We start from the raw sequence: 42,585 nt of genomic DNA on the forward strand, positions 1-42,585 counted from the left end.
GTGCCTAGTCGATTGCAAGCATTATTTATTTTCCAGTTTCAACCGGATTTCATCATGCTTGCTTCCGATTCGACAACGAGTAATAAAATATCATATCCATCTGGATCATGTCAAGCCTAAGTCTAATGTTTGTTTAATGGTACATCCGATTCCGTGCATACCTGGAGATTTCCTTCGGAGAAGCCAGTCGTGCATACATTCTGAAAATAATTTTGTATCTGGACTCGATGGCAATCTTAATATCAGCATCGATTCGCTTATCATTCAAATCGAACAACATTTCGTCGAGTTCCTTGCGCAAGACGTAATCCAATTCTCTGCATTCGCGTTCGTTAAATAAAAATCCTAGCATGATTGAAGTTGGACTCCTTTCCCGAATCGGAAATCGTGAGACGCAAAAAAGGTATACCGCAATAGAGCTAAGACCAAGTGAGTCCCGGCGCCTATTGCAGCATACCATTACCTCAAAACGCCTCACTCGCTTTACTGTTATGCACAGTTTTGGGCATTTTTATGAGTGTAGGAATCGATATTTTTTAACCTTGAACAAGCGAGAACGTAATTGTGCTTTCAATGAGGGCTGCAATCAAAAGAGTAACTACAATGAGTATGCTCAAGGGAACGACTGTTCGGAAATAGATTTTAAATTGATCCGATACGAGCTTATTCCGAGTCGGACTTGCGAATGAAATGAGCCATTTGGCCGCCAAAATGCCGAAACGGAGCCCTAACGCACAGGCTACGATAATCGCAGGCAGCTCCAAAATCCCGTGAGGCAAAATACCTTTTACGGCGCTAAAGAGCGAGTCCTGCTGGGCTACATTAGCGGATACATAGCCTAACAAAATTCCGTTCATGACAAGCAAAAACAACGGATAGATTCCGAAAAATGCGCCGGTAACGATGACCAGCAGAGCCGCTCTGGCATTATTTAAGAAGATTGTCCAAAATAACGACAACTGTGCATTCGGTTGTTCGACCGCGTCCTGAGCAATTTTCTTAATCGCTTCGATGCCGAAATCGATCATAAATTGAAAGCGTCCCGGGTCGTACGCCCCCATCAACATCGATGCGAAAAACACTAGCGCTGAGGCAATCAAGTAGTGTTTCAGATTACCCAATTGCACCAAAGCTTGTTTAAAGTTCATTCGGAATCCTCCCTATCGGGCATAAGTTAGTGGTACGAGCATACATTTAGACTAAGAACGTAAACAAGCCTTTCTTTCGAACATGAATGGATAGGCAACGGGCAGAGGAGGCCAATCCGGTGAACTTCTTTTATGTTATGAACGGTAAAAAGTTGAAGCAAGCCCTCATCATTTGCGTCGCGGTCCTATTTGCGGCCGGCATTATTTACTCTGAGCGCGGGAATGTCTCGGTCTTCTCGCAAAACGAGCCTGCCGCGGTATACAACGTGCCTACAGAAAAGAAGCTCATCGCATTGACCTTCGATATCAGCTGGGGGGATAAACGGACCGAACCGATTCTGAAGGTATTGGAGGATAAAGGGGTGAAGAACGCCTCCTTCTTCTTATCCTCGCCCTGGAGCGAAAGCCATCCGGACATCGTGAAGCGTATCGTTAAGGCCGGATGGGAAATCGGCAGCCACGGTCATAAGCATGTGAATTACAGCAGCCTTAGCGATGAAGAGATCCGCACCCAAATCAAAACGGCTCATACTATTCTCAGCGAAGTAACCGAGAAAAATCCGAATTTAATCCGGTTGCCGAACGGCGACTTCGACAAGCGCGTGCTGCGTATTGCGAACGAGTTGAATTACACGGTTATTCAGTGGGATACCGATTCGCTCGATTGGAAAAACCCCGGTGTTGAAAACATTGTCAACCGTGTGGTTACGAAAGCACATCCCGGCGATATTGTACTTATGCATGCGAGCGATTCATGTAAAGAAACGCATGAAGCGCTGCCTGTTATTATCGATAAGCTTCGCGAAAAAGGTTACGAATTCGTCACCGTCAGTCAATTAATGAAGCAAACGCAAGTCGACAACAAGCCTCCGGTCGAAGATCAAACGATGAAACGCATCGATTAATGGACGAATTGACGAGCCGCTACTGCGGCTCTTTGCTTGTTTGCAATACTTTTTGCAGGATTAAGATTTGCCATGCATTACAAGCCAGCAGCGGGATAATCATAAAAATGGTTGAGGCCGCATCATCCTCGCGAATCGCAGGCAGAGCTTCCAGCGCCGTGACGACGATCATAAAAAACAAGGTCGGAATCCATGCCGACGGATTCGTCCACCTGACCTTGAACCAAGCGACAACGAACGAAACAACTGTAATAAATAGGGGAAGCCAGAGGTACGGTACGAATGATACTTCACCTTCCGCACTCGTATATCGCAAATAAACAAGGTCGATCAGTACGATGACAATCAGGATGATTTGCAGGTAATCCCATATCCACTTCTTGGGCATCATGCCCATAAAAATATACCGGACGATTAAGTAAGCGAAAAAGCCCATTTGACTGAGAACGCTAAAGGTCGCGCTGACCAATAAGGAAACAATGAGCGTGTGACTGATCGATTTGCCGCTTAACACCGCTTCCTGATCGGTCAACTGCATCGTAAGACCGGTAAGTGTTCCAACCACAACTCCGACAACCAGAGTTGTCCAGAACAAGTAAAACCATTTTCTTATCGTCACTTTCGTTTAACCTCCATCACTAGTCGTATCAACAGTTAATTCTACCAACGTTCACAATAAAATGCTAACGACATTTGTGTTAAATGAATACCTTGTGACGAATACTACGCTTAAACCAATTGAAGGGAGCTTGACCGGATGAGAACGCGACGTAGCCGTTACTTAATACCCGCTGTCCTGATCGCCGGCCTCTTGACAGCCTGTGGTTCGGATACTCAAGCTTCAGGCGCCAACGGAAATGCCTACAAAGACACCAAATCGATGGTTCTCGATATTTTAAAAACCGAAGACGGCCGAAAAGCCATTCAAGAAGCGACTATTCATGAGAACAGCAGACTGCAGCTGTTATCGGCCGGTGATACCCAGCAGCTGCAGTTGGCCGTTAAAGATGTGCTTGTCGATACGCAAAGCAACCAGTTTCTGCAAAACATGATCAGGGATCCGAAATTCGCCGGCCAATTCGCCAAAGCGATCGAAAAAGATACGAAGAAACTTCAAAAAGATCTGATGAAGGACCCCGAATATCAGAAGCAGATGCTTGATGCCATGAAAAGCCCGGATTTCGAAACGATGCTTTTGGATACGATGAAAACGACTCCCTACCGGACGCAAGTAAAGACAGTCATTCAGGAATCGCTGCAAAGCCCGCTGTTTCGGCTTGAGCTGATGGACTTGATGAAGAAGGTGCTTCAAGAGGAATCGATGCCGAAGCAGCAGGCACAACAAGCGGGCCAGAACGGCGGTGGTGACGGCGGTAACAGCGGAGGTGGGGATGGCGGCAAAGAAGAGCAGGGCGGCTCCGATGACCAAAAAGACGGTGAAGATGACTCTAACGATTCCGGAGGCCAGAAAAAAAAGCAGCAGCAATAACCTACGCGAAAAAGGATCGGCGGTTACGCCGATCCTTCTTTATTAATTCCATCGATAACACGGCCGGCAACTTCCAAATAGATACGTCCGGTTTCACTATTCGCTTTATATACGGACGGCGAGTAATCCGGTTCGGCTACATGGTTGTCCGGTACGCCGAGCGGGATTTGCGCCAACAGCGGGGCATGAAGCTCTTCCGCCAATTTTGCGCCGCCGCCGCGACCGAATACGTAATCCTTTTGTCCACAAGCACTACAGGAGTAGTAGGACATGTTCTCGACGATACCGAGAATTTGATGATTCGTATGCAGGGCCATAGCGCCCGCTCTGGCCGCTACGAAAGCAGCCGTCGCATGAGGCGTCGTCACGATGATCTCCTTGCTCTGCGGAATCATCTGGTGAACGTCGAGCGCTACATCTCCGGTACCCGGCGGCAAATCAAGCAGCAAGTAATCCAGTTCGCCCCACTCGACTTCATTGAAGAAGTTCCTCAGCATCTTGCCGAGCATCGGTCCGCGCCAAATGACCGGCGTGTTCTCCTCAACGAAAAATCCCATGGAAATGACCTTAACGCCAAAGCGTTCGACGGGAATGATTCGATTATCGACCAATTGCGGACGATCCTCGATGCCCATCATATCCGGTACGCTAAAGCCGTATATATCGGCATCAACTAGACCGACCTTCTTCCCGAGGCGAGCCAACGCTACCGCTAAATTAACGGTTACGGTTGATTTTCCGACACCGCCCTTTCCGCTGGCAATTGCGATGAATGTTACACCTGAATGCGGATCCAACACATTGACGCCGGGTGACGGGGTGTTAGGCGCCGCTGCAGGCTGTGACTGCTCGATGTGATCGTTCGCGGGACGCTTACGTTCCGCCTCGCTGCGTTCAAAGTCCGAGATCTGACGGAAGCGTAAATGCACATGGTCCGCTCCACTGCCTTTGAACGCCTGGGTGATTTGTTCTTGCAGGCGATTCTTATAAGCATCGTCCTCTACCGACAGAAGCACGGTAGCCGATACTTGGTTTTCCTTCACCATCATATCGCGAATAAAGTTCAATTCGACAAGCCCGAGTCCGAAAACAGGATCTCGCAGTTCGCTTGCCGATGCAAGTAATTGTTCTCTGGTCAGCACAGTGTCACCTCAGCCGTTCTATTCAAATTTAATGGATCGATACACTGAGGCTATTATACCACATTTTTATGGGCTTCCCACTTTTTCACCGGAATAGTAACGAATGATGCCTTGGTATATCGATGCGGCTACCTTCTTCTGATACGTCGGATCTCCAAGCTGTTTGGCTTCGTCCGGGTTGGAAAGGAATCCGACTTCTACTAGCGCGCTCGGGATTTTCATTGCTTTCAGCAAATAAATTTCCTTGTCCGCTTGTTTGGCGATCCGATCGGTATTTTTCAAATTTTTCTTAATCTCTTCCTGAATCAATGTGGCAAGGGTATGGTTATCCGCATGATTACCTCGATAAAAGAACGTTTGCGCCCCAGTCCATTTCGTCGAAGGGATGGCGTTCATATGTATACTGATGAACATATCAGCCTTTTGCTGTGAAATAAATTGTGCACGGTTCAGCAGGTCTTCGGTTTTTCTTTTGCTGTACCCTTTGGTTGAAGGATCGGCCAAGTCGCGATCGTCCTCTCGCGTCATGACCACTAACGCCCCCGCTTGTTGCAAATAATCGCGCAAGTTAAGCGTTATCGCCAGATTCACTTCCTTCTCCACCAAGCCTTCCTTACTGCTAGCGCCTCCGTCCGGCCCCCCATGTCCCGGGTCCAAGGCGATGATTTTGCCGGAAAGGGGCGTCGTCCAGTAGGTCCACGTTTTGCTTGCGGGCAGTTCATATGTAAACATAAATAGCATTAACGCCACTAGCAGCGCGGACATGACGATTTTCAGCCCGCTGTGCATGGTTAGCCAGACAACGACCCTCTTTCTTCTTCGGAACATGAAAAATCCACCTCGCCTTCCCATAGACTCTCTTTCATCTATATGGGACGAGGTGGACAATTATACCTTATGCTTATACCTGATACTCAGGCTCTTTCATGCCTTCGATCAGCACTTCCGCCACTTCCGGACGGGTGAACTGCGGCGGCGGACATTGACCGTCGCGCAGCAGCGCGCGAACCTTGGTACCGGAAAGATGCAGATGATCCGATGACGGATGCGGGCATGTTTTGCTGGAGGCCATGTTGCCGCACTTGGTGCAGAAGAAGCTATGTTCGAAGAACAAAGGAGTAATCCCAAGCTCTTCAGCCGTAAAGTTGCTGAAAATTTCCTGTGCTTCGTAGGTGCCGTAGTAATCGCCAACGCCGGCGTGGTCCCGGCCGACGATAAAGTGCGAGCACCCGTAGTTTTTGCGAACCATAGCATGGAAGATCGCTTCACGCGGTCCCGCATAGCGCATAGCGGCAGGGAACACACCCAAAAACACGCGGTCTTGCGGATAATAGTTTTCCAAGAGAACCAAGTAACTTTTCATCCGAATCTCAGCGGAAATATCATCGGACTTCGTTTCCCCGACTAGCGGATTCAGGAACAGCGCATCGACGATCTCCATGGCGCTTTTCTGAATGTATTCATGCGCCCGGTGAACCGGATTACGCGTTTGGAAACCGACAACCGTCTTCCAGCCTTTCTCTGCGAAAATACGGCGAGTTTCCGATGGATCGAAGTAAAAATCTTCGAACTTTTCCGGCTTCGGACGATTCAATACTTGAACCGGACCCCCGATATAAGTGGACGGCTTGGTGAAAAGCTTCTGCACGCCCGGATGAGCCAGGTCGTCGGTCTTGAAGACTTTGACCGCTTCGTGGTTCTGATCGACTTGGTAGATGCTCTCTACCTTAATGAGTCCGTACGTAATACCGTCAGATTCGCCTACAAGGGCAACCTCTTGGCCGATTTGCAGCGATGCAGCTTCCTTCTCATCTACGCCCAGCGTGATGGGGATGCTCCAAACCGTCCCGTCGGCCAGTCGCATGCGATCTACGACCGAATGATAATCCTGCTCAACCATAAATCCGGTTAAGGGCGAAAAAGCACCGACACCGATCAAGTCCAGATCGGAAATAGCCCAAGTGTTAATGCGCAGCTGATGCAGTCCTGCCGCCCGGTTTAAAAGCTGTTCTCTTTCGCCGCCGTCTACAACACGATTAATCAACGTGCCGCCATGCGGTTGTATCGTTGTTCCCATGACTCCGCTTCCTCCTGCCGAATGATCGTTATTCTAAGTATACGTTATTTGTGCAGACCGCACTCGGTCTTCTCGAAGCCCGCCCAACGGCCTGCTCGCGGATCCTCGCCTGGCGCTACCGGTTTGGTGCAATGCTCGCAACCGATGCTAGGGTAGTTTTGGTCGTGCAGTTGGTTGTATATGATGTTGTTGGAGCGAATATAGTTCCATACGTCTTCAGAGGTCCAATCGGCCAGCGGGTTAAACTTCACCAGTCCGAACTTCACATCATATTCGACTTTCTTCGCATTCGCGCGTGTTGGCGCTTGATCTCGGCGAATGCCGGTGATCCAGGCGTCGTAGTTTTTCAAGATGTCCGTCAACGGTTCTACTTTACGAATGTTGCAGCATTGAGTCGGGTCGTTTTTCCAAAGTTGATCTCCATGCGCGGCAGCTTGCTCCTCAAGCGTCAGTTTCGGCAGTACTTGTACGAATTCAAGGCCGTAATGCTGCTGCAAACGGTCACGCGTTTCATAGGTCTCTTTGAAGTGCACATTCGTGTCCAGGTAGAAAATGTCCGTCTTCGGACTAACTTTTTGGAGCATGTCGACGAGGACGACGTCTTCAGCTCCGAAACTACAGGCTAAGGTGATATTCGGGAATCTTTCTACCGCCCAGGCTAAAAGTTCCTGTGGAGTCTTGTTCTCAAATTCTTCGGCAGCTTTAGTAATCAATGCTTCTTTTTCAAACAAATTCATAGTCTGATGAACCTCCCGTGAGATAATCCCGAGTATAATAATAAGATTTTAGTGATTTATTAATAATTATAATTGATACGGACTTTTTGTCAATTTAAAATTTTTGTACTTCGCCATTTTGCATCATATTAGGGATTTGCCTAAACGGTGCAAGATGGGATTGAAAAAAGCCTTTCCGATGAAGATAATCGGAAAGGCTTTGCTGTTGCAAATTAACGTTTCGAGAACTGAGGAGCGCGACGAGCGGCTTTCAAGCCGTACTTTTTACGCTCTTTCATACGAGGGTCGCGAGTCAGGAATCCGGCTCTTTTCAGAAGACCGCGGTATTCCGGATCTGCTTTCAAAAGCGCACGGGAAATTCCGTGACGGATCGCGCCGGCTTGTCCGGAGATCCCGCCGCCATGAGCAAGAACCAAAACGTCGTATTTCGACAACGTCTCTGTCAAGTTCAACGGTTGTTTTACGATCAGTTTCAATGTTTCCAAGCCGAAGTATTCGTCCAGCTCGCGTTTATTGATTACGATACGGCCTTCGCCCGGTACTAAACGTACGCGTGCTACCGAGTGCTTACGACGGCCGGTGCCATAATATTGTACTTGTGCCACAAGACAGTCCTCCCTTTATTAACCGCGAAGTTCCCAAACTTCAGGTTGTTGTGCTTGATGCGGATGTTCCGAACCGGCATATACGTTAAGCTTTGTTTTCAGACGGCTGCCCAAACGGTTTTTCGGAAGCATGCCGTGGATCGCCGACTCCAATACGCGCTCAGGCTTCGTATTCAGAAGCTCTTGTGCGGTAGCTACTTTCAAACCGCCCGGATACAGGGAGTGACGATAGTATTTTTTGTTTTGGAGCTTTTTGCCTGTCAGGTGAATTTTCTCAGCGTTGATGACAATAACGAAATCGCCAGTGTCCACATGCGGAGTAAATTCAGGTTTATGTTTGCCGCGCAAAATGGCAGCCGCTTCGCTGGCAAGACGGCCAAGCGTTTTGCCGGTCGCATCGATGATGTACCATTTGCGTTCTACTTCATTTGGCTTCGCCATATATGTGGTACGCATGTAAATGTTCCTCCTAGATCTATCTTCATCACATTCATTCATATACTTATTCATCGGTTTCAAGACCCGGGGCCGTGGGGTAGCCAGTCAAAGAAACACCATCTAATAATATACTATATCCCATCCAAGGAATCAAGTAATTATCGGCGAATCCTCATAAAAAACTTCCCACAGCATAAGACCGTGCGCCATTGCCGTCGGACCGGCCAAACCGCGATTTCTGGCTTCGAGAATCGCTTTCATGTGCGAAGCTTCCCGCTTGCCTTCACCGATCTGCATCAACGTCCCGACAATGATCCGAACCATATTGTATAAAAAACCGTTCCCGGTCAAATAAATATGGAACACGCTGGATTGCAGGTGCTTGTCCGCCTCTTCTGTCTCCAGCCGCGCTTCGTATATCGTTCGAATACGGCTCGGAGCCACCGTTCTGATGGAGCAGAAAGAAGTGAAATCATGCTCGCCCTCTACGTAGGTCAGCGCTTCTCTCATCGCGTCTATGCGAAGCGCTGTAGGGTGATAAAACTCCATATGACGTCTTAGCGGGTCCATATACTTACCGACGCGTATCGAATAACGATACGTTTTCCGCTTGGCCCATCTCCGGGAGTGAAAATCGTCCGCTACCTGCCTCGCATCCCAAACCCGTATATCATCCGGAAGTCTGGCATTAATGGCCATGCACCAACGGTTCAGCGGAATTTGGGAAGATGTTAGAAAGTTAAACACCTGTCCTCGTGCGTGCACCCCGGCATCCGTACGTCCGGATGCCGTTATTTTGACCTCTTCGCCCGCCAGTAAAGCAATGGCACGCTCAAGTCGGTCTTGTACCGTGTTTAGTCCTGGCTGCGATTGAAAGCCGTTGTAAGACGTTCCATCGTAGCTTACCGTCATGCAAATATTTCTCACGACGAGCCCTCCGTGAACTGGGACTGGAATCAAGGCGCACATACGTACAAAAAAAGGGTTTCATCAGAATCAAAAGATCCCGTCCACCCTTTCACAACCTTTTTCTCTTATGCCCGGTCAACCAGTTCCAAGTAAACCATAGGCGCAGCATCACCGCGACGCGGTCCAAGCTTCAGGATACGTGTGTATCCGCCTTGACGCTCAGCGTAGCGAGGAGCCAAATCGGAGAAAAGTTTTTGAATCGCGTCTTGATTTTCGTTCGCTTGTTCACGACGAACGAAAGTAGCGACTTGACGACGAGCGTGAAGATCTCCCCGTTTAGCCAACGTGATCAATTTTTCTGCGATCGAACGCAGCTCTTTTGCTTTCGCTTCTGTCGTTTGAATGCGCTCATGTATAAATAAGTCGGTTACCAGGTCACGAAACAATGCTTTACGCGAGCTGGAGTCACGATTTAACTTTTTGTATGCAGCCATCTGTGCAACCTCCTTCTGTTAATCTTCCATTCTTAGTCCAAGTCCGAGCTCTTCGAGCTTTTCTTGAACTTCTTCGAGAGATTTGCGTCCCAAATTGCGGACCTTCATCATATCTTCTTCCGTTTTCGTAATCAATTCTTGTACCGTATTGATGCCGGCACGCTTCAGGCAGTTATAAGAACGAACAGACAGGTCGAGTTCCTCGATCGTCATCTCGAGTACTTTCTCCTTCTTGTCCTCTTCTTTCTCAACCATAATCTCGGCGTCTTTCGCTTCATCGGTCAGACCGACGAAGAGCATCAGATGCTCCGTCAAGATTTTGGCGCCCAAGCTTACCGCTTCTTCCGGTCGAATACTGCCGTCAGACCATACTTCAAGTGTGAGTTTGTCATAGTTGGTAACTTGGCCGACGCGCGTATTTTCTACGCTGTAATTGACACGAGTAATCGGAGTATAGATCGAATCGATCGGAATCACGCCGATCGGCTGATCCTCTCTCTTGTTCTTGTCTGCCGATACGTATCCGCGGCCGCGGTTCGCATGAATTCGCATGTGAAGCCGTGCATCGGAGGACAGCGTAGCAATGTGCAGATCCGGGTTTAAGATCTCCACATCGCTATCGCCGCGAATATCGCCAGCCACAACAGCCCCTTCACCTTCGGCGTCGATCTCAAGAACCTTTTCCTCATCGGAATGGATCTTAAGCGACAAGCCTTTAAGGTTCAGGATGATTTCCGTAACATCTTCCATGACACCCGGAACCGTGGAGAACTCGTGCAGGACGCCGTCGATTTGAACGGAATTAACCGCCGCACCCGGAAGGGAAGACAGCAATATTCTGCGTAATGAGTTGCCGAGCGTAGTTCCATAGCCTCTTTCCAAAGGCTCCACGACAAATTTGCCATATGTGCCGTCATCACTTAATGATACGGTTTCTATTTTCGGCTTTTCGATTTCGATCATTGTAAACCCTCCTTCAAACGTCGTTTCCTTCTGGATAACTTAAGACGCATAAAACGTGCAGTATACCTATCCAAATAGTATAGACACCATTTGGATATTTATACCACCCGGGCTTAGCGATCCTGGATTAGACACGACGACGTTTCGGAGGACGGCAACCGTTGTGAGGGATCGGAGTCACGTCTTTAATCAGGTTTACTTCAAGACCTGCAGCTTGAAGCGAACGAATCGCTGCTTCACGGCCTGCACCTGGTCCTTTAACCATGACCTCTACGGCCTTCATCCCATGCTCCATTGCCGCTTTCGCTGCAGACTCAGCTGCCATTTGTGCGGCGAACGGAGTGCTTTTACGGGAACCTTTAAAACCGAGGTTACCGGCGCTTGCCCAAGAAATCGCATTTCCGTGCGGGTCAGTGATGGTAACAATCGTGTTGTTGAATGTAGAGCGGATATGAGCTACTCCACTGTCGATATTTTTCCGATCGCGACGTTTCGTACGAACTACTTTTTTAGGTTTAGCCATTTTAAGCGTTACCCCCCTTTACTATTTTTTCTTATTCGCTACCGTACGACGAGGACCTTTACGCGTACGAGCATTTGTTTTAGTACGTTGACCGCGAACCGGCAAGCCGCGGCGGTGGCGAACGCCACGATAACATCCGATCTCAATCAGACGTTTGATGTTCAACGAGATTTCACGACGCAGGTCGCCTTCCACTTTCAGCGTTTTGTCGATAACCTCGCGGATTTTGCTCACTTCGTCTTCTGTCAGATCGCGAACGCGAGTGTCCGGATTGATACCGGTTTGAGCGACGATTTTCGCAGCCGTTGTGTTGCCGATCCCGAAGATGTAAGTCAAAGCGATGATCACGCGTTTGTCACGGGGTAAGTCTACACCAGCAATACGTGCCATTAAACGAGCACCTCCTTAGCCTTGTTTTTGTTTATGTTTCGGATTTTCGCAAATTACCATAACGTTGCCTTTGCGGCGAATGACTTTGCATTTTTCGCAAATCGGTTTGACCGACGGTCTAACCTTCATGGTGGTTACCTCCTCAAAGCTTTCCGTAAGGAAAGCTGCTTCGTAAGCATGGTCTTAGTTTTCCGCAGGAAAACTGACTTCGTAAGGATTTTGCTCAGCTTTCCGCGAGGAAAGCTGCTTCGTAAGCATATGGTTTAACTTCTCTTGCTACAAGTTCATCTATTTAAAACGATAGGTTATACGGCCTCTGGTCAAATCATACGGCGAAAGTTCAACCGTCACTTTGTCCCCCGGCAAAATGCGGATAAAGTGCATTCTGATTTTTCCGGATACATGAGCAAGTATCTTATGACCGTTCTCCAGTTCTACCTTGAACATTGCATTCGGAAGAGGTTCAATCACTGTACCTTCAACTTCAATTACATCTTCTTTGGCCACAGTCATTCTCCTTTCTCTTGCGCATCGTGCGATAAATGGTTCACTGCCTGAGTCAAAGCAAATCGAAGCTTTCCGTTGGTAACTCGGCCCGTCTCGCGGAGACTGTCGGCCACTTCGGAGCTAATTGCCGGAAGAAGCTCGAGATGAATGAGATTTTTCTTCTTAGGTTCATCGAATTTCCGTTTGCCGCCGTCTGCAATCCACACGTATCGTTGGTCTACGACGCCGATTATGACGGCGTACTTCCCGGAATCCCGTCCCCGATTCACCCTTACGATTTGTCCGATATGAGGTTCATTCGTTGGTTCCATCCGCTTCTAAGCACCAGGCAACGTTAAAATCTCGTAACCGTCTTGCGTTATGGCGATGGTGTGTTCGAAATGTGCGCACAGTGTGCCATCCACCGTGACCACCGTCCAATTGTCTTCAAGCGTTCGGACGTAACGTTCACCCACATTAACCATCGGTTCGATCGCAAGCACCATCCCCGGCTTCAAGCGCGGTCCATGACCGGCGATGCCATAGTTCGGTATTTGCGGCTCCTCATGGAGCTCCGTTCCGATGCCGTGACCTACATACTCTCGAACAATCGAAAATCCTTCATTCTCTGCGCATCTTTGAATGGCATTGGATATCGTATACAGCCTGACGTCGGGTCCGGCTACTGCCAGCCCTGCGAACAACGAGCGTTCCGTGACGTCGAGCAATTTGCTCGCCGTTTCGGAGATCGTGCCGACGCCATATGTCCAGGCGGAATCGCCATGATATCCTTTATATTGAGCACCGATGTCGATACTGATGATGTCACCGTCTTTCAGCTTGCGCTGACCGGGAATACCGTGAACCAATTCATCATTCACCGAAGCGCAGATGCTTCCGGGAAAACCATTGTAGCCTTTAAAAGATGGAATTGCACCCTGACTGCGAATAAAGTTTTCTGCGATCTGATCGAGCTCTTTCGTTGTAATATCGGGCTGAATGGCTTTTTGCAGCAAACGATGCGTCTCGGCCACAATACGGCCCGCCTCGCGCATGAACTCCAGTTCAGCTGCTGATTTACAAATGATCATTACGCTTGCCCTCGCAATAGTGAACTGATTTGTGCAGTGACCGTGTTAATTTCTTGCTCACCGTTAACCTCACGCAATATTCCCTTGTTACGATAATACTCCAGAAGAGGAGCGGTTTTATTGATATACTCGTCCAAACGAGTCCCTACTTTTTCTTCGGTATCATCCGAACGCTGATACAATTCACCCGAACATTTGTCGCAAACATTGTCACGCGCAGGTGGGTTAAACAAGACATGATACGTTGCACCGCAAGATTTACAAATACGACGACCCGTCAAACGGGCGAGCAGCAAATCGCGATCGACCGCGAGGTTAATCACATGATCGATGCTTTTGCCAAGTTCCGCGGCAATCCCGTCAAGCGCTTCGGCTTGAGAGATCGTTCTCGGAAATCCGTCGAGTAAAAATCCTTTATCGCAATCTGGCTGAGACACTCGATCACGGACAATACCGATCGTGATCTCATCCGGTACAAGCAACCCTTGATCGACATACTTCTTAGCTTCGACGCCAAGCGGCGTTTCTTGCTTCATGGCAAGCCGGAATGCATCACCGGTGGAGATATGCGGAATCTGGAACTCATCAACGATTCGTTCCGCTTGCGTTCCTTTACCTGCACCAGGAGGCCCCATAAAGATGATATTCACCGTGACTTCCTCCCCCACTTGCATCGTTCGATGCTAACAGCACAATAGGTGCCGATAGCTCTCATCAAATTCGCGTTACCGTGAATTTCCTTCAACCCATGCGACGCCGATGAACGTTGGTTCGTCAGCGTCATAGGTATTATATGAGTTCACTATCAGAACCTATTTGCTATTTATTAATGAAGCCTTTGTAATGGCGTTTGATCAATTGGCTTTCGATGGTTTTCATCGTTTCCAAACCTACACCGACTACGATAAGTAAGGAAGTACCGCCAATTTGAACCGACTGCGGCAAACCGGCGATTGCGGCGAAAATCATCGGAATAATCGATACCGCGGCCAAGAACAACGCACCGGAAAGGGTGATTCGAGTCATCACTCGGGTAAAGTACACTTCCGTGTTTTTCCCCGGGCGAATGCCTGGAATGTATCCGCCGTTCTTTTTCATCTGCTCGGCCATTTGTACAGGGTTAAACTGCACGAACGTGTAGAAGTACGTAAAGCCGATAATCAGCAGAACGTACAGTACCATGCCGAGAGGTGCCGTATGGCTCAAGTTTGTAATGATCCATTCCGCGACGCCATTCCCTCTCCAAAAGCTTGCAATGGTTGGAGGGAAAACAAGCAGCGACAACGCGAAGATGACGGGAATAACGCCCGCAGCATTCACTTTAAGCGGAATGTGCGTGGATTGTCCGCCGAACATTTTACGTCCGACTACGCGTTTAGCGTATTGAACAGGGATCTTACGAACTCCTTGCTGAACGAAAATGACACCGGCAATCAACGCGATAACGACGATGAGAATGATCAGCACCTTAAGAATATTAAGGAACAGCGCATCTCCGGCATCGGCAAATTGCGTTTGGTAAATTTGGCCGATACCTGTCGGAATCGCAGCGACAATACCCGCGAAGATGATAATGGAAATACCATTTCCAATGCCATTTTCGGTGATTTGTTCCCCTAACCACATCAGAAATGCTGTACCAGCCGTGAGCACGATGGCGATTAAAGCATATGTCGTGAAATTCGGGTTAATAACCAGACCCGTGTAAAGCCGGTTAAAACCGATCGCAAAACTAAATGCTTGTATAAGCCCTAACACGATGGTCCCGTAACGGGTAATTTGACTAAGCTTCTTGCGGCCCACTTCGCCTTCTTTGGCCCATTGGGTGAACGTCGGGATGACATCCATCGACAACAGCTGAACGATGATCGATGCCGTAATATACGGTGTAATCGTCATCGCGAAGATCGAAAATTGGAACAGCGCACCACCGGAGAAAGTGTTCAACAACGCGAACACTCCACTCGTGCTGGCTTGATCTTGAAGCTTTAGAATCTCTGTGTTGATGTTAGGTACCGGAATAAAAGCACCAATTCTGTAGACGATCAACACAAGCAGCGTGAACAGGATCCGTTTCCTCAGATCGTCTACTTTCATAATATTGGATATGGTACGGAACATTAAATCACCTCGGTTTTACCGCCGGCAGCTGTAATTTTCTCTACCGCAGATTGGGAGAATTTGCTCGCCTTTACATTCAGTTGAACCGTGATTTCGCCGTTTCCTAAAATTTTGATGCCGCTCAACGGGTTTTTAACAACGCCGGATTCCATCAAAAGCTCAGGAGTGACTTCCGTACCGCTTGCGAACTTGTTCAAGTCCTCAACGTTTACAGTTGCATACTCTTTGCGGAACTGGTTGGTAAATCCACGTTTTGGCAAGCGACGATAAAGCGGGTTTTGACCGCCCTCGAAACCAGGACGAACACCGCCGCCGGAACGAGCATTTTGACCCTTATGACCGCGAGTTGACGTTTTACCCATGCCGCTACCGATACCGCGGCCTACACGCTTACGGGATTGACGGGAACCAGGGACAGAAGTAAGTTCATGCAATTTCATCGTTTGCACCTCCTCTAGCTATATGTTCAAATCTTAAGCTTCGATTTCTTTAACTTCGACCAGGTGATTCACTTGGCTGACCATACCGCGGATTGCCGCATTGTCTGCTTGTGTTACCGATTGATGAAGTTTGCGAAGTCCAAGTGCCGTAACCGTACGACGTTGTGTCTCAGGACGGCCGATCAGACTGCGTTTGAGGGTAATTTGCAATTGCTTAGCCATGGTATCCCTCCTAACCTAAAAGTTCTTCTACGGTTTTACCGCGAAGCTTAGCAACATCTTCCGCACGCTTCAGGCGCTCTAAGCCTTCCAGTGTAGCGTTAACCATGTTGATGGAGTTCGAGGATCCAAGCGACTTCGTCAAGATGTCGCCTACGCCCGCCAGCTCAAGCACCGCACGAACCGGACCGCCTGCAATAACTCCTGTACCTTTGGAAGCAGGTTTCAAAAGAACTCTACCCGCGCCAAAATGTCCGGTCACCAGGTGAGGAATTGTTGTTCCGACGATAGGAACATGGATCAGGTTTTTCTTAGCATCTTCGATACCTTTACGAATCGCATCAGGTACCTCGGAAGCTTTACCGATTCCAGCGCCTACCCAACCTTTGCCATCGCCCACAACAACAAGTGCGCTAAAGCTAAAACGACGACCGCCTTTTACAACTTTAGCAACGCGGTTAATGTGAACGACTTTTTCAGTCAGCTCTAAAGTATTGGGATCAATACGCAAGTCTTTTACCTCCTTATGTGTAGATTGGTTTAGAATTCAAGACCTGCTTCGCGAGCAGCGTCTGCAAGTGCTTTAACACGACCATGGTACAAGTATCCGCCGCGGTCGAAAACGACCTTCACAACGCCGGCTTTTTTCGCACGTTCTGCGATTAAAGAACCGACTTTAGCTGCTGCGTCTACGTTGCCGCCGTTGCCGAGGCCTTCTTTCAGCTCTTTATCTTGTGTGGAAGCAGCAGCGATTGTTACGCCCTTCACATCGTCGATCAATTGAGCGTACATATGCTTGGAAGAACGGAAAATGTTGAGGCGCGGGCGCTCAGCCGTTCCTTGAATTTTCTTACGAACGCGAAGATGTCTTTTCAAACGCGCTTTGTTCTTGTCGCTTTTAGTAATCATTCGAGGTCACTCCTTTCGAGATCGATGTCGAAGCAATCGGTTCAGCTTAGACTCTTAAGCTGCCTTATTTCTTCTTACCGGCTTTACCTTCTTTACGAAGAATACGTTCGCCTTCGTACTTAATTCCTTTGCCTTTATACGGCTCAGGTTCACGTACGGAACGGATTTTAGCTGCGGTAGCACCGACCAGCTCTTTATCGATTCCTCTTACGATGATTTTCGTGTTGGTTGGCACTTCGAACTCAATGCCAGTTGCCGGCTCGATTTCAACCGGGTGAGAGTAACCAACGTTCAAAACCAGCTTGTTGCCGGATTTGTTCGCACGGTAACCTACGCCAACGAGATCGAGATTTTTGACGAAACCGTCAGTTACCCCGCTCACCATGTTCTGAACGACGCTGCGCGTCGTACCATGAAGGGAGCGATGCAATTTATTGTCAGAAGGACGCTCTACGTTGATGACGTCTTCTTGAACACTTACTTTCATATCTTTGTGCAGTTCACGGCTCAAAGTTCCTTTCGGTCCTTTAACCGTAATCAATGTGTTGTCAAGTGTTACGTTAACTCCGCTAGGGATCGTGATTGGTTTGCGACCAATACGGGACATGTTGTGCACCTCCGTTCTTTAAAAATCGATATTACCAAACGTAGCAGATAACCTCTCCGCCAGCTTTCGATTGACGAGCTTCTTTATCTGTCATAACGCCCTTGGACGTCGAGAGAATCGCGATGCCGAGGCCGCCCAGTACGCGAGGTACTTCTTGGCTTTTCGCATAAACGCGAAGACCTGGTTTGCTGATTCTTTTCAATCCTGTGATAACACGCTCATTGTTGGAGCCGTATTTCAGGAACAAGCGAATGATACCTTGCTTGCTGTCTTCGATATATTCAGCGTCACGGATGAAGCCTTCCTTCTTGAGGATCTCAGCGATCTCGCGCTTGATCTTCGAAGCCGGAATTTCCACAGTCTCATGACGAACAACGTTAGCGTTGCGAATGCGTGTAAGCATATCTGCAATTGGATCGGACATAACCATGTGTTGTAAACCTCCTTCCCGAAACTTTGAGTTTTACCAGCTTGCTTTTTTAACGCCAGGAATTTGACCTTTGTATGCCAATTCGCGGAAGCAAATTCTGCAAATTTTGAATTTACGCAATACCGAATGGGGACGACCGCAGCGTTCGCAGCGCGTATATGCCTGCACTTTAAATTTCGGAGCACGCTGCTGCTTAATCTTCATCGAAGTTTTTGCCACTCTCGTTAACACCTCCATAGGTTCCAGTGAAACCCGTATCGTAAGCTAATTATTTCGCGAACGGCATGCCGAGCTGCGTCAGCAATTCGCGGGATTCTTCGTCTGTTTTCGCCGTTGTGACGATTACGATGTCCATACCGCGGACTTTGTCCACTTTGTCATACTCAACTTCAGGGAAAATGAGCTGCTCTTTCAAGCCAAGCGTGTAGTTACCGCGGCCGTCGAAAGCTTTCGTGGATACGCCGCGGAAGTCACGTACGCGCGGAAGGGCCACGTTGAACAGTTTGTCCAGGAAGTGATACATACGCTCGCCGCGCAGCGTTACTTTCACGCCGATTGGCATATTTTCACGCAGTTTAAAGCCTGCGATGGATTTTTTCGCTCTTGTGATAACCGGTTTTTGACCGGCGATCAACTGAAGATCGGAAACGGCGGTATCAAGCACTTTGGAGTTGGAAACCGCTTCGCCCACACCCATGTTGATAACCACTTTCTCGATTTTCGGAACTTGCATAACCGTGGTGTAGTTGAACTTTTGGATCAACGCTGGTGTAACTTCGTTCAGAAAACGATCTTTCATTCTTGCTGCCATGAGTTTGTGTACCTCCTTTCTTACCTTCTCAATTAATCGATAATCTCGCCGGATTTTTTCGCAACGCGAACTTTTTTACCGCTATCCAATACTTTGTAACCAATACGAGTCGGTTGGCCGCTTTTCGGATCAACCAGCATCACGTTGGAAACGTGAATTGGAGCCTCTTGCGTAAGAATTCCGCCTTGCGGATTTGCTTGCGAAGGTTTCGCATGTTTCTTGATCATGTTTACGCCCTCGACCAGCACGCGGTTTTGACGTGGGTAAGCTGCGATTACGCGGCCTTTCTTCCCTTTGTCTTTACCTGTGATAACAAAAACCGTGTCGTCTTTCTTGACGTGCAATTTATTGTTGTGGGACTCGAGTTTTTTCGGTTGTTTTGGCATTTGGATTTACACCTCCTACAGGCTTTCGTTAGAAAACCGCTTCGTAAGAAAAATCTTAGGCTTTCGATTGAAAGCCAGCATCTGTTTCGATCAATTAGATAACTTCAGGCGCCAGAGAAACGATTTTCATGAAGTCTCTGTCACGAAGTTCACGAGCTACCGGTCCAAAGATACGTGTGCCGCGCGGGCTCTTATCTTCTTTTACGATAACCGCTGCATTCTCGTCAAAGCTGATGTAGGATCCGTCCTTACGACGAGCACCGCGTCTCGTGCGTACCACTACAGCTTTAACAACGTCACCCTTTTTGACAACGCCGCCTGGTGTTGCTTCTTTCACCGAGCAGATGATCAAATCGCCAATGTTAGCTGTACGACGACCCGTACCACCCAACACACGGATACACATCAGCGACTTCGCACCAGAGTTGTCAGCTACGTTCAATCGAGTAAATGGTTGAATCATTGTGTATTCCCTCCTTCCGGAATTGATGCCAGATGCATATATTAAACGATAACCGCTTTTTCAACCACTTCAACCAATCTCCAACGTTTATCCTTGGAGAGCGGACGAGTTTCCATGATTTTTACAACATCGCCGATTTTAGCTTCGTTGTTCTCATCATGCGCTTTGAACTTCTTCGTATATTTAATGCGCTTGTGATACAAATCGTGTTTTTTGTAAGTTTCTACAGCAACAACGATGGTTTTATCCATTTTGTCGCTCACGACTTTGCCCACTTGCGTTTTGCGCTCGTTGCGTTCAGCCATTGCGAGATCCTCCTCTCAAATTCATTAACTAGTGATTCCCAATTCTCTTTCACGCAAAACAGTCTTTGCCCGAGCAATCTCTTTGCGTACTTTTTGAATCTGTACGGGATTATCCAGTTGACCTGTAGCCAGTTGAAAACGGAGGTTAAAGAGTTGCTCTTTAAATCCGGCAATCTTTTGTTCGATCTCAGCAGTGGTTAAGTTGCGAAATTCACTAGCTTTCATTTGCTTCACCACCCAGTTCTTCTCTTTTCACAAACTTCGTCTTGATCGGCAGCTTGTGAGAGGCGAGACGCATAGCTTCACGGGCGATTTCTTCGCTAACGCCGGCAAGTTCGAACAGAACTTTACCTGGTTTTACGACTGCAACCCATTTCTCTACGTTACCTTTACCGCTACCCATCCGAACTTCAAGCGGCTTTTGGGTAATCGGTTTGGAAGGGAAAATTTTGATCCAAACTTTACCGCCCCGCTTAATATAACGAGTCATCGCGATACGGGCAGCTTCGATTTGACGGTTGGTTACCCAAGCCGGTTCCACAGCTTGCAAACCGTATTCGCCGAAATGTACTTCCTGACCGCCTTTTGCGCGACCGCTCATGCTGCCGCGGTGCTCTTTGCGGTGTTTTACACGTTTAGGAACTAACATGATTAGTTGCCTCCTTCCGTAGCAGCCTTTTTCTTAGCCGTTGGAAGAACTTCGCCACGATAGATCCAAACTTTTACGCCGATCCGTCCGTACGTGGTGTGAGCTTCAGCCGTTCCGTAGTCGATGTCCGCACGCAGCGTGTGCAGCGGCACCGTACCTTCGCTGTAGCCTTCCGTTCTGGCGATTTCCGCTCCGCCCAAACGACCGCTAACCGATGTTTTAATCCCTTTAGCGCCGGATCTCATCGATCTTTGAATCGCTTGTTTCAACGCACGACGGAACGATACGCGACGCTCCAATTGTTGTGCAATGCTCTCAGCGACCAGAATCGCATCCAGGTCAGGGGATTTTACTTCACTGATATTGATGTGTACTTTCTTGCCGTTCGTCAGCTTGGACAGGTAGGCGCGGATCACTTCTACTTCGGAACCGCCTTTACCGATAACCATACCTGGTTTCGCCGTATGAATCGTAACGTTCACGCGGTTAGCCGCACGCTCGATTTCGATGCGGGAAACGGCGGATTCTTTCAATTTTTGCTTCAAATATTCGCGAATTTTAACGTCTTCCATCAACAAATCGCCGAAATCTTTGCCGGCATACCATTTGGACTCCCAATCGCGAATAATACCGATTCTAAGTCCTACCGGGTTTACTTTTTGGCCCACACGTTGTCCCTCCTTATTTCTCAGATACCACTAATGTAATGTGGCTGGTACGTTTATTGATGCGGCTCGCACGACCCATAGCGCGAGGACGGAATCTCTTCAAAGTCGGTCCTTGATCGACAAACACTTGGGAAATCACCAGGCTGTTAGGATCCAGGGAGTAGTTATGCTCCGCATTCGCAACGGCCGAGTTCAGCAGCTTCTCGATGATCGGAGATGCCGACTTAGGCGTATGACGCAAAATTGCAATCGCTTCACCCACTTGCTTGCCGCGGATCAAGTCAACCACGAGCTGAGCTTTACGGGGAGCAATGCGTACGTATCTTGCAATGGCTTTAGCTTGTTGCATGGATGTACCTCCTCTCGTTCACAAACTGAATCTATGTCACGTTCAATCTTAGCGTTTACCCGTTTTCTTATCGTCGTCGTGACCTTTGTACGTACGGGTTGGCGCGAATTCACCAAGCTTATGTCCTACCATATCTTCCGTTACATAAACCGGAACATGCTTTCTACCGTCATAAACGGCAAATGTGTGTCCGATGAATTGCGGGAAAATAGTGGAGCGGCGGGACCAAGTTTTGATCACTTGTTTCTTGGTTGCTGCATTCATGTCTTCCACTTTCTTCAAAAGATAGCCATCGATAAACGGCCCTTTTTTCAAACTGCGACCCATGCTTCGTTCCTCCCTTCTTTAAGCCAAACGGTAAGTCTATTACTTCGTACGGCGACGTACAATGTATTGGTTGGAAGCTTTGTTTTTCTTCCGTGTTTTGTATCCGAGCGTCGGTTTGCCCCATGGAGACATTGGAGATTTACGACCGATCGGGGAGCGGCCTTCACCACCACCGTGCGGGTGATCGTTCGGGTTCATGACGGAACCGCGAACTTCCGGTCTTTGACCGAGCCAACGGGAACGTCCTGCTTTACCGATTTTGACAAGTTCGTAATCTTCGTTACCTACGGAACCGACCGTTGCGCGGCAAACTTTGAGGATTTTTCTCATTTCGCCGGAAGACAAACGAATCGTTACGTATTGATCTTCTTTACCGAGCAACTGAGCTTCTGTACCAGCAGCGCGAACCAATTGGCCGCCTTTGCCAGGTTTCAACTCAATATTGTGGATAACCGTACCGACCGGGATATTCTCGAGCGGAAGCGCGTTACCTACTTTGATGTCTGCATCCGGACCGGATACGACTTGGTCGCCCACTTTCAAGCCTTTAGGAGCGATGATGTAGCGTTTTTCGCCATCCACGTAATGGATCAGCGCGATGTTAGCGGAACGGTTCGGATCATACTCGATTGTAGCAACGCGACCGGGTATTCCATCTTTATTCCGTTTAAAATCGATAATGCGGTATTTACGCTTATGTCCGCCGCCTTGGTGACGAACCGTAATTTTACCTTGGTTGTTACGACCCGCTTTTTTGCTCAGAGGAGCCAAAAGCGATTTCTCCGGCGTCGATGTTGTGATTTCTTCGAATGTCAAAACCGACATCGCACGTCTGGCCGGGGACGTAGGCTTATATTTTTTGATTGGCACGTGGATTCCCTCCTTACTTCAAAAATTATGCTTTAGACGGACTCGAAAAATTCGAGTTCTTTGCTGTCTGGCGTAAGAGTAACAATCGCTTTTTTCCACTCGGACGTATATCCGGAGTAACGACCGTAACGCTTAGGCTTAGCCGGCATTCTCAATGTATTTACATTGGTTACTTTCACTTTGAAAATTTGCTCGATCGCTTGTTTGACTTCCGTTTTGTTGGAACGGATATCAACCTCGAACACATATTTCTTCTCAGCCATCATTTCGCTGGTACGTTCAGTAATGATCGGGCGCTTAATAATATCGCGAGGGTTTTTCATTACGCAAACACCTCCTCTACTTTTTGCACCGCATCTTTCGTAATGATCAGCTTGTCGTACACCATAACGTCAAGCACATTAATACCTTCAGCCGCGACAAACTTCACGCCTGGGATATTACGCGCGGACAACGCTACGTTCTCGTCATAAGCTGCCGTTACGACCAAAGCCTTACGTTCTACTTTCAAGTTGTTCAAGATCGCTGCGAAATCTTTCGTTTTTGGAGCTGCCAATTGAAGCTGATCCAATACGATAATCTCACTTGCCAGCACCTTGGAAGACAACGCGGATTTAATCGCCAAGCGACGTACTTTCTTTGGCAATTTGAACGAATAGCTGCGAGGTGTCGGTCCGAAAACGACGCCGCCGCCTTTCCATTGCGGAGAGCGGATACTACCTTGACGCGCACGACCCGTACCTTTTTGTTTCCAAGGCTTACGACCGCCGCCGCGAACTTCGGAACGCCCTTTAACTTTATGAGTTCCCATGCGAAGCGAAGCGCGTTGCAAAAGCACCGCCTGGTTTAACGCGTAAGCATGCGGTTCGATACCAAACACGCTATCCGCCAATTCCAATTCGCCAACTTGCGAACCACTAACATTAAATACTGCTACTTTTGGCATTTGTTATCCTCCTTTCTTGCTTTCTTACTTCTTCACCGTAGATTTAACGGTTACGAAGCTATTTTTAGGACCCGGAATGGAGCCTTTAATCAAGAGCACGTTACGCTCAGCATCGACTTTAACCACTTCAAGCTTCTGGATAGTTACAGTTTCCGTACCCATATGTCCTGGCAGTTTTTTACCCTTCGGAACACGGTTAGCTTGGATCGAACCCATGGAACCAGGACCGCGGTGATAACGGGAACCGTGAGCCATTGGACCTCTGGATTGGTTATGTCTTTTGATATTACCTTGGAACCCTTTACCTTTGGATGTTCCAGTTACATCAACGAATTCGCCTTCGGAGAATAGATCGGCTTTGATTTCCTGGCCAACTTCATAACCAGCAATCTCAATACCGCGAATCTCTTTAATGTAGCGCTTAGGTGTTGCTCCAGCTTTCTTCGCATGGCCCAACTCCGGTTTATTCGCTCTGTGTTCTTTCTTCTCTTCAAAACCGATTTGGATGGCTTCGTAACCGTCATTCTCCGCATCTTTCTTTTGCAGCACGGTGCAAGGACCTGCCTGGATTACGGTAACCGGTACAACCAATCCTTCGGGAGTAAACACTTGAGTCATCCCAAGTTTCTTACCTAAGATACCTTTAGTCATCGTTGACACCTCTTTTCCTCTCTTGCTTTAAGTTTATCCACAATGTGTATATTACAGTTTGATTTCGATGTCCACACCGGACGGCAGATCCAAACGCATCAACGCATCAACGGTTTGCGGCGTCGGATTGACGATATCGATCAAACGCTTATGCGTACGCATTTCGAATTGCTCGCGCGAATCTTTGTACTTGTGTACCGCGCGCAAGATCGTGATGATTTGCTTCTCGGTTGGAAGCGGAATCGGACCAGACACTCCAGCACCGGAACGCTTGGCTGTGTCCACAATTTTCTCAGCGGATTGATCCAAAACTCTGTGATCATAAGCCTTCAAACGAATACGAATCTTTTGCTTTGCCATAGTATTCCCTCCTTCTATCGCCCAATTTAGTATCGGACATACTCCGTGAAAATCTCCTGACGACCGCCCCTATGGCAAAGGAGCCGGGTGTGTCAGCAACCTCTCACATCATCGCAACGTCACAGACCAACGTTCACTATTATATTAAATGTTGAAACAAAAAGCAAGAAGAAAAGCGACTTTTGCCTAAAAATAAATAATCCCTTCATCTATTTAGATGAAGGGATTGGAAACTGCAATTATTTTTGGATGGAAGCAACGGCACCGGCGCCAACTGTACGGCCGCCTTCGCGAATTGCGAAGCGAGTACCTTCTTCGATAGCGATTGGCGAGATCAGCTCAACCGTTACCGTGATGTTGTCGCCAGGCATAACCATCTCTGTGCCTTCCGGCAAGTTGATGATACCCGTAACGTCAGTTGTACGGAAGTAGAACTGCGGACGGTAACCTGTGAAGAAAGGCTTGTGACGGCCACCCTCTTCTTTAGTCAGAACGTAGATTTGAGCCGTGAAGTTCGTGTGAGGCTTAACCGAACCCGGTTTAGCCAATACTTGACCACGCTCGATATCTTTACGGTCTACACCGCGAAGCAATGCGCCAACGTTGTCGCCAGCTTGTGCGGAATCAAGCAATTTACGGAACATCTCTACGCCCGTAACAACGGATTTGCGAGTGTCTTCTTGAAGACCGATGATTTCGACCTCATCGCCGACTTTAATTACACCGCGCTCTACACGACCTGTAGCAACGGTACCACGACCAGTGATCGTGAACACGTCCTCTACCGGCATCAGGAAAGGCTTGTCTGTATCGCGCTCAGGCGTTGGGATGTAAGTGTCGATGTGCTCGAACAGCTCAACGATTTTGTCAGCCCAAGGACCGTCTGGGTTTTGAAGAGCTTCACGAGCTGCGCCGCGAACGATCGGAGTGTCGTCGCCAGGGAACTCATACTCGTTAAGAAGGTCGCGAACTTCCATTTCAACCAGTTCAAGCAACTCTTCGTCTTCAACCATGTCGCATTTGTTCAAGAATACGACGATGTAAGGCACGCCTACTTGGCGGGACAACAGGATGTGCTCGCGAGTTTGCGGCATAGGGCCGTCAGCTGCGGATACAACCAGGATCGCGCCGTCCATTTGCGCTGCGCCGGTGATCATGTTTTTAACATAGTCGGCGTGGCCTGGGCAGTCTACGTGTGCGTAGTGGCGGTTAGGCGTTTCATATTCAACGTGCGCAGTGGAGATCGTGATACCGCGCTCGCGCTCTTCTGGAGCTTTATCGATTTGGTCAAATGCTACAGCGGCACCGCCGTATTTTTTCGACAATACAGTTGTGATTGCCGCTGTCAACGTTGTTTTACCATGGTCAACGTGACCGATCGTACCAATGTTAACGTGCGGCTTATTGCGTTCAAATTTCGCTTTTGCCATGAGTGGATTGCCTCCTTAGATAATGGGATTTATATTAGGCACCTTTGTTTTTTGCGACGATTTCTTCCGCAATCGACTTAGGTACTTCTTCATAGTGCGAGATTTCCATCGAGTATACGCCACGGCCTTGCGTACGGGAACGCAAAGTTGTGGAGTAACCGAACATTTCGGACAAAGGCACCTTGGCACGAATGATTTGTGCGCCGAAACGCGCATCCATACCTTCGATACGTCCGCGGCGGGAGTTCAGGTCGCCCATAACGTCGCCCATGTACTCTTCCGGAACGGTAACTTCGACTTTCATGATCGGCTCAAGCAATACCGGTTTACACTTCTCAGCCGCTGCTTTAAGTGCCATCGAACCGGCAATCTTAAACGCCATCTCCGAGGAGTCGACGTCATGGTAAGATCCGTCAACGACGGTAGCTTTGATATCCACAAGCGGGAAGCCTGCGTATACGCCGTTTTTCATAGACTCTTCAATACCCGCTTGGATCGGAGCAACGAATTCCTTAGGAATCGATCCACCCACGATTTTGCTTTCGAACTGGAAGCCAGTTCCCGGCTCAAGCGGTTCGAACTCCACCCAACAATGTCCGTATTGACCACGGCCACCGGATTGGCGAACGAACTTGCCTTCGACTCTAGCCGGTTGACGGAACGTTTCACGGTAAGCAACCTGCGGTTTACCCACGTTAGTTTCTACCTTGAACTCGCGAAGCATACGGTCAACGATAATCTCAAGGTGAAGCTCACCCATACCGGAGATAATCGTTTGGCCTGTTTCTTCGTCCGTGTGTGCGCGGAAAGTCGGATCTTCCTCGGAGAGCTTGGCCAAAGCAACGCCCATTTTATCTTGGTCGGCTTTTGTTTTCGGCTCAACTGCGAGCTGGATAACCGGCTCTGGGAAGTTCATGGATTCGAGAACGACCGGGTTTTTCTCATCACACAGCGTATCGCCGGTAACGGTATCCTTCAAGCCAACGGCAGCTGCGATATCACCGGAGTAAACTTCGCTGATCTCTTGGCGGCTGTTCGCGTGCATTTGGAGAATACGGCCGATCCGTTCACGTTTGCCTTTCGTTGCGTTCAATACGTAGGAACCGGAGTTCAATACACCGGAATATACGCGGAAGAACGTCAATTTACCGACAAACGGATCCGTCATGATTTTGAACGCAAGTGCCGCAAACGGTTGATCGTCAGAGGATTTGCGAACAACTTCCGTACCGTCGTCCAGCGTACCTTTGATGTCCGGTACATCGAGTGGAGACGGCAGGTAATCAATAACTGCATCCAGCATCATTTGAACGCCTTTGTTACGGTAAGACGAGCCGCAGATGACCGGGAAGATACTAACGGAACAAACGCCTTTGCGCAATGCACCTTTAATTTCTTCGATCGTCAGCTCTTCGCCTTCGAGGTATTTCATCATAAGCTCTTCGTCCAGTTCTGCAACTTTCTCGACAAGCTCAGAGCGAAGCTCCTCGACTTTATCTGCGTATTCCGCAGGTACATCAGACTCAATAGGATCTTTACCCAAATCGTCTTTGTACACATAGGCTTTACGCTCGATCAAATCGATAACGCCTTTGAAATCATTCTCGGCACCGATCGGCAGTTGGATAGCCACTGCGTTCGCACCAAGCTTCGCGCGCATCGATTCGATAACTTGCAAGAAGTCTGCGCCGATGATGTCCATTTTATTGACATAAGCAATCCGTGGAACACCATAACGGTCCGCTTGTCTCCAAACGGTTTCCGATTGCGGCTCAACGCCTTCTTTGGCACTGAATACGCCTACTGCTCCGTCCAATACGCGGAGGGAACGCTCAACCTCAACTGTGAAGTCAACGTGTCCCGGGGTGTCGATAATATTGATGCGGTGATCTTTCCATTGAGCTGTTGTAGCAGCGGAAGTAATCGTGATTCCGCGCTCTTGCTCTTGCTCCATCCAGTCCATCGTAGCTGCACCTTCGTGAACTTCACCGATTTTGTGCACGCGGCCTGTATAGAACAAGATACGCTCAGTTGTAGTCGTCTTACCAGCATCGATATGCGCCATAATCCCGATGTTACGCGTATCTTTCAAGGAGAACTGTCTAGCCATCAGGTTGTCTCCTTCCTAAAAATAGGAATTGTATTTTACCAACGATAGTGTGCGAACGCTTTGTTGGCTTCAGCCATTTTGTGCGTATCTTCACGTTTTTTCACGGAAGCACCAGTGTTGTTGCTGGCATCCATGATTTCGGCAGCCAATCTTTCTTCCATCGTCTTCTCACCGCGAAGACGGGAGTAGTTGACGAGCCAACGAAGTCCCAAAGTGGAGCGGCGCTCCGGACGAACTTCGATCGGAACTTGATAGTTGGCGCCCCCCACACGGCGAGCTTTGACTTCGAGGACAGGCATGATGTTCTTGATGGCTTGTTCAAACACTTCCATCGGATCTTTACCTGTACGCTCTTGAATCAGATTGAAGGCATTGTACAGAATAGATTGTGCTACTCCTCTTTTACCGTCAATCATGATGCGGTTGATCAAACGAGTAACCAATTTGCTGTTGTATACCGGATCTGGCAATACGTCTCTGCGAGTAACTGGACCTTTACGAGGCATAGTTATCCCCCTTTCTCAAAAAGTGCATTCGATTTTTTAAAATAAAAAATTACTTTTTCACTTTCGGGCGTTTCGCGCCGTACTTGGAACGAGCTTGCTTACGGTTGTTCACGCCTGCAGTATCGAGCGCGCCGCGAACGATGTGGTAACGTACCCCTGGAAGGTCTTTTACCCGACCGCCGCGGATCAGAACGACGCTGTGCTCTTGCAGGTTGTGTCCGATACCCGGGATGTAAGCTGTTACCTCAACACGGTTAGTCAAACGAACACGCGCATATTTACGAAGTGCGGAGTTCGGTTTTTTTGGTGTCATTGTACCTACACGAGTACATACACCGCGTTTTTGAGGGGAGCTGATATCCGTTTGCTCTCTTTTCAAAGCGTTGAAGCCTCTTTGAAGAGCTGGGGATTTGGATTTAACTACTTTCGCTTGGCGTCCTTTACGAACGAGCTGGTTAATTGTTGGCATTGTGGCCACCTCCTTCAAAATGAATGTTCTTCCGTTTTTTCAAGCCCACAGATCCAGGCGAATCGTAAATGAACATAGGAAACGTTTTTGCCCGGGAGTTTGTTGCATTTTCCCGAACAAAAACGTCGGCTCTTTATTCATTCACTACAGCCGCCATAGCGGCGCCTACTTCGATGCCACACGCTTTACCTAACATATTCATGGATTCCACGTAAGTGACTTTAACCCCCATTTTCTTGCAGAGGTTAACCATTTTTATCGTGATCCGCGGATCTGCATCTTTAGCAATAAAAACTTCCGTGGCCTCTCCTAGCTCCACCAGCTTCATCGCTTGCTTGGTGCCTATTGTCAATTTCGCAGCCTGCTTTACTTTATCGAGACTCAGGTTGAATCCCCTCCGAATGACAGGTGACGAGGCATGTAAAATGGCACACTTTGATATATTAGCACTTCGCTTATATCGTGTCAAGAATCGCCGCTCGCTTTCTCGCAATTTTTACAGATGGCAAGAAAGCAAACGGCGCATTTCAATTCATAATCTATTCAACAGTTACTGCTTCCGGCGCCTCGTCGGTCTGTTCATCCTCCGGCTCGGCATTCGGATCGGTGATCCGAATATTGCGGTAACGGCTCATTCCCGTACCTGCCGGAATCAGTTTGCCGATAATGACGTTCTCTTTCAAGCCGAGCAACTGGTCGACCTTCCCTTTGATGGCAGCGTCCGTAAGTACGCGAGTCGTCTCTTGGAAAGATGCGGCCGACAAGAAGGAGTCGGTTTCGAGCGACGCTTTCGTAATCCCGAGCAATACGGGTTTGGCTACAGCCGGTTCTTCGCCTGCAAAGAGCGCCACCTTGTTCGCTTCTTCATATTCATGAATATCGACGAACGAACCTGGAAGCAGCGTGGTATTACCGGCATCTACGATGCGAATTTTGCGCAGCATCTGACGGATCATAACCTCAACGTGCTTGTCGTTGATTTCTACCCCTTGATTCCGGTAAACGCGTTGAACCTCTTGCAGGATATAGTTTTGCACACCGCGAATCCCTTTGATGCGCAGCATTTCTTTCGGGTCGATGGAGCCTTCTGTCAGCTCGTCGCCGGCTTCTACGTTCTGGTTCACGGTCACGCGAATCCGAGAGCCGTACGGCACCGCATACGTTTTGGATTCGGCTTCGCCCTGCACTTCAATCTCGCGGCGGTCTTTCGCTTCGCGAATTTCCTTAACCACGCCGTCGATCTCCGAAATGATCGCTTGCCCCTTCGGATTCCGAGCCTCGAACAACTCCTGAATCCGTGGCAAACCTTGTGTAATATCGTCGCCGGCAACGCCGCCGGTATGGAACGTACGCATCGTGAGCTGGGTACCCGGTTCGCCGATGGATTGGGCGGCAATAATACCGACCGCTTCCCCGATTTCAACGTGTTGACCCGTAGCCAGGTTGCGTCCGTAACATTTTTTACATACGCCATGCTTGGAACGGCAGCTCAGTACGGAACGAATTTGAATACGTTCTACGTTCGCCGCGATGATTTTATCAGCGATCGAGGCTTCGATCAGCTCATTGCGGGATACCAGGATTTCGCCGGTTTGCGGATGGCGAACCGTTTCAAAGGAATAACGGCCTTCAATCCGGTCGTACAGATCTTCAATGATCTCTTTCCCGTCGCGAATCGTGCTGACCATGAAACCTTTGTCCGTACCGCAGTCTTCATCGCGAACGATAACGTCCTGCGCCACGTCGACTAGACGACGCGTCAGGTAACCGGAATCCGCCGTACGAAGCGCCGTATCCGCCAAACCTTTACGCGCTCCGTGCGTGGAGATAAAGTACTCCAAGACGGTCAGGCCTTCGCGGAAGTTCGATTTGATCGGCAACTCCATGATTTTACCCGACGGATTCGCCATCAGACCGCGCATACCGCCCAGTTGGGTGATCTGCGATTTGTTACCCCGTGCTTTGGATTCCACCATCATGTTGATGGAATTGTATTTGTCGAGCGATTTCATCAGAATATCGGTAATTTCGTCCTTCGCCTTGCTCCAGATCGCGATGACACGATCATAACGCTCGTCATCGGTGATCAAACCGCGGCGGTACTGGTTCGTCACGACTTTGACTTTCTCGTCGGACTCAGCCAGAATCTGATCCTTCTCGGTAGGTACCGTAACGTCGGCTACCGCGATCGTAATCCCCGCACGCGTCGAGTACGTGAACCCAAGCTGTTTAATATTGTCGAGAATGATCGATGTTTGGGTCGTATGATATCGACGGAAGCATTCTGCGATGATCGTACCGAGGTAGTCTTTACCTACGGCTTTCGTCTCCGGCAGCTCTTCCATCTTGGCGCGGATGTCTCCGCCCTTCTCGAACACGAAATAGTTGTCGGATACACCGTTCAACAAGTTCGCTTTCGTCGCTTCGTTGATATACGGGAAATCTTTCGGATAAATCTCATTGAAAATGATTTTACCGACCGTAGTAATCAATATCGCTTCCTGCTGCTCTGGCGTAAAGCTGGTTTTACCCAGCGCTTTCGCCGGGATCGCAACACGGGCATGAAGCGAAGCGTCGCCGCGATGATACATCGACACCGCTTCCGCTACCGTACGAATGATCGTTAGTGAGCCCTTCGAGTTTTTGTTCTCCGTTGTCAGATAGAAGCTTCCGAGAACCATATCCTGCGAAGGCGTAACAACCGGCTTACCGTCTTTCGGGTTCAAGATGTTCCCAGACGCCAGCATCAGTACGCGGGCTTCGGCCTGCGCTTCCGCCGACAACGGCACGTGCACCGCCATTTGGTCGCCGTCGAAGTCGGCATTGTATGCCGTACAGACGAGCGGGTGAAGCTTAATGGCGCGGCCTTCGACCAGAATCGGTTCGAACGCCTGAATGCCCAAACGGTGAAGGGTAGGGGCACGGTTCAACAGAACCGGATGCTCTTTAATGACTTCTTCGAGCACGTCCCAAACTTCCGGACTTACGCGTTCCACTTTGCGCTTCGCGCTCTTGATGTTATGCGCAAGACCTTTATTAACAAGCTCCTTCATGACGAAGGGCTTAAACAATTCAAGTGCCATTTCCTTAGGAAGACCGCACTGGTACATCTTCAGGCTCGGCCCAACTACGATAACGGAACGACCGGAATAGTCTACCCGTTTACCGAGCAGGTTTTGACGGAAACGTCCTTGCTTCCCTTTCAGCATATGACTGAGGGATTTCAACGGCCGGTTCCCCGGACCCGTTACCGGACGGCCGCGGCGGCCGTTGTCGATCAAAGCGTCAACGGCTTCCTGGAGCATCCGTTTCTCGTTCTGCACGATGATGTCCGGCGCGCCGAGATCGAGCAGACGCTTCAACCGGTTGTTCCGGTTAATCACGCGGCGATACAAATCGTTCAAGTCGGAGGTCGCAAAGCGGCCGCCGTCCAACTGAACCATCGGACGAAGCTCCGGCGGGATGACCGGCAGTACGTCGAGCACCATCCACTCCGGCATATTTTTGGAATTCCGGAACGCCTCCATGACTTCAAGACGCTTAATCGCACGGTTACGGCGTTGACCTTGGGCCGTCTTAAGCTCTTCCTTCAGCATATCGACTTCTTTCTCGATATCGATATCCTGCAGCAGCTTCTTAACGGCTTCCGCGCCCATACCGGCTTGGAAGGCGTAGCCGTATTTCTCGCGATAGCTGCGGTATTCCTTCTCAGACAACAGCTGTTTTTTCTCCAGCGGCGTATCACCCGGATCGGTGACCACATAGGAAGCGAAGTAAATGATTTCTTCCAAGGAACGCGGAGACATATCGAGCGCAAGCCCCATACGGCTAGGAATACCTTTGAAGTACCAAATATGAGATACCGGAGCGGCAAGTTCGATATGCCCCATCCGCTCGCGGCGAACTTTCTGGCGCGTCACTTCAACGCCGCAGCGATCGCACACGACCCCTTTGTAACGGACACGTTTGTACTTACCGCAATGACATTCCCAGTCCTTGGTCGGTCCGAAAATTTTCTCGCAAAACAGACCTTCTTTTTCCGGCTTCAAAGTTCTATAGTTGATTGTCTCCGGCTTCTTCACTTCGCCGCGGGACCACGAACGGATCTTGTCCGGGGAAGCCAAACCGATTTTCATGAACTCAAAATTGTTGACGTCGATCAAGGAGCAACCCTCCTCCATGTTTTGTCTGTCAAAACGCTATCGGACGCATGCGCCGTATCGATATGTGCCTTAGATGCCGGTTAGCACCCAAGGCACAATGCTTATTCTGCTGGCAGAGCTTACTCTACACCCATCTCTGCGCCTTCTAAATTCAAGTTCAGCTTGTCGCTTGTCACTTCGTCTTCGTCGTCCATTTCTTTCATTTCGATCTCTTCTTCGTTCTCGGAGAGAATCTTCACGTCCATCCCCAAGCTTTGAAGTTCCTTGATCAAAACCTTGAACGACTCCGGTACGCCAGGTTCCGGCACATTCTCGCCCTTGACGATCGATTCGTACGTTTTCACGCGGCCGACGACGTCATCGGATTTAACGGTCAATATTTCCTGCAGCGTATAGGCGGCACCATAGGCCTCAAGCGCCCATACTTCCATCTCCCCGAAACGCTGGCCGCCGAACTGGGCCTTACCGCCAAGCGGCTGTTGCGTAACGAGCGAGTATGGACCTGTGGAGCGCGCATGGATTTTATCGTCAACCATGTGCGCAAGCTTGATCATATACATGACGCCGACGGTAACTTCCCGTTCGAACGGATCGCCGGTGCGGCCGTCAAACAGAAGCGTCTTACCGTTGCGCTGCATGCCGGCTTCTTCCATCGTATCGAACACGTCGTATTCGCGAGCGCCGTCGAATACCGGCGTAGCGGTATGGATGCCGAGATATCTCGCAGCCATGCCCAAGTGAACCTCAAGAACTTGACCGATGTTCATCCGCGAAGGAACGCCGAGCGGGTTCAAAACAACTTCAACAGGCGTACCGTCCGGAAGGAACGGCATGTCCTCTTCCGGTAAGATGCGGGCAACGACACCTTTGTTACCGTGACGACCGGCCATCTTATCGCCCTCGGAAATTTTCCGTTTTTGGGCAATATAGACACGAACCAGTTGATTGACGCCCGGCGGCAGCTCGTCTCCGTTCTCGCGGGTAAACACCTTCACGTCAACGACGATACCGTCCGTACCATGCGGCACGCGGAGGGACGTGTCGCGAACTTCACGCGCCTTCTCGCCGAAGATCGCATGAAGCAAACGTTCTTCCGCCGTCAGCTCGGTCACGCCTTTCGGCGTTACTTTACCGACCAGGATATCGCCTGCGGCGATTTCCGCGCCGACACGGATAATTCCGCGTTCGTCAAGGTTCTTCAACGCATCTTCCCCGACGTTCGGGATATCGCGCGTAATTTCTTCCGGTCCGAGCTTCGTGTCACGCGCTTCGGATTCGTATTCTTCAATGTGAATGGAAGTATACACATCTTCCTTCACCAGTCGTTCGCTCAGCAAAATCGCATCCTCGTAGTTGTACCCTTCCCATGTCATGAAGGCTACGACCACGTTGCGGCCAAGCGCCAATTCGCCTTGTTCCGTCGAAGGCCCGTCGGCTAGAATGTCGCCGACACGGACTTGCTCGCCTTTATGGCAAATCGGACGTTGGTTGATGCAAGTCCCTTGGTTAGAACGTAAAAATTTATGCAATTTATGTTTAATGATATCGCCATTAACGACGCGGCCATCTACAATTTCCTGACGGCGCACCCAGATCTCGTTGGCGGAAACCTTCTCTACAACCCCGTTCACTTTGGAAACGATACACACACCGGAATCTTTCGCCGACTTATGCTCCATTCCCGTCCCGACGAGCGGCGCCTTCGGAATGAGCAAAGGTACGGCCTGACGCTGCATGTTCGATCCCATGAGGGCACGGTTCGAGTCATCGTTCTCCAAGAACGGAATGAGCGCCGTCGCGACGGATACGACCTGTTTCGGAGAAACGTCCATATAGTCGACGCGGTCTTTGGCAATTCTCAAGTTATCGTCTTTGTAACGAACAATGACCGTATCGTTGGCAAACTTGCCGTCTTCGGTCAGTTCGGCATTCGCCTGAGCGACAACGTAGTTATCCTCTTCATCGGCGGTCAAATACGAAATCTCATCCGTAACGACTCCCGTGTTGGGATCGACGCGACGATAAGGCGCCTCGATAAATCCAAACTCATTCACGCGCGCGAACGTCGACAAGGAGTTGATCAAACCGATGTTCGGACCCTCTGGCGTCTCGATCGGGCACATCCGTCCATAATGGGAGTGATGCACGTCGCGGACTTCAAAGCCTGCGCGCTCACGGGTCAAACCACCTGGTCCGAGAGCGGATAAGCGCCGTTTATGCGTCAGTTCGGCCAGCGGATTCGTTTGGTCCATAAATTGGGACAACTGCGAGCTTCCGAAAAACTCTTTAATCGACGCAATGACCGGACGAATGTTGATCAGCTGCTGCGGGGTAATCGTGTTGACGTCTTGAATGGACATCCGTTCACGAACGACACGCTCCATCCGGGACAAACCGATCCGGAATTGGTTCTGGAGCAGCTCGCCTACGGAGCGGAGACGACGGTTCCCGAGATGGTCGATATCGTCGGTGCTGCCGATTCCATGCAGCAAGTCCATAAAGTAATTAATAGACGCAATGATGTCGGCAGGTGTAATGTGCTTGACGGTTTTGTCGATTTTACCGTTAGCAATCACTTTCACGACTTTGCCGTCTTCGATCGGCGAGTAAACATTGATGCACTGCAGCGGGATACGATCATTCTCCACCACACCATTCGTGATGTTGTACTCTTTGAAGCCTACGCTATCTTCCAGGAATGGAAGAATCGTGTCGAGCAATCGCCGATCGATCAACTGACCGGCTTCCGCAATGATTTCGCCTGTGCCCGGGTCAACGAGCGTTTCAGCTAAACGCTGATTGAACAAGCGATTTTTAATATGAAGCTTCTTATTAATTTTGTAACGGCCTACGTTAGCCAGATCGTATCGCTTCGGATCGAAGAAACGCGCGACCAGCAAGCTTCTGGCGTTATCGAGCGTAGGCGGCTCACCCGGACGAAGACGCTCGTAAATTTCGATCAGAGCCTTGTCGGTAGAGTCCGTATTGTCTTTATCCAAGGTGTTGCGAATATATTCATCGTCGCCGAGCAAATCGATAATTTCCGCATCCGTTCCAAAGCCGAGTGCGCGAAGCAATACGGTAACCGGAATTTTCCGCGTACGATCGATCCGAACATAAATAATGTCCTTGGCATCCGTCTCGAGCTCGAGCCATGCGCCGCGGTTCGGAATGACTGTAGCCGTATAGGTTTTCTTCCCGTTTTTGTCGACCTTGGTGCTAAAATAGACGCTGGGGGATCGAACCAGCTGACTGACGATAACCCGTTCCGCACCGTTAATAATGAAAGTTCCCGTTTCGGTCATCAGAGGGAAGTCTCCCATGAACACTTCCTGTTCTTTAACCTCTCCGGTTTCTTTGTTGATCAGGCGCACTTTCACTCGAAGCGGCGCTGCGAAGGTCACATCGCGTTCCTTGGACTCATCCACCGAATACTTCGGCTCTCCGAGAGAATAGTCGATAAATTCCAACACCAAATTCCCCGTAAAATCCTGAATCGGGGAAATATCTTGAAACATTTCGCGCAATCCCTCATCCAAAAACCATTGATATGATTTTTGTTGAATTTCAATAAGGTTTGGCACTTCCAAAACCTCATGAATCCGAGCGTAAGACCTGCGTTTACGTCGACCTAATTGAACAAGATGACCCGCCAACTTAGATTCACCCCTCATGTCTACTCAATAGAACAAAATAAAAGCCTCTGCGGGAAGCCTTCTCGACTCATGCACTCGCGAAGTCAAACTTCTTGTAGAAGCTTCTAATCCTGATGCAAATTAATAGACCTTTTTTTCACTTCATTGTTACCACAATTTTCTACATACCTTGTAGGGTTTACGTAAAATCTAAACATTATACGTCAGATGTTTAAATTTTATTCAACCGAGGCATAAAAAACTTCTTGACATTTTAGTGAACTAAAGACAAATTACCCAATCATAATGCTGACATTTTACTATAATAACACAGTGCAAAATACAAGTCAACATAATTCCCATCATCGGCGAAAAACGGAAAGATGCGATTGCACCAGCTCGTTCTATCGCTATTTCGTCGCCTTGATGATCCAATAGCCGCGGTCCCGTTCCACTTCTTCCACTTGCGAAAAGAGAGATTCGAGCTTCGCGTAAGCCGAAGGCGCACCCTGCTTCTTCTGAATGACGACCCATAGCGCCCCGCCTTCCAGCAAGGCTTCATGCGCTTGCTCGAATATGCGATGCACCGTCTCTTTTCCTGCACGAATCGGAGGATTCGTAAGCACCGCATCGAAAAACTGGCCTTTCACCGCGGCAAGCAGATCGCTTTGTACAATCGTCACATTGGCAATGCGGTTATGCTCCGCATTCCTTCTAGCCAAAGATATCGCTCGTTCGTTGATATCCAGCATCGTGACATGACCTTGCGCCGCGATCCAAGCAGCGGCCAGACCTATCGGCCCGTATCCGCATCCAACATCCAGCACTTTAGCTTGGGGCGTCAATTCAACCGTCTCCACGAGAAGCTTCGATCCGAAATCGACACCTTTTTTGGAAAATACGCCCGCATCCGTCATAAATACAAACTTATGCCCGCGCAGCGTCTCCTCAATCCGATGCAAATCATGCTCTACACTTGGCTTAGACGTGTAATAGTGTTCCGCCATGCGCGAATCCTCCCATTCTTTTTTGCAGACAAAAGCAAAACCCCTTGCAGAGGTCGTCCTCGAACAAGGGGTGCGTTTGGAAGTTAATTACTTCACTTCTACGGAAGCGCCTGCTTCTTCCAATTTTGCTTTTACAGCTTCTGCTTCTTCTTTGGATACTTTCTCTTTCAACGCTTTCGGAGCGTTGTCTACGAGATCTTTTGCTTCTTTCAAGCCGAGGCCTGTGATTTCGCGAACAACTTTGATAACGTTGATTTTGGATGCACCAGCGTTGTTCAAGATGACGTCGAATTCAGTTTGCTCTTCGACTGCTGCTGCGCCAGCGCCTGCAACGACAGCTACTGGAGCTGCTGCAGTTACGCCGAATTCTTCTTCGATTGCTTTAACCAGGTCGTTCAGTTCCAATACTGTCATGCCTTTAATGGCTTCCAAGATTTGCTCTTTGCTCATGGTTAAACCTCCATTATCTTAATTAAGATGTTTTAGTTTGTGGTCTTGCACAGGTACGGCTTGTATTACGCTTGCGCGCCGCCTTCTTGCTTCTCAGCGACAGCTTTAACCGCAAGGGCGAAGTTGCGCACTGGAGCTTGGAGCACGCTGAGCAACATGGACAGAAGACCTTCGCGGGAAGGCAGTTCAGCCAATGCTTTGATTTGATTGAAGTCTACAACTTTGCCTTCAACCACGCCTGCTTTAACTTCCAATTTATCGTTCTTCTTAGCAAAATCCGTCAGGATTTTGGCAGGAGCGATAATGTCGTCTTTGCTGAATGCAATTGCGGTAGGACCGCTCAAGAACGAGTCCAGTTCCGTCAATTCTGCAGTTGCTGTCGCGCGGCGTACCAACGTATTTTTCAATACTTGGAACTCAATGCCGGCTTCACGCAATTGTTTACGAAGCTCAGTCACTTGAGCTACGTTCAAACCGCGGTAGTCCGCAACAATCGCGCAGGAGCTTGCTTTCAGTTTTTCGGATACTTCCGTCACCTGAGCCGCTTTTTGCTCAATGATTTTTGCGTTTGCCATTTTTGCACCTCCTACAAGTTTTCGTCAGAAAACTGCTTCGAAAGCATCTGCCAAGTTTTCAATAGAAAACCGTAACCGTCTTCCTAAGCATTCTCCTTGTAACCCGAAACTTATCGTAAACATCGTCCGCACTAGCCGAGCGTCTGTCGAAAACATCTTCGCCTAAAAACGAAAATGCCTTCGCAGACAACGCGAAGGCATGATGATTCCCATATTCACTAGCCGTAAAGCTTCGAATATCGAACGTTTATCATAACACCTCGGCAGGAGATTAAGCTTGGAGCATCCAAGCACCTGCTGTCTACGGTAAGCATATTCACTTGTTATTGAACCTAATTAGGTTAGCACGCCTGACCTTGAAAGTCAACTGGCAAGCTGTTCCTTATCGTTGGTTCGCTACGTTGATGCGAGCGCTCGGACCCATCGTCGAGGATACCGCGATGTTCTTCAGGTATACCCCTTTGGCAGCTGCCGGTTTCGCTCTGTTCAACGCGTCGATCAGGGCTTTGAAGTTTTCTGCGAGCTTCTCGGCGTCGAAGGAAACTTTCCCGATCGGAGCATGGATTTGTCCGGCTTTATCCAGACGGTATTCGATTTTACCAGCCTTGATCTCCTGAACGGCTTTCGCTACGTCAAACGTAACAGTGCCCGCTTTAGGGTTAGGCATCAAACCTTTACCACCCAAGATACGACCGAGTTTACCGACTTCACTCATCATGTCCGGCGTAGCTACGCAGACATCGAAGTCGAACCAACCTTGTTGGATTTTATTGATCATGTCTTGATCGCCTACGAAATCAGCGCCAGCCGCTTCCGCTTCTTTAGCTTTTTCGCCTTTTGCGAATACAAGAACACGTTTGGTTTTACCTGTACCGTGAGGCAATACAACCACGCCGCGAACAGCTTGGTCTTGTTTTCTTGGGTCTACGCCCAAGCGCACAGCCACTTCGACGGTTTCGTCGAATTTGGCTACCGCCGTCTTCTTAACCAACTCGATAGCTTCGAGCGGCTCATAGAACGTGTCGGCGTTGATCAACTTGGAAGCTTCCAAGTATTTTTTGCCGTGTTTAGCCACTTTGCAGTCCTCCTATGTGGTATTAGCGGAATATCCTCCCACTGGTTGAAGTTCTCCTCCGACGAGGAAAACTTAAGCATGGCAGCCTTCGATTAGTCCTCGATGACTACGCCCATGCTGCGAGCCGTACCTTCGATCATACGCATAGCAGCCTCGACGGATGCAGCGTTCAGGTCAGGCATTTTTTGCTCGGCGATTTCGCGCACTTGCGAGCGTTTTACGGTTGCGACTTTCTTCTTGTTCGGTTCGCCGGATCCTTTTTCGATCTTTGCAGCTACGCGCAAAAGAACGGCAGCCGGAGGCGTTTTTGTCTCGAACGTGAAAGAACGGTCTTCGAAAACCGTGATTACGACCGGAATGATCAAACCTGCTTGATCTGCGGTACGAGCGTTGAACTCTTTGCAGAACGCCATGATGTTAACGCCTGCTTGACCGAGTGCCGGACCGATCGGCGGCGCCGGATTCGCTTTACCTGCTGGAACTTGCAGTTTTACCATCTTGATAACTTTTTTTGCCATTGTGTGACACCTCCTCGTTCGTAGTATGACAGACGATCATGTTACAGCTTTTCCACCTGATGGTAGTCAAGCTCCAACGGCGTTTCCCTGCCAAACATATTGACGTGCACCTTCAGCTTGCTTTTGTCGACCAGAATTTCTTCCACGGACCCAACGAAGTTGGCGAACGGACCGACCTTCACGCGAACCGTCTCTTTCAGTTCGAAATCGATCTTCGGTTTCGGTTCTTCCATGCCCATATGCTTGAGAATCGACTCTACTTCTTCAGGAAGCAAAGCCGTCGGTTTCGAACCGGAACCGGTCGACCCGACAAAGCCGGTAACGCCAGGCGTATTGCGCACAACATACCAGGAATCGTCCGTTTGGATCATCTCCACCAGCACGTATCCCGGGTATACCTTACGCATTACGGTCTTTTTCTTACCGTCTTTGTTCACAAGCTCTTCTTCCATAGGCACGAGCACGCGAAAGATCTTGTCCTTCATGTCCATGGATTCCACACGTTTTTCTAAATTGGCCTTCACCTTGTTTTCATACCCGGAATAGGTATGTACGACGTACCATCTTTTTTCCATTCCCATTAGCGCCACCAATCAGCCTGAATTATTGAAACACGAGGCGAAGCAGCTCAGAAATCCCTAAGTCCAGAACGTAGAAGTACACCGTCACGAAGATGACCGTAAACAACACGACCAGCGTGTAACTAATCAGCTCTTTACGGCTGGGCCATTTCACTTTTTTCAACTCGGACCAAGCGTCCCCAAAAAAAGAAAACGTGCTGCCGAATCCCTGCTTCACTTTAGCTAAAAAGGACACAACTACACCTCCAAAAAACTAGCGAGTTTCGCGATGAGCCGTTTGTTCATTGCAAAATTTGCAATATTTCTTGAGCTCCATGCGGTCAGGATGGTTGCGCTTATTTTTGGAAGACGTATAGTTTCTCTGCTTGCAGTTTGTGCACGCTAACGTGATGATCACCCGCATGATGTACACCTCCTACGGACCAGCCTTTGATTTACAACCTTATGCGACCAGCAAAAAAACGCCTACTCGTTTTAAGGCTACCTGAACACTTTAGCACACGGCATACTTCATGTCAAGGAAAAAGGATTACACCTGTCATGCTCGTTATTACCAGTATGGACCGTCAACGGGGCTGTTAAACCACCCACAGCGGTCAACGGCACAAAAAAGGGCACCTTCTCGGGTAGAGGAAAGGTGCCTACTTTATGCGTCGCGAACTTCCAAATATCTCTCCAATTTGCGTTTAACGCGCTGCAGGGCGTTGTCAATAGACTTGACATGGCGATCCAAATCTACAGCAATTTCTTGATAGGATCTTCCGTCCAAATACAGCATCAGCACTTTGCGCTCGAGATCGCTCAAAATCTCGCCCATCTTGTCTTCCAGACCGCTGAATTCCTCTTGATTAATAATCAGTTCTTCCGGATCGGATACGCGGGAACCGCAAATGACATCCAGCAACGTTCGATCTGAATCTTCATCGTAGATCGGCTTGTCCAAGGAAACGTAAGAGTTAAGTGGGATATGCTTCTGGCGGGTGGCTGTCTTGATAGCCGTGATGATCTGACGGGTAATGCAGAGCTCGGCAAATGCTTTGAAAGAGGCAAGCTTATCGCCGCGGAAGTCGCGAATGGACTTGTACAGCCCGATCATGCCTTCCTGTACGATATCTTCTCGATCGGCTCCGATCAAAAAATAAGATCGTGCCTTGGCGC

The 42,585-nt window shown here is 49.1% G+C and carries 59 protein-coding genes and 1 other annotated feature; of the genes, 2 read left to right on the forward strand and 57 right to left on the reverse strand.

Going from position 1 to position 42,585, the window contains the following annotated elements; translation table 11 throughout:
* Nucleotides 1-133 precede the first annotated feature (133 nt).
* The gene (locus JMF85_RS02325) at nucleotides 134-352 is read right to left on the reverse strand and encodes a hypothetical protein (RefSeq protein WP_054797107.1); all 219 of its coding nucleotides are present in this window, start codon (nucleotides 350-352) and stop codon (nucleotides 134-136) included.
* Nucleotides 353-536: 184 nt separating this feature from the next.
* Complete coding sequence (locus JMF85_RS02330; RefSeq protein WP_054797106.1) at nucleotides 537-1,148, reverse strand: stage II sporulation protein M; 612 nt, start codon at nucleotides 1,146-1,148, stop codon at nucleotides 537-539.
* Nucleotides 1,149-1,267: 119 nt separating this feature from the next.
* Here JMF85_RS02330 and pdaB point away from each other — a divergent pair, with 119 nt between their 5' ends.
* Nucleotides 1,268-2,053: a polysaccharide deacetylase family sporulation protein PdaB gene (pdaB, locus tag JMF85_RS02335; RefSeq protein WP_054799664.1), complete on the forward strand. Its 786-nt coding sequence runs from the start codon at nucleotides 1,268-1,270 to the stop codon at nucleotides 2,051-2,053.
* A 19-nt stretch (nucleotides 2,054-2,072) separates the two neighbouring features.
* Here pdaB and JMF85_RS02340 read toward each other — a convergent pair whose 3' ends face one another.
* Nucleotides 2,073-2,672, reverse strand: coding sequence for a KinB-signaling pathway activation protein (locus tag JMF85_RS02340; RefSeq protein ID WP_127608830.1), 600 nt, complete (start codon nucleotides 2,670-2,672; stop codon nucleotides 2,073-2,075).
* A gap of 138 nt (nucleotides 2,673-2,810) precedes the next feature.
* Between JMF85_RS02340 and gerD the strand changes: the two genes are divergently transcribed.
* Nucleotides 2,811-3,542: a spore germination lipoprotein GerD gene (gerD, locus tag JMF85_RS02345; RefSeq protein WP_201317686.1), complete on the forward strand. Its 732-nt coding sequence runs from the start codon at nucleotides 2,811-2,813 to the stop codon at nucleotides 3,540-3,542.
* Between the two features lie 23 nt (nucleotides 3,543-3,565).
* Here the strand turns inward: gerD and JMF85_RS02350 are convergent, their stop codons facing one another.
* The 54 genes from JMF85_RS02350 to sigH all read right to left on the reverse strand — a co-directional run.
* The gene (locus JMF85_RS02350) at nucleotides 3,566-4,684 is read right to left on the reverse strand and encodes an Mrp/NBP35 family ATP-binding protein (RefSeq protein ID WP_236595710.1); all 1,119 of its coding nucleotides are present in this window, start codon (nucleotides 4,682-4,684) and stop codon (nucleotides 3,566-3,568) included.
* Nucleotides 4,685-4,750: 66 nt separating this feature from the next.
* Nucleotides 4,751-5,512 carry an N-acetylmuramoyl-L-alanine amidase CwlD gene (gene cwlD / locus JMF85_RS02355; RefSeq protein WP_201317687.1) on the reverse strand — a complete coding sequence of 254 codons (762 nt, stop codon included), beginning with the start codon at nucleotides 5,510-5,512 and terminating at the stop codon, nucleotides 4,751-4,753.
* 73 nt (nucleotides 5,513-5,585) lie between these two features.
* On the reverse strand, nucleotides 5,586-6,761 hold the full coding sequence (gene sat / locus JMF85_RS02360) for a sulfate adenylyltransferase (RefSeq protein ID WP_201317688.1): 1,176 nt from the start codon (nucleotides 6,759-6,761) through the stop codon (nucleotides 5,586-5,588).
* A gap of 44 nt (nucleotides 6,762-6,805) precedes the next feature.
* Entirely contained in the window at nucleotides 6,806-7,498 is a 693-nt protein-coding gene (locus tag JMF85_RS02365) for a phosphoadenylyl-sulfate reductase (protein WP_054799667.1), read from the reverse strand.
* Nucleotides 7,499-7,710: 212 nt separating this feature from the next.
* Nucleotides 7,711-8,103 (reverse strand): 30S ribosomal protein S9, encoded by a 393-nt coding sequence (gene rpsI, locus JMF85_RS02370; protein WP_054797104.1) that lies wholly within the window; start codon nucleotides 8,101-8,103, stop codon nucleotides 7,711-7,713.
* A gap of 18 nt (nucleotides 8,104-8,121) precedes the next feature.
* The gene (rplM, locus tag JMF85_RS02375) at nucleotides 8,122-8,559 is read right to left on the reverse strand and encodes a 50S ribosomal protein L13 (protein WP_054799668.1); all 438 of its coding nucleotides are present in this window, start codon (nucleotides 8,557-8,559) and stop codon (nucleotides 8,122-8,124) included.
* Nucleotides 8,560-8,691: 132 nt separating this feature from the next.
* Nucleotides 8,692-9,468, reverse strand: a complete 777-nt coding sequence (gene truA / locus JMF85_RS02380) for a tRNA pseudouridine(38-40) synthase TruA (RefSeq protein ID WP_127608826.1) — start codon at nucleotides 9,466-9,468, stop codon at nucleotides 8,692-8,694.
* Nucleotides 9,469-9,575: 107 nt separating this feature from the next.
* Nucleotides 9,576-9,944 (reverse strand): 50S ribosomal protein L17, encoded by a 369-nt coding sequence (rplQ, locus tag JMF85_RS02385; RefSeq protein WP_054797102.1) that lies wholly within the window; start codon nucleotides 9,942-9,944, stop codon nucleotides 9,576-9,578.
* An 18-nt stretch (nucleotides 9,945-9,962) separates the two neighbouring features.
* Nucleotides 9,963-10,907: a DNA-directed RNA polymerase subunit alpha gene (locus tag JMF85_RS02390; RefSeq protein ID WP_054797101.1), complete on the reverse strand. Its 945-nt coding sequence runs from the start codon at nucleotides 10,905-10,907 to the stop codon at nucleotides 9,963-9,965.
* A gap of 127 nt (nucleotides 10,908-11,034) precedes the next feature.
* Nucleotides 11,035-11,430, reverse strand: coding sequence for a 30S ribosomal protein S11 (gene rpsK / locus JMF85_RS02395; protein ID WP_013921137.1), 396 nt, complete (start codon nucleotides 11,428-11,430; stop codon nucleotides 11,035-11,037).
* 21 nt (nucleotides 11,431-11,451) lie between these two features.
* On the reverse strand, nucleotides 11,452-11,820 hold the full coding sequence (gene rpsM / locus JMF85_RS02400) for a 30S ribosomal protein S13 (RefSeq protein WP_127608825.1): 369 nt from the start codon (nucleotides 11,818-11,820) through the stop codon (nucleotides 11,452-11,454).
* A 15-nt stretch (nucleotides 11,821-11,835) separates the two neighbouring features.
* A complete protein-coding gene (gene rpmJ / locus JMF85_RS02405) occupies nucleotides 11,836-11,949 on the reverse strand; it encodes a 50S ribosomal protein L36 (RefSeq protein WP_003333770.1) in 114 nt (37 codons plus the stop codon).
* 159 nt (nucleotides 11,950-12,108) lie between these two features.
* A complete protein-coding gene (gene infA / locus JMF85_RS02410; protein ID WP_009676800.1) occupies nucleotides 12,109-12,327 on the reverse strand; it encodes a translation initiation factor IF-1 in 219 nt (72 codons plus the stop codon).
* Nucleotides 12,328-12,329: 2 nt separating this feature from the next.
* On the reverse strand, nucleotides 12,330-12,638 hold the full coding sequence (locus JMF85_RS02415; protein ID WP_054797098.1) for a KOW domain-containing RNA-binding protein: 309 nt from the start codon (nucleotides 12,636-12,638) through the stop codon (nucleotides 12,330-12,332).
* 6 nt (nucleotides 12,639-12,644) lie between these two features.
* Entirely contained in the window at nucleotides 12,645-13,397 is a 753-nt protein-coding gene (gene map / locus JMF85_RS02420) for a type I methionyl aminopeptidase (protein ID WP_141336121.1), read from the reverse strand.
* Complete coding sequence (locus tag JMF85_RS02425; protein ID WP_127608823.1) at nucleotides 13,397-14,047, reverse strand: adenylate kinase; 651 nt, start codon at nucleotides 14,045-14,047, stop codon at nucleotides 13,397-13,399. The genes map and JMF85_RS02425 overlap by 1 nt, the downstream gene beginning before the upstream one ends.
* Nucleotides 14,048-14,216: 169 nt before the next feature.
* Entirely contained in the window at nucleotides 14,217-15,518 is a 1,302-nt protein-coding gene (gene secY, locus JMF85_RS02430; RefSeq protein ID WP_054799670.1) for a preprotein translocase subunit SecY, read from the reverse strand.
* Nucleotides 15,518-15,958 carry a 50S ribosomal protein L15 gene (gene rplO, locus JMF85_RS02435; protein ID WP_054797097.1) on the reverse strand — a complete coding sequence of 147 codons (441 nt, stop codon included), beginning with the start codon at nucleotides 15,956-15,958 and terminating at the stop codon, nucleotides 15,518-15,520. Before rplO ends, secY begins: the two co-directional genes overlap by 1 nt.
* 33 nt (nucleotides 15,959-15,991) lie before the next feature.
* Nucleotides 15,992-16,180 (reverse strand): 50S ribosomal protein L30, encoded by a 189-nt coding sequence (gene rpmD, locus JMF85_RS02440; protein ID WP_127608822.1) that lies wholly within the window; start codon nucleotides 16,178-16,180, stop codon nucleotides 15,992-15,994.
* A gap of 10 nt (nucleotides 16,181-16,190) precedes the next feature.
* Complete coding sequence (gene rpsE / locus JMF85_RS02445; RefSeq protein ID WP_127608821.1) at nucleotides 16,191-16,688, reverse strand: 30S ribosomal protein S5; 498 nt, start codon at nucleotides 16,686-16,688, stop codon at nucleotides 16,191-16,193.
* A gap of 29 nt (nucleotides 16,689-16,717) precedes the next feature.
* Nucleotides 16,718-17,086, reverse strand: a complete 369-nt coding sequence (gene rplR, locus JMF85_RS02450) for a 50S ribosomal protein L18 (RefSeq protein ID WP_127608820.1) — start codon at nucleotides 17,084-17,086, stop codon at nucleotides 16,718-16,720.
* Nucleotides 17,087-17,150: 64 nt separating this feature from the next.
* Nucleotides 17,151-17,693, reverse strand: a complete 543-nt coding sequence (rplF, locus tag JMF85_RS02455) for a 50S ribosomal protein L6 (protein ID WP_127608819.1) — start codon at nucleotides 17,691-17,693, stop codon at nucleotides 17,151-17,153.
* Nucleotides 17,694-17,724: 31 nt separating this feature from the next.
* A complete protein-coding gene (rpsH, locus tag JMF85_RS02460) occupies nucleotides 17,725-18,123 on the reverse strand; it encodes a 30S ribosomal protein S8 (RefSeq protein ID WP_054797092.1) in 399 nt (132 codons plus the stop codon).
* Nucleotides 18,124-18,156: 33 nt separating this feature from the next.
* Nucleotides 18,157-18,342, reverse strand: coding sequence for a type Z 30S ribosomal protein S14 (locus JMF85_RS02465; RefSeq protein WP_113022649.1), 186 nt, complete (start codon nucleotides 18,340-18,342; stop codon nucleotides 18,157-18,159).
* 49 nt (nucleotides 18,343-18,391) lie between these two features.
* Complete coding sequence (gene rplE, locus JMF85_RS02470; protein WP_054797111.1) at nucleotides 18,392-18,934, reverse strand: 50S ribosomal protein L5; 543 nt, start codon at nucleotides 18,932-18,934, stop codon at nucleotides 18,392-18,394.
* 32 nt (nucleotides 18,935-18,966) lie between these two features.
* The gene (gene rplX / locus JMF85_RS02475; protein WP_218029647.1) at nucleotides 18,967-19,320 is read right to left on the reverse strand and encodes a 50S ribosomal protein L24; all 354 of its coding nucleotides are present in this window, start codon (nucleotides 19,318-19,320) and stop codon (nucleotides 18,967-18,969) included.
* Between the two features lie 94 nt (nucleotides 19,321-19,414).
* Complete coding sequence (gene rplN, locus JMF85_RS02480; RefSeq protein WP_054797090.1) at nucleotides 19,415-19,783, reverse strand: 50S ribosomal protein L14; 369 nt, start codon at nucleotides 19,781-19,783, stop codon at nucleotides 19,415-19,417.
* 41 nt (nucleotides 19,784-19,824) lie between these two features.
* On the reverse strand, nucleotides 19,825-20,088 hold the full coding sequence (gene rpsQ / locus JMF85_RS02485) for a 30S ribosomal protein S17 (RefSeq protein ID WP_054797089.1): 264 nt from the start codon (nucleotides 20,086-20,088) through the stop codon (nucleotides 19,825-19,827).
* A 24-nt stretch (nucleotides 20,089-20,112) separates the two neighbouring features.
* Nucleotides 20,113-20,313 (reverse strand): 50S ribosomal protein L29, encoded by a 201-nt coding sequence (rpmC, locus tag JMF85_RS02490; RefSeq protein WP_013921153.1) that lies wholly within the window; start codon nucleotides 20,311-20,313, stop codon nucleotides 20,113-20,115.
* Nucleotides 20,303-20,737: a 50S ribosomal protein L16 gene (rplP, locus tag JMF85_RS02495; protein ID WP_054797088.1), complete on the reverse strand. Its 435-nt coding sequence runs from the start codon at nucleotides 20,735-20,737 to the stop codon at nucleotides 20,303-20,305. The genes rpmC and rplP overlap by 11 nt, the downstream gene beginning before the upstream one ends.
* 2 nt (nucleotides 20,738-20,739) lie before the next feature.
* Nucleotides 20,740-21,405 carry a 30S ribosomal protein S3 gene (gene rpsC / locus JMF85_RS02500; protein WP_054797087.1) on the reverse strand — a complete coding sequence of 222 codons (666 nt, stop codon included), beginning with the start codon at nucleotides 21,403-21,405 and terminating at the stop codon, nucleotides 20,740-20,742.
* Between the two features lie 13 nt (nucleotides 21,406-21,418).
* Nucleotides 21,419-21,754: a 50S ribosomal protein L22 gene (gene rplV, locus JMF85_RS02505; RefSeq protein ID WP_054797086.1), complete on the reverse strand. Its 336-nt coding sequence runs from the start codon at nucleotides 21,752-21,754 to the stop codon at nucleotides 21,419-21,421.
* Nucleotides 21,755-21,802: 48 nt separating this feature from the next.
* Entirely contained in the window at nucleotides 21,803-22,081 is a 279-nt protein-coding gene (gene rpsS / locus JMF85_RS02510; protein ID WP_054799674.1) for a 30S ribosomal protein S19, read from the reverse strand.
* Nucleotides 22,082-22,120: 39 nt separating this feature from the next.
* Nucleotides 22,121-22,951 carry a 50S ribosomal protein L2 gene (rplB, locus tag JMF85_RS02515; protein ID WP_127608818.1) on the reverse strand — a complete coding sequence of 277 codons (831 nt, stop codon included), beginning with the start codon at nucleotides 22,949-22,951 and terminating at the stop codon, nucleotides 22,121-22,123.
* 32 nt (nucleotides 22,952-22,983) lie between these two features.
* Nucleotides 22,984-23,274, reverse strand: coding sequence for a 50S ribosomal protein L23 (gene rplW, locus JMF85_RS02520; RefSeq protein WP_127608817.1), 291 nt, complete (start codon nucleotides 23,272-23,274; stop codon nucleotides 22,984-22,986).
* Complete coding sequence (gene rplD, locus JMF85_RS02525) at nucleotides 23,274-23,897, reverse strand: 50S ribosomal protein L4 (protein WP_054799675.1); 624 nt, start codon at nucleotides 23,895-23,897, stop codon at nucleotides 23,274-23,276. Before rplD ends, rplW begins: the two co-directional genes overlap by 1 nt.
* Before the next feature lie 24 nt (nucleotides 23,898-23,921).
* Nucleotides 23,922-24,548, reverse strand: coding sequence for a 50S ribosomal protein L3 (gene rplC, locus JMF85_RS02530; protein ID WP_201317689.1), 627 nt, complete (start codon nucleotides 24,546-24,548; stop codon nucleotides 23,922-23,924).
* A gap of 51 nt (nucleotides 24,549-24,599) precedes the next feature.
* Nucleotides 24,600-24,908, reverse strand: a complete 309-nt coding sequence (rpsJ, locus tag JMF85_RS02535) for a 30S ribosomal protein S10 (RefSeq protein WP_013921163.1) — start codon at nucleotides 24,906-24,908, stop codon at nucleotides 24,600-24,602.
* A 239-nt stretch (nucleotides 24,909-25,147) separates the two neighbouring features.
* Nucleotides 25,148-26,338 (reverse strand): elongation factor Tu, encoded by a 1,191-nt coding sequence (gene tuf, locus JMF85_RS02540; protein WP_127608816.1) that lies wholly within the window; start codon nucleotides 26,336-26,338, stop codon nucleotides 25,148-25,150.
* 34 nt (nucleotides 26,339-26,372) lie between these two features.
* Nucleotides 26,373-28,448 carry an elongation factor G gene (gene fusA, locus JMF85_RS02545; protein ID WP_155615618.1) on the reverse strand — a complete coding sequence of 692 codons (2,076 nt, stop codon included), beginning with the start codon at nucleotides 28,446-28,448 and terminating at the stop codon, nucleotides 26,373-26,375.
* A gap of 35 nt (nucleotides 28,449-28,483) precedes the next feature.
* On the reverse strand, nucleotides 28,484-28,954 hold the full coding sequence (gene rpsG, locus JMF85_RS02550; RefSeq protein ID WP_054797082.1) for a 30S ribosomal protein S7: 471 nt from the start codon (nucleotides 28,952-28,954) through the stop codon (nucleotides 28,484-28,486).
* 49 nt (nucleotides 28,955-29,003) lie between these two features.
* Complete coding sequence (rpsL, locus tag JMF85_RS02555) at nucleotides 29,004-29,423, reverse strand: 30S ribosomal protein S12 (protein WP_054797081.1); 420 nt, start codon at nucleotides 29,421-29,423, stop codon at nucleotides 29,004-29,006.
* 133 nt (nucleotides 29,424-29,556) lie between these two features.
* Nucleotides 29,557-29,808: a ribosomal L7Ae/L30e/S12e/Gadd45 family protein gene (locus tag JMF85_RS02560; protein WP_127608832.1), complete on the reverse strand. Its 252-nt coding sequence runs from the start codon at nucleotides 29,806-29,808 to the stop codon at nucleotides 29,557-29,559.
* A 154-nt stretch (nucleotides 29,809-29,962) separates the two neighbouring features.
* Complete coding sequence (gene rpoC / locus JMF85_RS02565; protein ID WP_141336118.1) at nucleotides 29,963-33,586, reverse strand: DNA-directed RNA polymerase subunit beta'; 3,624 nt, start codon at nucleotides 33,584-33,586, stop codon at nucleotides 29,963-29,965.
* A 119-nt stretch (nucleotides 33,587-33,705) separates the two neighbouring features.
* Nucleotides 33,706-37,260 carry a DNA-directed RNA polymerase subunit beta gene (rpoB, locus tag JMF85_RS02570; protein WP_127608813.1) on the reverse strand — a complete coding sequence of 1,185 codons (3,555 nt, stop codon included), beginning with the start codon at nucleotides 37,258-37,260 and terminating at the stop codon, nucleotides 33,706-33,708.
* 371 nt (nucleotides 37,261-37,631) lie between these two features.
* Nucleotides 37,632-38,228, reverse strand: a complete 597-nt coding sequence (locus JMF85_RS02575) for a class I SAM-dependent methyltransferase (protein WP_127608812.1) — start codon at nucleotides 38,226-38,228, stop codon at nucleotides 37,632-37,634.
* A gap of 87 nt (nucleotides 38,229-38,315) precedes the next feature.
* Nucleotides 38,316-38,678, reverse strand: a complete 363-nt coding sequence (rplL, locus tag JMF85_RS02580; protein WP_054797080.1) for a 50S ribosomal protein L7/L12 — start codon at nucleotides 38,676-38,678, stop codon at nucleotides 38,316-38,318.
* 65 nt (nucleotides 38,679-38,743) lie between these two features.
* Nucleotides 38,744-39,253 (reverse strand): 50S ribosomal protein L10, encoded by a 510-nt coding sequence (gene rplJ / locus JMF85_RS02585; RefSeq protein ID WP_054797079.1) that lies wholly within the window; start codon nucleotides 39,251-39,253, stop codon nucleotides 38,744-38,746.
* A gap of 160 nt (nucleotides 39,254-39,413) precedes the next feature.
* Nucleotides 39,414-39,578: a sequence feature (ribosomal protein L10 leader region), on the reverse strand.
* Nucleotides 39,579-39,635: 57 nt separating this feature from the next.
* On the reverse strand, nucleotides 39,636-40,328 hold the full coding sequence (rplA, locus tag JMF85_RS02590; protein WP_054799676.1) for a 50S ribosomal protein L1: 693 nt from the start codon (nucleotides 40,326-40,328) through the stop codon (nucleotides 39,636-39,638).
* Between the two features lie 92 nt (nucleotides 40,329-40,420).
* Entirely contained in the window at nucleotides 40,421-40,846 is a 426-nt protein-coding gene (gene rplK, locus JMF85_RS02595; protein ID WP_127608811.1) for a 50S ribosomal protein L11, read from the reverse strand.
* A gap of 41 nt (nucleotides 40,847-40,887) precedes the next feature.
* On the reverse strand, nucleotides 40,888-41,421 hold the full coding sequence (gene nusG / locus JMF85_RS02600; RefSeq protein WP_127608810.1) for a transcription termination/antitermination protein NusG: 534 nt from the start codon (nucleotides 41,419-41,421) through the stop codon (nucleotides 40,888-40,890).
* 28 nt (nucleotides 41,422-41,449) lie between these two features.
* Nucleotides 41,450-41,662, reverse strand: coding sequence for a preprotein translocase subunit SecE (secE, locus tag JMF85_RS02605; RefSeq protein ID WP_127608809.1), 213 nt, complete (start codon nucleotides 41,660-41,662; stop codon nucleotides 41,450-41,452).
* 18 nt (nucleotides 41,663-41,680) lie between these two features.
* Nucleotides 41,681-41,830 (reverse strand): 50S ribosomal protein L33, encoded by a 150-nt coding sequence (gene rpmG / locus JMF85_RS02610; RefSeq protein ID WP_014372565.1) that lies wholly within the window; start codon nucleotides 41,828-41,830, stop codon nucleotides 41,681-41,683.
* Nucleotides 41,831-42,073: 243 nt separating this feature from the next.
* Nucleotides 42,074-42,585: RNA polymerase sporulation sigma factor SigH (sigH, locus tag JMF85_RS02615; RefSeq protein ID WP_201317690.1), on the reverse strand; the 512-nt coding region annotated here is incomplete at its 5' end.

Origin of the sequence: Paenibacillus sp. EPM92 (genome assembly GCF_016586185.1) — a bacterium.
Lineage (GTDB): Bacteria > Bacillota > Bacilli > Paenibacillales > NBRC-103111 > Paenibacillus_G > Paenibacillus_G validus.

What these genes read in the sequence shown, in the direction of transcription:
- map (WP_141336121.1), bottom strand. Translation starts at nt 13,397, where the DNA reads ATGATCATTTGTAAATCAGCAGCTGAACTGGAGTTCATGCGCGAGGCG.
- rplN (WP_054797090.1), bottom strand. Translation starts at nt 19,783, where the DNA reads ATGATTCAACCATTTACTCGATTGAACGTAGCTGACAACTCTGGTGCG.
- rplJ (WP_054797079.1), bottom strand. Translation starts at nt 39,253, where the DNA reads ATGGCAAACGCAAAAATCATTGAGCAAAAAGCGGCTCAGGTGACGGAA.
- rpsJ (WP_013921163.1), bottom strand. Translation starts at nt 24,908, where the DNA reads ATGGCAAAGCAAAAGATTCGTATTCGTTTGAAGGCTTATGATCACAGA.
- rpsG (WP_054797082.1), bottom strand. Translation starts at nt 28,954, where the DNA reads ATGCCTCGTAAAGGTCCAGTTACTCGCAGAGACGTATTGCCAGATCCG.
- rplW (WP_127608817.1), bottom strand. Translation starts at nt 23,274, where the DNA reads ATGAAAAACCCTCGCGATATTATTAAGCGCCCGATCATTACTGAACGT.
- rplF (WP_127608819.1), bottom strand. Translation starts at nt 17,693, where the DNA reads ATGTCCCGTATTGGTCGCAAACCAATCACGATCCCTAGCGGAGTTAAC.
- rplE (WP_054797111.1), bottom strand. Translation starts at nt 18,934, where the DNA reads ATGGCAGCAAGAATGAAAGATCGTTTTCTGAACGAAGTTACACCAGCG.
- gerD (WP_201317686.1), top strand. Translation starts at nt 2,811, where the DNA reads ATGAGAACGCGACGTAGCCGTTACTTAATACCCGCTGTCCTGATCGCC.
- JMF85_RS02415 (WP_054797098.1), bottom strand. Translation starts at nt 12,638, where the DNA reads ATGGAACCAACGAATGAACCTCATATCGGACAAATCGTAAGGGTGAAT.
- cwlD (WP_201317687.1), bottom strand. Translation starts at nt 5,512, where the DNA reads ATGTTCCGAAGAAGAAAGAGGGTCGTTGTCTGGCTAACCATGCACAGC.
- JMF85_RS02575 (WP_127608812.1), bottom strand. Translation starts at nt 38,228, where the DNA reads ATGGCGGAACACTATTACACGTCTAAGCCAAGTGTAGAGCATGATTTG.
- rpmD (WP_127608822.1), bottom strand. Translation starts at nt 16,180, where the DNA reads ATGGCTAAGCAATTGCAAATTACCCTCAAACGCAGTCTGATCGGCCGT.
- nusG (WP_127608810.1), bottom strand. Translation starts at nt 41,421, where the DNA reads ATGGAAAAAAGATGGTACGTCGTACATACCTATTCCGGGTATGAAAAC.
- rpmG (WP_014372565.1), bottom strand. Translation starts at nt 41,830, where the DNA reads ATGCGGGTGATCATCACGTTAGCGTGCACAAACTGCAAGCAGAGAAAC.
- tuf (WP_127608816.1), bottom strand. Translation starts at nt 26,338, where the DNA reads ATGGCAAAAGCGAAATTTGAACGCAATAAGCCGCACGTTAACATTGGT.
- secY (WP_054799670.1), bottom strand. Translation starts at nt 15,518, where the DNA reads ATGTTCCGTACCATATCCAATATTATGAAAGTAGACGATCTGAGGAAA.
- rplO (WP_054797097.1), bottom strand. Translation starts at nt 15,958, where the DNA reads ATGAAATTGCATGAACTTACTTCTGTCCCTGGTTCCCGTCAATCCCGT.
- fusA (WP_155615618.1), bottom strand. Translation starts at nt 28,448, where the DNA reads ATGGCTAGACAGTTCTCCTTGAAAGATACGCGTAACATCGGGATTATG.
- JMF85_RS02390 (WP_054797101.1), bottom strand. Translation starts at nt 10,907, where the DNA reads ATGATCGAAATCGAAAAGCCGAAAATAGAAACCGTATCATTAAGTGAT.
- rpsL (WP_054797081.1), bottom strand. Translation starts at nt 29,423, where the DNA reads ATGCCAACAATTAACCAGCTCGTTCGTAAAGGACGCCAAGCGAAAGTA.
- rplR (WP_127608820.1), bottom strand. Translation starts at nt 17,086, where the DNA reads ATGATTACTAAAAGCGACAAGAACAAAGCGCGTTTGAAAAGACATCTT.
- rplP (WP_054797088.1), bottom strand. Translation starts at nt 20,737, where the DNA reads ATGTTAGTTCCTAAACGTGTAAAACACCGCAAAGAGCACCGCGGCAGC.
- rpsS (WP_054799674.1), bottom strand. Translation starts at nt 22,081, where the DNA reads ATGGGTCGCAGTTTGAAAAAAGGGCCGTTTATCGATGGCTATCTTTTG.
- rpsH (WP_054797092.1), bottom strand. Translation starts at nt 18,123, where the DNA reads ATGGTTATGTCCGATCCAATTGCAGATATGCTTACACGCATTCGCAAC.
- JMF85_RS02325 (WP_054797107.1), bottom strand. Translation starts at nt 352, where the DNA reads ATGCTAGGATTTTTATTTAACGAACGCGAATGCAGAGAATTGGATTAC.
- rpmC (WP_013921153.1), bottom strand. Translation starts at nt 20,313, where the DNA reads ATGAAAGCTAGTGAATTTCGCAACTTAACCACTGCTGAGATCGAACAA.
- JMF85_RS02365 (WP_054799667.1), bottom strand. Translation starts at nt 7,498, where the DNA reads ATGAATTTGTTTGAAAAAGAAGCATTGATTACTAAAGCTGCCGAAGAA.
- rpsK (WP_013921137.1), bottom strand. Translation starts at nt 11,430, where the DNA reads ATGGCTAAACCTAAAAAAGTAGTTCGTACGAAACGTCGCGATCGGAAA.
- rplV (WP_054797086.1), bottom strand. Translation starts at nt 21,754, where the DNA reads ATGCAACAAGCTAAAGCCATTGCAAGATACGTACGCATTGCTCCCCGT.
- rpsQ (WP_054797089.1), bottom strand. Translation starts at nt 20,088, where the DNA reads ATGGCTGAACGCAACGAGCGCAAAACGCAAGTGGGCAAAGTCGTGAGC.
- rplQ (WP_054797102.1), bottom strand. Translation starts at nt 9,944, where the DNA reads ATGGCTGCATACAAAAAGTTAAATCGTGACTCCAGCTCGCGTAAAGCA.
- rpmJ (WP_003333770.1), bottom strand. Translation starts at nt 11,949, where the DNA reads ATGAAGGTTAGACCGTCGGTCAAACCGATTTGCGAAAAATGCAAAGTC.
- rplK (WP_127608811.1), bottom strand. Translation starts at nt 40,846, where the DNA reads ATGGCAAAAAAAGTTATCAAGATGGTAAAACTGCAAGTTCCAGCAGGT.
- rplL (WP_054797080.1), bottom strand. Translation starts at nt 38,678, where the DNA reads ATGAGCAAAGAGCAAATCTTGGAAGCCATTAAAGGCATGACAGTATTG.
- rplM (WP_054799668.1), bottom strand. Translation starts at nt 8,559, where the DNA reads ATGCGTACCACATATATGGCGAAGCCAAATGAAGTAGAACGCAAATGG.
- JMF85_RS02330 (WP_054797106.1), bottom strand. Translation starts at nt 1,148, where the DNA reads ATGAACTTTAAACAAGCTTTGGTGCAATTGGGTAATCTGAAACACTAC.
- sat (WP_201317688.1), bottom strand. Translation starts at nt 6,761, where the DNA reads ATGGGAACAACGATACAACCGCATGGCGGCACGTTGATTAATCGTGTT.
- rplD (WP_054799675.1), bottom strand. Translation starts at nt 23,897, where the DNA reads ATGCCAAAAGTAGCAGTATTTAATGTTAGTGGTTCGCAAGTTGGCGAA.
- rpsM (WP_127608825.1), bottom strand. Translation starts at nt 11,820, where the DNA reads ATGGCACGTATTGCTGGTGTAGACTTACCCCGTGACAAACGCGTGATC.
- rplX (WP_218029647.1), bottom strand. Translation starts at nt 19,320, where the DNA reads ATGCCAAAACAACCGAAAAAACTCGAGTCCCACAACAATAAATTGCAC.
- rpoB (WP_127608813.1), bottom strand. Translation starts at nt 37,260, where the DNA reads ATGAGGGGTGAATCTAAGTTGGCGGGTCATCTTGTTCAATTAGGTCGA.
- rplC (WP_201317689.1), bottom strand. Translation starts at nt 24,548, where the DNA reads ATGACTAAAGGTATCTTAGGTAAGAAACTTGGGATGACTCAAGTGTTT.